The organism is Actinocatenispora rupis (genome assembly GCF_016861975.1).
Classification (GTDB): Bacteria; Actinomycetota; Actinomycetes; order Mycobacteriales; family Micromonosporaceae; genus Actinocatenispora; species Actinocatenispora rupis.
Genome location: NZ_BOMB01000021.1, coordinates 228,981 through 284,971, shown reverse-complemented (window position 1 = coordinate 284,971; position 55,991 = coordinate 228,981). Strand labels below are relative to the sequence as shown.

Sequence of the window (55,991 nt, the reverse complement as noted above, 5' to 3'; positions counted from 1 at the left end):
CCGCGGACGCCTTCCCCGCGTCCTCGATCGTCCGCCCGTACGTGCGGTAGCCGTCGGACAGCAGCACGATCCGGGCCGGCGGCGCCCCCTGCGCACCGTCCGCCGGTACGCTCGCGATCGCCTGCAGCGACGTGAAGACCGCCTCGCCCGTCGCCGTCGACTCCGCCAGCTGGAGGCCGTTGATCGCCGAGTACACCTGGTCGCGGTCCTTGGTCGGGGAGGCGACCACGTTCGCCGACTTCGCGAACGACACCACGCCGATGTTGAAGTTGTCCGGCAGCTCCTTGACGAACTCCTTCGCCGCGGCCTGCGCCGCCCGCAACCGGTTCGGCTGCACGTCCGTCGCCTGCATCGACAGCGACACGTCGATCGCCAGGATCACCGTCGCCCGCTCCATCGGCTGCCGCACGTCCACCGACGGCCGGGCCATGCCCGTCGCCAGGATCAGCAGGCTCAGCACCAGCGCGCCCGCCGACGCGTGCCGGCGCCAACCGATCCCGCGCGGCGTCAACGTGCGCAGCAGCTCCAGGTTCGAGAACCGCATCGCGTACGACCGGCGGTGCAGCTGAACCCACACGTACACCCCGGCGAGCGCCAGCACCGGCAGCACGGCCAGCAGCCACCACGGCGACAGGAAGCGGATCATGCGGCGCCCCCACAGGAAAGTACGACGTGGAACGGGTGCGTCATCGAGTGGTCCCCCTGGTCCGGGCGTGCCGCTGCGCGGCCACGAACCGGACGATGTCCAGTAGCCAGTCCGAGTCGGTACGCAGCCGCAGGTGACCCACACCCGCGTGCCGCAGCGCCGCCGAGATCGCGGCGCGCTGTTCCGCGGCGGCCTGCGCGTACCGCGCGCGGACCGCCGGCGTGGTCTGCACCTCGTGCACCGCGCCGGACTCCGGGTCGACCAGTTCCAGCACGCCCACGTCCGGCAGCTCCAGCTCGCGCGGGTCGAGCACCTCCACCGCCAGCACGTCGTGCCGTACGGCCAGCCGCCGCAACGGACGCTCCCACCCCGACGGGGCCAGGAAGTCCGAGATCACCACCGCCATCCCGCGGCGGCGCGGCGGCCGGTTCAATGCCTCGATCAACGCCGCCAGATCCGTCCGCCCGCCGGCCCGGCGGTCCGTCCGCGCCACCGCGCGCAGCAACCCCTGCGCCGCCGTACGCCCCGGGCGGGCCTGGATCCGGTGCATGTCCGCGCCGGTGCCCACGATCGCGCCGATCCGGTTGCCGCCCCGTACGGTCAGGTGCGAGACGGCCGCGACCGCCGCCAGCGCCAGATCGCTCTTCAGACAGTTCGCCGTGCCGAAGTCGAGACTCGCCGACAGGTCCACCGCCAGCCAGGTCTCCAACTCCCGGTCCACGATCGTCTGCCGTACGTGCGGCACCGTGGTCCGCGCCGTCACCGGCCAGTCCATCCGCCGCACGTCGTCGCCCGGCCGGTACTCCCGGGACTCGCCCGGCTCCGTGCCCGGCCCCGGCAGCAGACCCAGGTAGTCACCCTGCAGCAGGCCGTCCAGCTTCCGCGTCACCAGCAACTGCAGCTTCGACAGCGTGACCTCGGAACGCCCCGTGTCGAGGTGCGGCGGACCGCTGGACGGCGCGGCCGAGTGACGGCGCAACCGCCCCAACGCGGCCAGACCGGCCCGACTCACCGTCCCTCACCCACCTCTGTCCGCACGCCCTCGCCGTCCTCAGACCCGGCCCGGCCCCGGCCACGGGCCGCCCTGCGGCTGCGGGTGTGGCTGCCCCGGCTGCCCCTGCGGCGCGTCCGCGTTCTGCCGCGGCGCCACCGTCGGCAGCGGCACCGTCGCCAACACCCGGTCCACGATCTGCTCCGGCGGAATCCCGTCCGCCAACGCGTCGTACGACAGGACCAGCCGGTGCCGAAGGATGTCCGGCGCGATGTCCTGCACGTCCGCCGGCAACGCGTAGTCCCGGCCGCGCAGCAACGCCAACGCCCGCGCCGCCCGCACGATGCCCAGCGACGCACGCGGACTCGCCCCGTACTGCACCAGACCCGCCACGTCGGGCATCCCGTACTCCGCCGGGTTACGCGTCGACAGCACCAGCCGCACCGCGTAGTCCACCAGGGCGTTGTGCACGAACACCTCGTCGGCCTTCGCCTGCAGACCGATCAGATCCTCCGGCGAGAACACCGGCGTCGGCTCCGGCGTCGACACACCCACCCGGTAGACGATCTCGCGCTCCTCGACATCCGTCGGGTAGCCCACCTGGATCTTCAGCAGGAACCGGTCGCGCTGCGCCTCCGGCAGCGGGTAGACACCCTCCTGCTCGATCGGGTTCTGCGTCGCCATCACCAGGAACGGAGTCGGCACCGGATGCGTCTCACCGCCGATCGACACATGCTGCTCCGCCATGACCTCCAGCAGCGCCGACTGCACCTTCGCCGGCGCCCGGTTGATCTCGTCCGCGAGCAGGAAGTTCACGAACACCGGGCCCAGCTCGACATCGAACTTCTCGCTGCCCTGCCGGTAGATCCGGGTGCCGACCACATCCGCCGGCACCAGATCCGGCGTGAACTGGATCCGGGCGAACGAGCCGCCCACCACCCGGGCCAACGTCTCCACCGCGAGCGTCTTCGCGACACCCGGCACACCCTCGATCAGACAGTGCCCCCTCGCAAGCAGCGAGACGAACATCCGCTCGATCATCCGGTCCTGGCCGACGATCACCCGCTTGACCTCGAACAGGGCCTTTTCGAGCAGGGTCGCGTCCTGGGCTGGCGTCGTCTGCTGGGCCACCTGACCTCCACGGCACGTTCCGACTGCGCAACTGCCCCACCACCGCGACAACACCCGGCGCCCGGAGAAGCAGCCTGCCAAGCGTGACGCACGCTTGCCACCTCAAGCCTCCCACGCCAGGCCGGGAAACCGCCGGGCGGGTACGCGCGCCACCCACCCCATCGCACTGAGACACCGCGCCGGCACCCCCCGGTACCACCGGGAGAAACACCGGGAATTCGCTACTCAGGCCCGTCCTGTCGGGTAGACAACCGCCTCTCCCCCGTGTGTACCATTGCGATGTCGCCGGGCGGCTTCCCCCGTGGTCGCCCGGCGGCTCAAATCCTTGGTCCCCCGTGTTCGCGGAGTTCGCGAACCGGGGGATTTTCGCGTACTTCCTGGGGGCGCGGCCCCCAGACCCCGCGCCGGCGGGGCTTCGCCCCCCGGCACCCCCGCTCGGCGGTGCGGTCTCCTGTCGTAGCTGTGCTTCGCTCTACGCCGGCCCGCGGTGCTGCGCTTCCCTGTGCTGTGCTCCGCCCTTCGCTGCGCAAAACGGTTTTGCGGGCTCTTGTGCTGTGCTTCGCCCGTCGCAACCTCGCGAACGGTGCTGCGCCTGCACCTTGTTGTGCTTCGCCCGTCGCTACCTCGCGAACGGTGCTGTGCTGCACCTTGCTGTGCTTCGCCCGTCGCTACCTCGGGAGCGGTGCTGCGTTTGCAGCTTGCTGTGGGTCGCCCGTCGTGGGCTGCAAAGGGTGTTGCGTGTGTGCCTTGTTGTGCTTCGTATCGCTCGGGTGTTGGGGTCAGGGGTTTTCTGGGGGTGGGGGGAAGGGGGTGACGGTGCGGAGGAAGTCGCGGGCTTCGAGGAAGGCGGCGAGGGTGTCGCGGTGGGTGTCGCAGGCCAGCCAGGTCTTGCGGCGGGTGCCGGTGTGGATGCGGGGGTTGGACCAGTGGAGGGTCCAGGTGGCGGGTTGGCGGCAGCCCTTGGCGGAGCACTGGACGGGGGCGTCGGCGCCGGCGGCGGGGAGGGTCACCGGGCGACCTTCGGGGCGACGGGGGCGTTGTCGGGGGTGTGCTGCTCGATCTGCCGGGCGAGGCGGTGGGCGCGGTAGCGGCTCCAGGCGCGCTCGGCGACGGTGACGGCGACGAACGCCGCGACCGTGTACAGGGCGCCGGCGATCATGTCGGCGACGTGGTGCTCGGCCGCGTAGCTGAGGGTGAAAGCCATCGCCAGGGGGTACAGCATGAGCAGGGGGATCCAGCGCCTGCGGACGCGGGTGGCGAAGAACAGCGCCACGCAGAACGAGAACGCGAAGTGCAGGGACGGCATGGCGGCGACCGGGTTCGCGCCGAGCTGGGCGTGGTTGAGCATGTTGCCGGCGCCGTGCAGGCCGAGCGCGTTCCAGCCGCGCGCGGAGATCCGGGCCACCGGCTCGATCAGCCCGTACTTCGAGGCCCACCACGGCGGGGCGGCCGGGTACAGGATGTAGGTGGCGAGGCCGGCGAAGGTGAGCAGCATCCAGCGCCGCATGAACGCCGACCACGCGGACCGGTTGCGCAGCCACAGCACCGCGGCCACCACGTACGCGGTGACGAAGTGCGAGAAGTAGACGAAGCTGACGGCGACGTCCCACGGGTAGATGTGGTGCGGGTTGTAGAGGTGCTGCTGCAGCCACACGGTGGGCGTCACGCCGAAGAGCGCGTGGTCCACCGCGAGCATCTCGTACACGTGCGGCACGGTGGTGCTGGTGTACGCCCAGCCTCTGCTGTAGCTGTAGATGACGAGGAAGATCAGCACCGGGAACCAGTCGCGCAGGAAGCGCAGGTGGTAGGTCCAGCGCTTGTCGTTGTTCCACGCGATGGTGAGCAGCCACAGCCAGATCAGCGCGAGGATCGGGTCGGTCGGCACGCCGACGGTCACCGTCCACACCGTGAACGCGACGGCGAAGGCCGCCACGCCGATCGCCCGTCGGCGCCGCGCTCCGGACGTCCCGTCGGACGACACCACCGGTTCGGCGGTGTCGGGCTCGGGGGCCGGGGCTGCGTCCGACATCGATCCTCCACGCTACCGACATGCGCCGTTCACTCGGCGGGTCGGCCAACTCTATCCGGTACCCGCTCCGGCGGTTCCGGCGAAGCCGGGCAGTCGGGCCGATCGGCCCACGCGCACACCGCACCACAGGTACCGGACGGGTACGGACCGCGCGGTGTCCGACGCGCCGGTGGTCGCAGGTCGTCGGCGGTACGGGCCGTACACGATGCGGCACCGACCGACCGGCGTGCCCGGGGCGATCAATGGCGGCGGGGCGCGGCGCGGATCAGTACGCTGTGCGGTATGGACCTGCCTGTCGGTCTCACCGCCCGGGTCGAGCTGACCGTCACCGACGCGGACACCGCGCAGACCGTCGGTTCCGGGGACGTACCGGTGCTGGCGACACCGCGCGCGCTCGCCGTCGCCGAGGCCGCCACGGTGCTCGCCACCGCGTCCCGCCTGCCGGCCGGTACGACGACGGTCGGCACCCGGGTCGAGCTCGCGCACACCGCACCCACCCCGGTCGGGCGTACCGTCGTCGCGGTGGCCCGACTGTCCGGAGTGGACGGTCGCACGTTGCGCTTCGACGTGTCGTTGCGGGACGGCGACACCGAGGTGGCCAGCGGCGTGATCGAGCGGGTCGTACTGGACCGGCACCGGTTCGTGGCCCGGGCGTTCGGCGCGGAGACCGCCCCGGACCCGGCGTGACCGGCCCGTTCACCGAGATCGCGCCCGGCGTCCACGTCTGGCGGTACCCGGTGCTCGACGTCAACGTCACCGTCGTCCGCGGCGCCGGGTACGCGCTGGTCGTGGACACGTTGTCCACCGCGGCGCAGGCCGAAGCGCTGGCCGCCGCGCTCGCCGACCTGGGCGTCACGCGCTACGGGATCGTCAACACCCACCACCACTTCGACCACTGCTTCGGCAACGCCACGCTGACCGGCGAGATCTGGGCGCACGACGAGACCTGCCGGCTGCTCCGGGACGAGCCGGACGAGCTGGTCGCGGGCGCCGTGGAGCGGCACTCCGCGGACCATCCGGAGCTGGCCGCCGGGCTGCCGTCGGTCCGGCTGCGCGCCCCCGACCACGCGGTACGCGGGCACGCCACGCTCGACGTCGGCGGCCGTACGGTCGAGCTGGTCCATCCGGGGCGCGGGCACACCGCCGGCGACCTGGTCGTACGGGTGCCGGACGCGGGCGTACTGATCGTCGGCGACCTGATCGAGGAGGGCGCGCCGCCGAACTTCGCCGAGGCGTACCCGGTGGACTGGCCGGACGCGGTGGCCACGCTGCTGCCGTGGGCGACCGGGCCGGTGGTGCCGGGGCACGGCGCGGTGGTGGACCGCGAGTTCGTGGCCGCGCAGCACGCCGACCTGGCCGAGCTGGCGTGGCGGATCCGGGAGGGCCACGCCGACGGGGCGCCGGTCGCGGAGGTCGCGGACCGGGCCGGCCCGTTCGACGCGGCGACCCGGCGCACCGCCGTCCACCGCGGGTACGCGGAGCTGTCCGGACGCGACGCCTGACCGCTTTCCCTTGCGTACCAAGGGATGGCTCAGTTGGGGACGGTGTCGGCGGACCGGCCGTGCAGTTCGGCGGCGGCGGCCACCTCGCGCAACGCGGTGAGGGCGCGGCCGATGAGCGGCTGCGCGCGACTGCCCCGGCGTACGCAGGTGAGGATGCGGCGGCGGGGTGCGTGCGCGCCGCGCAGCGGGATCCGGGCGACCGGGTCCTGCGCGGGCAGGTGCGTCATCCGCGGGATCAGCGAGACGCCGAGACCGCGCCCGACCAGCGCCGCGACCGCCGACCAGTCGGTGACCAGGTGCGCGATGTCCGGCGTGAAGCCGGCCTCAGCGCACGCCACCTGGACGAGCTGCTGGTGGTGCGACCGGCCGGGACTGCCGACGATCCACTGCTCGTCGGCGGCCTCGGCGAGTTCGACGGTGTCGCGGCCGGCGAGCGGATGGTCGGCGGGAATGAGCAGGTCCTGCATCTCGTCCAGCAGCCGGTCCAGGTCGAACTTCGGGTCCTCCCGCCCGGCCGGCGCGTCCGGCGTCGGCACCACCACGGCCACGTCCGCGTCACCGGCCAGGACCAGGTCGTACCCCTCGGCCAGCTCGGCCTCGACCACCCGCACCGTCATCTCCGGGTACCGCGCGCGCAGCAGTGCGGCGGCCGGCGCGAGCAGGCTGACGATCGCGGTGGGGAACCCGCAGAGACGCAGCTCACCGGACTCTCCGTCGGAGTACTGTGCGATCTCCGTCACCGCGCGCTCCCACGCGGCGGCCAGCAGGTCGGCGTTCCGGATCAGCGCGTGGGCCGCCGGAGTCAGCCGTACGCCCCGGCCGACGGGCTCCAGCAGTGGCACCCCCAGCTCCCGGGAAAGCTGCTTGACCTGCTGAGACACCGCCGACGGGGTGAGGTGCAGGGCGTGCGCTGCGGCGGTCACCCCGCCGTGCTGGCCGACCATCCGGATGACCTGCAGACGGCGCATGTCGATCATGAAGTAGCTCCTACACGATGAATTCAGATCTTGTGAATTGATTTTCAACGATCGCCGACGCAGAGTTGCGGACGAACACCTCCCCAACGTCTCCAGGGACCGCACGATGACCGTCGAATGCCAGTACTGCCGCCGCCCCGAGCCGGGCACCTGCACCCTCGAATCCCGGCACACCACCAGCGAGGGCGTCGTGGCGTACGTGCGCTGCGCCTGCGGCCGGCTGCACCGCCACCTGGTCCCCACCGCCGAGCTGCGCTCCTGGTACCAGCCGAGCGACGTCGAGCCGACCCCGGCCGTCACCGCCGCCTGATCCCGTCTGATTCCGTCGTACCCCGGCCGTAGCGTCCGGGGCATGACCGATCACCGCCACACCGTCCGGGCGTACTGGGCGAGCGCCGAGGCGCGCGACTGGGACACGTTCGCCACCCTGCTCGCCGAGACCGTGCGGTACGAGATGCCGCAGACCGGCGAGCGCATCACCGGGCGCGGGACGTACCTCCGGTTCAACCGGGAGTATCCGGGTGACTGGCACATCGTGCCGCTCGACGTGCTGGTCGACGGCGGCCGCGCGGTGAGCCGGGTCGAGTGCACCGTCGACGGCGGGACGCAGCAGGCGGTGTCGTTCTTCGAGTTCGACGACGCGGGCCTGATCAGCCGCGTCGTCGACTTCTGGCCCGAGCCGTACGAGCCGCCCGCCGGCCGCGAGCACCTCGTCGACCGGGACTGACCCGACCGGCGCATCGACGACCTGGCGCGAACCCAACAAGGCTGGATCTCGACCGGGGGCCGAGCCCGGCCAGCCGCGAACTCGACCTCGACCCGGGCCGAGCCCGGCCAGGACCGAACCAGACCAGGCGCGCGAGCCCGACCGGGACGGAACCTCAGGCGCGAGCCCGACCGGGACCGAACCCGACCGGGCGCGGGTCAGGCGTCGAGGCGGCCGTGGATGCCGACGAAGTGTTCGGTCATGGCCGCGGCGTACCGGTCGGGGCGGCCGTCGATCAGCGCGGCCAGCAGGTCGCGGTGCCAGCCGAGCGCGTCGGCCGGGGTGTAGCGCGCGCCCGGCAACCGCCCGTCGACCTGCGCGAACGCCCGCCAGAACACGCTCACCAGGTCGACGACCAGTTCGTTGCCGAGCGGCGCGTAGAGGGCCCGGTGGAACGCCCAGTCCTCGTCCGGGAAGTACTCACCGGCGTCGGCGCGGGCGCGCATCTGCTCGACGATCTCAGCGAGTTCGTCGGTGCCGTGCCGGCCGAAGTGCGCGACGACCTTCGCGGCGAGCCCGACCTCCAGTACCTCGCGGACCTCCAGCACGTTGCGTACGTCGTGCAGGTCGCCGCCCATCGACTGGCGCATCCGGAACGCCAGCCCGTCCTCCAGCGACTGCAACCCGACGGACCCGACGTACGTGCCGAAGCCGTGGCGGATCTCGACGATGCCGACGGCCTGGAGCGCCTTCATGGCCTCGCGCAACGGATGCCGGCCGACGCCGAGCTGCGCCATGAGTTCCTGCTCGTTGGGCAGCGGGTCGCCGGCGCGCAGGCCGCGTTCGAGGATCAGGGAGGTCATCTGTTCCCGGATCGCCTCCTGGCTCCCGAGCCGCGGACGGCCGGCGGACGCGGCGGTGCTCACAGCGTTCTCCCTCCCCGTGGTCGAACCAGATGCTACTGCCCGTGTACCCGCGGTCCGGTCGGAGTGCACCGCGGTCGCCGGGTACTCACCGGCGACCGCGCGCCGGGCTACGCGACCGGTTCCAGGCCGGCGCGTACGACGAGGGCGCGGACGCCGGCGATCTCGGCCTCGTCGAGCGGTACCGAGGGGAAGGCGGTGAGCGGGCAGTCGAGGACACCGAGCACGTACAGGGCGGCCTTGAAGGCACCGAGCGCCGCGGAACTGGCGCCCATCCGGTTCCGGTCCGGCACGGTGATGATGTCGAACAGGCGGAACAGCCGGTCCTGTTCGGCGCGGGCGGCGGCGAGGTCACCGGCGGCGACCGCGGCGGCGATCCGCACGTACCCGGCGGGGTCGACGTTGCCGAGCCCGGGGACGGCGCCGTCGACGCCGAACGCCAGCGCCGCGTCCACGGTGGTCTCCGAGCCGGTCATCACCGCGAACCCGGGGAGTCCGGCGTCCCGCCGGGCGAGGACGAGGCGGCGCAGGCTGGTGTCCTCCCCGCTGGAGTCCTTCACCCCGGCGAGTACGCCGCGGCGGCCGAGGTCGAGCAGCAGGTCGTCGGGCAGTTTCGTACCGACGCGCGGCGGGATGTCGTACGCGTAGAGCGGCAGGCCCCCGGCGTACGAGGCGAGGCGTTCGAAGTGCCGGTCGATCTCGGCGGGGTGGGTGGCGGCGTAGAACGGTGCGGTGCAGACGATCCCGTCCGCGCCGGCCTTCACCGCGGCGGTGACGTGCTCGGCGGAGCGGGCGGTGGAGGTGTCGATCGCGCCGGCGAGTACCGGCACCGCGCCGGCCACCTCGGCCACGACCACCGACAGTACGGTGCGGCGCTGCTCGTCGGTGAGGAACGTGCCCTCCCCCGACGTACCGAGGACGAACACGCCCGAGACGCCGGCGTCGAGCTGGTGGGCGACCAGCCGGGCGAGCGACCCGGTGTCGACGTCGTACCCGGGGGTGAGCGGGGTGACGAGTGGCGGCACCACGCCGCCGATCGGGGCGGTGGCGGGGTTCGGTGCGTCGGTGGACAACGATGCTCCCTACGTCAGACGGTCGTCAGATCGAACGTGGTGAAGCGCAGCGCGGCGAACGAGGACCCGCCCGGGGTGGCCGGTGCCTCGCCCGGCGCCGGCGGCACGGTGCCTGGCGCCGTCTCGCCACCCTCGTACAGGACGCCGACCCGGCCGTCGGGCAACGGTACGAGGTCGGAGTAGCCGGCCATGTCGGCGTGCAGTACCGGTCCGGGGCGCCAGGTGCGGCCGGCGTCGTCGCTGACGTACAGGGTGAGGTCGCGGCGGACGGTGGGGTGGCTCGGTGTGGTGAGCAGCAGCCGGCCGTCGGGCAGCGCCAGCACGCTGCCCTGCACGCCGGGCGCGGTCACCTCCGGGATCCCGGCGTACGGCGCGGTGAGGCTCGCGCCGCCGTCCGTCGACCACGCCTGTACGCGGGCCGGTCCGGTGCCGCGATGGTTGCGCGCGTTGAGGTGGAGGGTGCCGTCGGGGAGTTCGGCGACGGCGGATTCGTTGGCGTTGACGGCGGTCCCGTCGTTGCGGTCGACGAAACCGACCCGCCAGGTACGCCCGCCGTCGTCGGACAGCAGGCAGTGTCCACCGTTGCGGCGGGCCGGGTCGGCGTCGTCGGTGGGCAGCGCGGAGTGGTTGGCGGGCACCACGATCCGCCCCGCGTACGGCCCGTGCGCGAGCGCGACCGCGTGGCACGGCCCGGTCGCGTACCAGCCCCAGCCGGCGGGTTTGACCTGCGCGGTGATGTCCTCGGTGGCGCTCCACGTGTCGCCGCCGTCGGCGCTGCGCTGCACGTACACCCGGCGGCCGGACCGGGCGTCGACGCCCCGGAGTACGGCGTGCTCGGTGGTGTCGGCGGGGTTCTGCACGGTGAGCAGCACGAGGTCACCGGAGGCGGGGTCGACGACCGGGGTGGGGTTGCCGCAGGTACGGCCGGGCGCGGTGGACACCACGCGCAGCGGATCCCAGCTCCGGCCCCCGTCGTACGACCGGCGGAGGACGACGTCGATCTCGCCCGCGTCGCCCGCCCCGTACCGCCGGCCCTCACAGAACGCGAACAGCCCGTCGCGGTGACCGACGATCGCGGGGATGCGGAACGTGTGGTAGCCGCTTCCGGCAGGGTCGAACACGACTTCCGGCCGGCCGAGTCTTGAAGACATAGGACGTACTATGTCATGGTGGGGCCGCACCGTTCAATCGGCAACGCGCCGATCACCTCCCGGTAACTTCCTTGCGCGGAAGAGAGCCCTCCATGCCCTCCATGCCCCCCATGCAGCGCATCAGCAGAAGAACGTTCCTCGGCGGCGGGCTGACCGCCGCCGCCGTCACGGTCACCGGCGCTCCCCTGCTGACCGCGTGCGGCTCATCGGGCGCCGACACGTCCGCCGCGAACCTCGCGGTCACCCTCCCCACGTACAAGCGGTACGCCGGGGTCGCGCCGGACCTGCCCGCCACCGACCGCGTACTGGCCGGCTTCCTCAGGTACCCGGCGCATCCGGTGCGGGCGATCAGCGAGAAGCCCGGCGACGGCAAGCCGATCAGCTTCCTCACCAACATTCCCGGCGCCATCCCGCCCGCCGCCGGCCGGAATCCCTTCTGGCAGGCCGTGAACGAGCGGCTCGGCTCGCCGCTGACCATCAGCATGGCGTCCAACGACGACTACCCGAAGAAGTTCGCCACCCAGGTTGCCGGCGGCGACCTGCCCGACCTCGTCAACATCCCGCCCACCACCGTCGAACTGCCGGCGCTGCTCAAGGCCAAGTGCCACGACCTGACCAGGTACCTGTCGGGCGACGCGGTGGCGAAGTACCCGTTCCTGGCGAACATCCCGACCGAGTACTGGAAGGGGTGCGTGTTCAACGGCGGCATCTACGGGGTGCCGGTGCCGCGCGGGATGTCCCGCACGTCGCTGCCGCTGTACCGGGTGGATCTGTTGGCGGCCAAGGGAATCAAGCGTCCGGCGCCGGCGAGCTTCGCGGAGTTCCTGGACCTGTGCAAGGAGGTGAACGACCCGAAGCGGCACCGCTGGGCGTGGACGAAGCCGCCGACCGACTACGTGCGGCAGATGCTCGGCATCGCCAACAACTGGGCGCAGCACGGTGGGAAGTTCACCAGCAAGTACGAGCAGGAGGCGAACCTGGAGGCGCTGGAGGCGACGCGCAGGATGGTCGCCGCCGGTGTCGTCAACCCGGACGCGTTCTCCGCGGACGCGAGCGCCCGCAAGCAGTGGTTCAACGGCGGGGTCGCCGTGTTCGACCTGGACAGCTTCGTCGCCTGGAACCAGTACTACGCGACGAACACCGCGGGCGACGCGTTCGCCGTGGACATGCTCGACGTGCCCGGGTACTCGGGCGGCCAGGGCAAGCCGTGGATGGGCGCGGCGCTCAACAACATCACCGCCTTTGCCAAGTCCGCCAAGCATTCCGTGGAGACGATGCTCGCGGTGGCGAACTGGATGGCCGCGCCGTTCGGCACCGAGGAGTACCTGTTCCGCAAGTACGGGTTGGCCGGGCGGCACTACACGCTGGAGGGTACGGATCCGGTGCCCACCAAGACGGGCGTGGTCGAGACCGGCATCGGCCTGCAGTACGTCTGCGACGCGGACATGGCCCTGTACTGGGCGGGCAAGCCCGACGTGGCGAAGCGCCAGCACGCGATCCAGCAGACGATCGCGCCGCGCCTGCTGTTCGACGACTCGTACGGGCTGTACTCGGAGACCATGTCGCGCAAGTACGCGCAGCTGTCCGCGGTCCTGCTGGACGTGGAGAACCAGATCGTGCAGGGCCGGCGGCCGGTGTCGTCGTGGAAGGACGCGGTGAAGTCCTTCCTGTCGCAGGGCGGCGAGCAGATGCGCACCGAGCTGGCGAAGGCCCACGCCGACGCGGCGAGGCGGTGATGCTGCGGGCACCGACGCGCCGAACCCCGGGGCGCCAGCGCGCCGGGCTGCTCCGCCGACTCGTCCGCGACCGCGTACTGCTGCTGTTCGCGGTGCCGGGCATCGCGCTGATCCTGGGCTTCCAGTACCTGCCGCTGCTCGGGAACGTGATCGCGTTCGAGGACTTCCAACCGTTCCTGGGCATCAGGGACAGCGCCTGGTCCGGCCTGGCGAACTTCGCGGTCCTGGTGAACGGCGACCCGGCGTTCCTGCGGGCGCTGACGAACACGCTGGTCCTGACGCTGTTGCAGGCGGTGTTCGTGTTCCCGGCGCCGATCCTGCTGGCGCTGCTGCTGAACTCGCTGTTCTCGGAGCGGATCAAGCGCATCGCCCAGAGCATCCTGTACCTGCCGCACTTCATGTCGTGGGTGATCGTGGTGGCGCTGTTCCAGCAGATGCTGGGCGGCAGCGGGCTGCTGAACAACGTCCTGCGCGCGCACAACCTCGCCACGCTCGACATCATCGGCAACTCCGACCTGTTCCGGGTGCTGCTCACCTCGCAGGTGATCTGGAAGGACACCGGCTGGGCCACGATCCTGTTCCTGGCCGCCCTGTCCACCATCGACTCCCAGCTGTACGAGGCGGCCAGCGTGGACGGGGCCGGGCGCTGGCGGCAGCTGTGGCACGTGACGCTGCCCGGCCTGCGCGGCGTCATCATCCTGCTGTTCATCCTGCGGCTCGGCGACTCGCTGACCGTCGGGTTCGAGCAGATCATCCTGCAGCAGCAGGCGGTCGGCCGGGACGTCAGCGAGGTGCTCGACACGTACGTCTACAACAACGGCGTGGTCGCCGGACAGTGGGGGGTGGCCGCCGCGGTCGGACTGGTGAAGGGCCTCGTCGGGGTCGCCCTGGTGCTGGCCGCGAACAAGGTCGCGCACATCTTCGGCGAGGAGGGGGTGTACAGCCGGTGAGCCGTCGCAGGGACGCGCCCTCGTGGCCGATGCGCGCGTTCAAGGGCCTGGTACTGCTGGTGTTCTGTGCCCTGGTGGTACTGCCGTTCGTCGGGGTGGTCTCCACCAGCGTCGCGCCCGACCGGCAGATCAACGAGGCGGGCGGCCTGGTACTGCTGCCCGACTCGGTACACCTGGACGCGTACCGGTCGCTGTTCGCGGGTGGCGTCGTCACCCGGGCGCTGGGCATCAGCGTGTTCGTCACCGTCGTCGGCACGTTCGCCAGCCTCACCGTGTCCGCGCTGCTCGCGTACGCGCTGTCCCGGCCGCACTTCTCGGCGCGCCGGCCGCTGCTGCTGGTCGTCCTGTTCAGCATGCTGTTCTCCCCCGGCATGATCCCGCTGTACCTGGTGGTCAAGCAGGTCGGGCTGCTGGACAGCGTGTGGGCGCTGATCGTGCCGACGATGGTCAGCGGGTTCAACGTGATCGTGCTGCGGTCGTTCTTCGCCGGGCTGCCCGGCGAGATCATCGAGAGCGCGCGCATCGACGGCGCCGGCGAGCTGCGCATCTTCGGCAGCATCGTGCTGCCGCTGTCCCGCGCGGTGCTGTCGGTGATCGGCCTGTTCTACGCGGTCGGCTACTGGAACGCGTTCTTCAACGCGATGCTGTACCTCAACGACAGCACGGCATGGCCGCTGCAACTGGTGCTCCGCACGTACGTCGTGAACGACACGCAGCTCGGGTCGGCCGACCTGGGGACCGAGCAGTTGCCCCCGCAGGCGGCGATCCAGATGGCGATCCTGGTCGTGTCGATCGTGCCGATCCTGCTCGTGTACCCGTTCCTGCAACGGCACTTCACGAAGGGCGTACTGACCGGGGCGGTGAAGGGCTGAGTCGCCGCCCGCACCGGCTGGCGGGTACGGGCGGCGCGGTCAGGAGTGCTGGTAGGCGCCGGCGTCGCGGGTGCCGGACAGTTCGGTGCCGTCCAGGTCCCACCGCAACGCGTCGGCGTACTCCGGGTCGGGTTCGACGCCGATCCCGATGGCAGGGCTGCCGGCGGTCAGGTGCAGATCCGGGGTGGTCTTGCTGACCCACCCCGGATCGTCGGTACGCACGTCGTGCGCGCCGCCCGCGAACTGCCACTGCGTCTCCGGGTACGAGGTGTCGTAGACGTCGTTGTCCTCGTCGGCGCCCTCGCCGTCCTCGTACCCGGGCTTCCACCAGACCGAGAAGACGTTGTTGCGCAGCTTGAGAATGCTTGGCGCGCAACCGGAGTCGCACACCCACCCCTCGCTGAGCCCGCGGCCGGTCGCCGGATCGTACCCGGACTGCGGCAGGTACACCGAGTTGTCGTACGCCTGGGTGCCGAGTACCGGGCCGAGGTTGGTGTCGTCGGCGCCGCGGGTGACGAGGAACGAGCCGCGCGGCTTCGTCGACGTGACCGTGTTGTACCCGAACATGTTGTCGCTGGCGGTCCCGCCCGGCCGGTGCCCCAGCTCGGTGAAGGTCTCGTTGTCCACGGTCGTGTTGTACGTGACGGTGTTGCGGTCGCCGTCGTAGATCTCGACCGCCGCCCCGTCGTACGTGTAGTCGTCGCTGGCGGCGAAGCTGCCGCTGATCGTGTTGCGGGTGACCAGGTTGTCGTCCCCGTTGAGCAGCACCCCGAACGCGCCGGAGTCGTCGTCGCCGCCCGGCGTGTTCACGCTCATCTTGTCGTTGTCGACGAGTTGGCTCCACTGCACGGCATCGTGCCCGGCAGTGTCCATGATGGACACTCCGGCGACGTTGTGCTCGGCGCGGACCGAGTCGAGCACGTCGTGCTGGCCGTGCGTACCGGCGGCCGCGCCCGACCGGCCGATCTCGAAGCCGGCCCAGCCGCAGTCCGACGCGGTCAGCTCGGTGACCACCCACCAGTTGCCCTCGACCGCCACGCACGTACTGCCGCCCGTGACGACCGGCCGCGCGCCGTCCCCGTACGAGCCGACGGTGATCGGGGCGGCGCTGGTGCCGTTCGCCGCCAGCGTCAACGTGCCCGTCCAGGTACCGCCCTTCCGGAACGCCACCGTGTCGCCGGCGGCGAACGCGTACCCGCTCACCTTCGCCAGCGACCGCCACGCCGTCGCGGGTGACGTGCCCGCGTTGGCGTCGCTGCCACCGGTCGCGTCCACGTAGTACGTCGTCGGGGTGGCCTGCGCCGCCGAACCGACCACCCCCACCAGGACCCCGCCGGTCAGCGCGCCCACCGCCGCCACGACCCCGACCCTGCGGTACCAGCCCGTCATCGCCGCTCCCTGCCGTCTGGTGATCGGACAGCAGGATGCTAGGACATCACGAGTCGGCTTCGTCGTCCCGTTTCGGGTGGTATTCCGCCTGGCGCCGCACCCGGGCCCGCGCGAAGTCACCGGCGCCGTCGACCACATCCCCGACGCCGAGCCGCACTCCGCGCGCCGTGCCGAAACCCTTCAGTACGGCGGCGCGCGCGTCCGGGTCGGGGTCGGCGTACGAGCCGCCCGCGGCCAGGACCACGTCGGCGGCGGTGATCCGGCCGAGGATCTGCGCCCCGTCGCCGAGGTCCGCGTCCGCCAGCAGCTCGACCCCGTTGGTGAGCCGGCACCCGTCCCCGATCCGCACCGTGCGGCCGGGCCCCTCGGCGCGCACCGTCACGCCGCCCTCGAACAGGCACCCGGCGCCGACGGTGACGCGGGCACCCCGCCGGGCCACGATCCTCGTACCCGGCCAGTACTCCCCGGCGCCGACGGTGACCGCCGCGTCGGTCGCGGCCAACACGACCCCCGGGTACAGCACGGCGCGGGGCGCGACGACCACGCCGGGCGACACGAGCGTGCCCGCCGGGTCCAGGACGAGGACGTCCGGCAGGGCGGCGAGCAGCTCGTCCACCGTCAGGTACCCGGCCGCGCGGCGGGCGTCGTCCGGGGTCACCGCGTGACGCGGTGCACGACCGGCTTCGTCAGCAGCGCCGACTCGGCCGGCTTCGGCCGCGGGTCGATCGACCGCTCGACGAAGATGGCGTGCCAGACGCAGAACACCAGTACGGTCCAGACCTTGCGGCTGTTGTCGGCCTCGCCCTTGCGGTGCGCGTCCAGCAGCTTCCGCACGTACGGCAGGTCGATCAGCTCACCGGCGGCGGACTGCGCGAGGATCATCGCGGCCCACTCGTACATGTCGTTCTTGAGCCAGACGCGGGTCGGCGTGGGGAAGCCCCACTTGCGCCGGTTCACGATCGGCGGCGGCACGATGTTGCGCACCGCCTGCCGCAGCGCGTACTTCGTGTGGTTGCCGCGCAGCGTGACCTTCAGCTCGGTCGGGATCGTCGCGGCCAGCTCGAACACCACCGGGTCGAGGAACGGGACACGCACCTCCAGCGAGTGCGCCATCGACATCCGGTCCGCCTTGACGAGGATGTCGCCGCGCAGCCACGTGTACAGGTCGATGTACTGCATGCGGGTCACCTCGTCGAGGTGCGCGCACTCCGCGTACAGCGGGGCGGTGACGTCCGTGTACTGCACGCGCGGGTCGTAGTACCGCATGAGGGTCTTCTTCTCTGCCTCGGAGAAGATCCGCGCGTTGCCGTAGTAGCGCTCCTCCAGCGGTACGGTGCCGCGGTCGATGAAGCTCTTGCCCTTCACGCCCTCCGGCATCACGTTCGCCACCGACCGCAGGCCGCGCTTGATGCCGTCCGGCATGGCGGCGACGCTGCGCAGCGACAGCGGCTCCCGGTAGATCGTGTACCCGCCGAAGAACTCGTCGGCGCCCTCGCCGGACAGCACCGCGGTGACGTGCTGCGCGGCGGTGCGGTTCACGAAGTAGAGCGGGACGAGCGCCGGGTCGGCGACCGGGTCGTCCAGGTGCCAGACGATCCGCGGCAGCTGCTCCATCATGTCCTGCGGCCCGATCTTCGTCGGGATCAGCTCCACGCCCAGGTGCTGCGCCGAGTCCGCCGCGACGTCGATCTCCGAGTAGCCGGGCACGTCGTACCCGACGGTGAAGGTCTTGACCTTCGGGTTGAACTCGCGGGCCAGCGCCACGACCGCGGTCGAGTCGATGCCGGACGACAGCAGGCAGCCCAGCGGCACCTCGGACCGCATGTGCAGCCGGACCGACTCGCGCAGCGTGTCCTCGATCTTCTTGTACAGCGCCTGCTCGTCGCTGACCGGCGACGGCCGGAAGTCGGCCCGGTAGTAGCGGGACAGCTGCACGGGCTCACCCGGCCGGTACGTGAACGCCTGGCCGCACTCGACGCGGTGGATGCCGCGGTGCATCGTGCTCGGCTCCGGCACGTACTGCAAGGTCAGGTAGTGGGACAGGTTGGCGTGGTCGATGCCGTTGTTGCCGGCGCGGGCGGACGGCGCGAAGGGCATCAGCGCCTTCTTCTCGCTCGTCAGGTAGAGCCCGTCGTTGGTGAGCAGGTAGAACAGCGGCTTGATGCCGAACGGGTCGCGGGCGCCGACGGCGCGCCGCTCCACCTTGTCCCAGATCACGAACGAGAACATGCCGCGCAGCCGGCGCAGCGCCGTCTCCAGACCCCAGTGGTGGTACGCGGCGAGGATCACCTCGCCGTCGCCGTCGGTCTCGAACCGGGCGTTGCACTCGCGCCGGAGCTGGTCGCGCAGCTCGATGTAGTTGTAGATCTCGCCGTTGAAGGTCAGCAGGTACCGGTCGAGGTAGCGCAGCGGCTGGTGGCTGTGCGCCACGTCGATGAAGGCGAGCCGCTTGAACCCGCAGACGACGTCGCCGCCCGGCGAGTCGCCGAAGGTCTCCACCCCGGTGTCGTCGGGACCGCGGTGGTGCAGGTTCTCCAGCGCGTCGGCGATGCTGTCGCGGTGGACGCCGGCGATGCCGTGGGCGCTGACGAAGGTGAGCAGTCCGCACATGGCAGCCATCTTTCCATGCGGGTCGTGGTGGCTGCGCGTGTGACCGCACACCCCCGGCGCCGCGCCCCATTGGTCGGGCCTGCGCGCGCCCGTACGGAACGTCCAGTTCCCGGCGTGTCGGCGTACCCGGGCGTGTCGGGCGACGCCGGGCGCGCCGCCGTCCCCGACCGGGGCCGTACCCGGGGCTAGGCTCTCGGATGCGCCGTCCACCCGGCGCCGCGCCGTTGTTAGGTTGGCGAAACACCCGTTCGCCGCATCGAACAGGAGACGAGTGTTCACGGAGTCACCGCCCGCCACCGCGGACGTGGTGGTCATCGGCGCCGGCATCATCGGCGCCTCCTGCGGGTACGAGCTGGCCACGCGTGGCCTGTCCGTACTGGTCGTGGACCGGGGCGCGGTCGCCGCCGGTACCACCGCCTCCGGCGAGGGCAACCTGCTCGTCTCGGACAAGACACCCGGGCCGGAGCTCACCCTCACGCAGCTCTCGCTCGACCTCTGGCGCGAGCTGCCCGACCGGCTCGCCGCCGACCTCGGGCGTACACCGGACCTGGAGCTGGAGGACAAGGGCGGCCTGATGGTCGCCCGCACCGCCGAGGCGGCCGAGGCGCTGCGCGCGCTCGCCGACGACCAGCGGAAGGCCGGCGTCACCGCCGAGGAGGTGGCCGCCGACGCGGCGCCCGAACTGGAACCGCACCTCACCCGCGAGCTCGTCACCACCGTCTACTACCCGCAGGACCAGCAGGTACAGCCGGTCCTGGCGGCGACCGCGATGCTCGCCGCCGCGGTCGCCCGCGGCGCCACCGTCGTACCGGACGCGCCGGTGACCGGGCTGCAGCGCACGTCCGGCGGGTTCACCGTGCAGACCGCGGCGGGCCCGGTGAGTACGCCGGCGGTCGTGGTGGCGGCGGGCCCGTGGTCGGGGCGGATCGCGGCGCTCGCGCAGGGCCGGCTGCCGGTGGAGCCGCGCCGCGGCATGGTGCTGGTCACCGAGCCGCTGCCACCCACCGTCCGCCACAAGGTGTACGACGCGGGGTACGTCGCGGACGTCGGTTCCGCGTCGGCCGACCTGGTGGCGTCGGCGGTCGTCGAGGCGACCCGCGCCGGCACCGTACTGATCGGCTCGACGCGGGAGCGTATCGGTTTCGACCCGCTGATCCGGGTGGCGGCGCTGCGGCTGCTGGCCGCGGGCGCGGTCGCGCTGTTCCCGGCGCTGGGCGCGGTCACCGCGATCCGGGCGTACGGCGGGTTCCGGCCGTACAGTCCGGACCATCTGCCGGTCATCGGCCCGGACCCGGCCGTACCGGGGCTGTGGTACGCCTCGGGGCACGAGGGTGCGGGCATCGGCCTCGCCCCGGCCACCGGCCGGCTGCTCGGCGAGCTGTTCGTCGGCGCGCCACCGTCCACCGATCCGTCCCCGTTCGCGGCCGACCGGCCCGGCCTGGCCGCCGCGTACCCGAGTACAGCCGGAGACTCCGCATGACGGACGGGCCGCGTCGGGTGACCGACGATCCGGTCGAGCCGACCGCCGAGCCGCTCGACCACATCACCGTCGACGGCGCCGAGGTGCCGTTGCGGCCGGGCGAGACGCTCGCCGCGGCGCTGCTCGCCGACGGCCGGTCGAGCTGGCGCCGTACCCGGTTCGGCGCCCGGCCGCGCGGCGTGTTCTGCGGCATCGGCGTGTGTTTCGACTGCCTGGTCACGGTGAACGGGGTGGCCGGCGTCCGGGCCTGCCGGTACACGGCGCGTCCGGGCGACGCGGTCACCACCGGCCCGGCCGAGCCAGTACTGGACGGAGCGGAGCAGTGATCCCCACCAGGGCGGCGGACGTGGTCGTCGTCGGCGCCGGACCGGCCGGGCTGCACGCCGCGGTCCAGGCCGCGGACGGCGGCGCGAGCGTCCTGCTCATCGACTCGGACGTACGGCCGGGCGGCCAGTACCACCGGCAGTTGCCGGTGGAGTTCGGCGCGGTGCACCCGGAGCGGGCGCACCACGACCAGGCGGAGGCCGCGGAACTGATCGCGCGGCTGGCCCGGCACCGCCGGGTGACGCAGCGCCAGCAGGTCACGGTGTGGGCGGCGGAGCCGCGCCTCGGCGGCGGCGCCCTGCTGTCCGTGGCGGACACCAGCTCGGGTCGGGCGGTGAACATCGGCGTGATCGCCGCACCCCGGGTGATCCTGGCGACCGGGGCGTACGACCGGGTGGTGCCGTTCCCGGGGTGGGACCTGCCGGGCGTGTACACGGCGGGTGCGGCGCAGGCGCTGGCGAAGGGTTCCCGGGTGCTGGTCGGGCAGCGGGTGCTGGTCGCCGGGACGGGGCCGTTCCTGCTGCGGGTGGCGGCGACGCTGATCGACGCGGGCGCGAAGCTCGCCGGCGTACTGGAGGCGAACCACACGCGCGGCTGGGTACGCCGGCCGCGGGCGATGGCGCTGGCGCCGGAGAAGGTCGCGGAGGCCGCGCGGTACACGGCGACGCTGACCCGGCACCGCGCCCGCGTACGAGCGGGTCGCGCGGTGGTGGCGGTGCACGGCACGGACCGGGTGGAGGCGGCGACGGTCGCGAAGCTCGCGTCGGACTGGACGATCGTGCCGGGCTCGGAGCGGCGGGTGGACGTGGACGCCGTGGCCGTCGGGTACGGCTTCGTTCCGCAGCTGGATCTGGCTCTGTCGTTGGGTTGTGGCACCGAGCCGGGCCCGGACGGGGGCCCGGTCGTCACGGTCGACGACTACCAGCAGACCTCCACCCCGGGGGTGTACGCGGCGGGTGAGCTGACCGGTGTCGGCGGTGCCGTGCTGTCCGCGGCGGAGGGCGCGCTGGCGGGCCTGGCGACCGCGCTCGACCTGGGTACGCTCGGCGAACGCGGGCACAGCGCGCGGGCGGCGGCCTGGAACGGCGTACGGTCCCGGTACCGGCGGTTCGCGACGGCGCTCGCCGCGGTGTACCCGGTGCGGGACGGGTGGCAGAGCTGGCTGTCGGACTCGACGCTGGTGTGCCGGTGCGAGGAGGTGCCGTACCGGGCGTTGCGCGGGGCGGTGGAGCAGTCCGGCGTGACCGGGCTGCGTACGGCGAAGCTCACGACCCGGTGCGGGATGGGCGTGTGCCAGGGCCGGATGTGCGGGGCGAACGTCGCGGCGCTGACCGCCACCCTGTCGGGCCGGGACGAGCCGGCCGATCCGCTGGCGTTGACGACCCGCCCGCTGACGACGCCGATCAGCCTGGACGAGCTGGCGGCGGACCCGGCCCGCGGCGAGCACGACTGACCCGCGGTCGACGGCGCCCGGATGCCGCGGGGCGCCGTCGACCGCGCGGGCTCAGTCCTGGCGCATCTTGCCCCAGCCGTGCCAGCGGTCGATCTCGATCCAGGCGTTGACCCGGCGCCGGTCGCGCGTCGGGTACGGCCTGCCGGTGTAGTGCTCGGACAGGCTGTCGATGCCGGACAGGTCGGGGTCGTCGGCGATCTCGACGACGCGGCCCTGGATGCTGACGTGGGTGTACCAGTCGTCGCCGGCGAGCACGGTGAGCGAGACGCGCGGGTCGGCGCGCAGGTAGTCGAGGCGCTTGCGGCTCTCGTCCATGTTGACGAGGATCCGGTCGCCGTCCATCCGGTACCAGGTGGCGACGGACACGGGCTGGCCGTCCGGCCGTACCGTGGTGATCACCGCCGGGTTGGCCGCGGTGAGCAGTTCGCGCGCGCCGTCCGGCATCGGTGTGCTCGGCATGGTGTCCCCCTCGGAGTCGACTCCGCCGAGTACATCACGGCGCGGTCAGGTGCGGCCTGCGCGGTGCCGACCGCGGGTGTCAGTCGGCGGCGACCCGGGCGGTACGGAACGGCGACAGGGTGAGCGCCAGCGCCGCCGCGGCGAAGCCGCCCGCCCCCACGACCAGCGCGGTACGGTAGCCGGCCGCGTCGGCGAGCAGTCCGGCGAGCGGCGCGCCGACGGTCAGGGCACCGCGGTTGAGGGAGCGGATCGTCGCGTTCATGCGGCCCTGGAGTTCGTGCGGGGTGACGCTCGTCCGGTACGCCGCCTCCTGCGGCCCGTCGATCCCGATGCCGAGCCCGTACAGGAACTGGCCGGCGACGGCGACGGGCCACGCGGCCGTACCAGGATGGGCGAGGGCGACGACGAGCAGCGCGAGCGGGGACAGCCAGCGGCCGACGAGGATGGCGCGGCCGGCGCCGAGGCGGGTACCGAGCCGCGGGGACAGCCCGCCGCCGACGACGCCGCCGACGCCGGTCGCGGCGAGCGCCACCCCGTACCCGACGGTGCCGAGGTGCAGCGTGCGCAGCGCGTACGGCGCGAAGACGGTGCCGGCGACGGCGTTGCAGCCGAACCAGGCGTGCGTGGCCAGCGCGTACGGCGCGAGCATCCGGTGCCGGTACACCCAGCGCAGCCCCTCGGCGAGTTCCCGCCCGACGTGCCGCGCGGGGCCGCGGGCGGGCACCGGCTCGGGCGCCCGCCCGGTCGCCAGGATCACCCCGCCCACCAGGTACGACGCGGCGTCGACGAGGACCGCCGCCGGCGCGCCGAGGAGCCGGACGAGGGCGCCGGCCAGGGCGGGGCCGGCCGTCTGCGCCGCGTTGCCGCTCTGTTCGAGGCGCGCGTTGGCCCGCGCCAGGTCGCCGCGCGCCACCAACGTCGGCAGGTACGCCTGCGCGGCGGCCGAGTTCAGCAGCGACAGCACCCCGAACGGGACGAGCACGGCGGCGAGCACCCACGTACGCAGCAGGCCCGCCCACGCCAGCAGCGGCACGGCGACGAGCAGTACGCCGGCGGCCAGCTCGGTGCCGACGAGGATCGGCCGCCGCCGGTACCGGTCGACGAGCACCCCCACGAGCAACCCGAACACCAGGTACGGCGCCCACTGCGCGGCGTTCACCAGGCCGATCCCGGTGGCCGACGCGTGCAGCGTGCCGACGAGCAGCACCTGCACCGCCACCGTGGTCACCGGGGTGCCGAACGCCGACACCGTCTCGGCCACCCACACCCGCCGGAACGCCCCGCGCAGCACCCCACCACCCCCTCACCATCCACAGTGGACGGTCACCGGGCGGGCGGCGGGTGCTGCTCACGGATGCTCCGCGCACCCCGACGCATCACCCCGCGCCCGATCGGTTGCACCCACCGGCGGATCGATCCACACCAGATCGAGATCGAGGTTACTGGCCAGCAGCAGCGCGGTCGCCTCCGCCGACTCTCCCTTCACCAACGGCCCGCCGCCCCGCCCGAACGCGTACGCCCGCTCCGGCGTCTGCATCCCCCACAGCACGATCTCCGCCCGGTCCTCCTCGTCGTACGCCAGCACCACGTACCGGCGCGGCGCGTCCTTCGGCACCTCGTCCGGGCCGGCGATCCCGATCCCGAACGGCCGCGCCGCCGTCGGCGGAAAGTACGCATCCTTCTCCATGCCCGGTATCGTGACCCGATCCGCACACGCTCGGTAGGCTCCCGGCACCCACGAGTGACCCGTGAACGCCTCCCTCACAAAGGAATCCCGTCATGGAGCCCACGGACGAGACACCACCCGAGACCGTCCACGAGTACTTCGTCGCCCAGTTGCGGCGGCTTCGCCAGGACCGCGGCCTCAGCCAGGCGCAGCTCGCGCGCCACCTCAACTACTCCCCCGGCCTGATCGGCATGGTCGAGACGCGCCAGCGTCCGCCAACCGCCGACTTCGCCGAGGCGTGCGACCGCGAGTTCGCCACCGGCGGCACGCTCGCCGCGCTCGTACCGCTGATCGCGCGCGAGGCGTACCCCTCCTGGTTCCGTTCGTACGTGGCCCTCGAAGCCGAAGCCGTTGCCATCGACGAGTTCGAGGTCCAGGTCGTGCCTGGCTTGCTCCAAACCGAGGGGTACGCGCGGGCTGTGTTCAGCCCAGACTGGCCACCGCGATCTCACAAGGAACTGGAACAACGCTTGGCCGCCCGGCTCACACGCCAAGCATTGTTGGAGCGGGAGCAGCCTCCACTGCTGTGGTTCATCCTGGACGAGAGCGTGCTTCGTCGTCCGGTCGGATCCACCGCAGACATGGCCGAGCAACTGGATCGCTTGGTATCACTCACAGACCGCACTCACATCAAGATCCAGATCCTGCCGTTGACCCGGGCCGGACGGGCTCCGCTCGACGGATCGTTCGTGCTTCTCTACCTTCGTGACGGCGAACAACTCGTCTACTTGGAAGGCCCCGGCGGCGGTACGATCCTGCCCGGCCACGAAACAAGGGACAGGTGTGCCCGAAGCTTCGACGTGATGCGCGCCGAAGCACTGTCCCAAGCGGAGTCAGCCACGCTGATTTCGCGAGTGAGGGAGGAACTGTATGGCCAGGGATGAACTGCGTTGGCGAAAGAGCACACGCAGCGGGACGCAGGGCGGGAACTGTGTCGAGGTTGCCAGCGCCGACGGGTCGTGGCATGTGCGGGACAGCAAGGATCCGGACGGCGGGACGCTGACCGTCCACAGTGGTCAGTGGTCGGCGTTCCTCGACTGCGTACGCCGCGGCACGCTCACCGCGTACCGGTGAGCGCCGGTCACTCGATCTCGGCGCTGTCGGGGAGGCGGAGCTTGCGGCGGGCCCGCTCGTAGAACGTGGTGGTGCCGAGCCGGACGATGTGCGCGGCGTCGGGGACGGCGGTGACGCGTACCCGGTCGCCGGGCTTGAGGTGGCCGGCGACGACGCCGTCCATCTCGACGGCGAGGCGCCCGCTGGCGGGCAACAGTTCCAGCTCGACGGTGTCGTCGGCGGGCAGTACCAGGGCGCGGTTGAAGGTGGAGTGCGCGGACGCCGGCACCACCAGGTACGCGGGTACGGACGGCGACACGATCGGCCCGCCCGCCGAGAAGCTGTACGCGGTGGAGCCGGTGGACGTGGCGACGATGACGGCGTCCGCGGCGTACCGGACGAAGGGGTGGCCGGCGACGGTGACCGCCACCTCGGCCATGCCCTCGCCCGGCACCCGCACCATCGCGATGTCGTTGAACGCGGTCAGCGCGGGTCGCCCGGCGAGCGCGGCGCGCACCGCCATCCGCGGCTCCACCTGGTAGCGGTGCTCGTCGATGGCGCCGAGGGCCGGCGGCAGGTCGGCGACGTCGACCTCGGCGAGGAAGCCGAGCCGGCCGAGGTTGACGCCGAGCACCGGGGTCTTCGGCCCGCCGACGAGCATCCGCAGGGTGCGCAGCATGGTGCCGTCACCGCCGAGGCTGACGAGCAGGTCGGAACGGTCGACCAGCTCCTCGTCGGAGACGGGCACGGCCGAGCAGTCGATCCGGCCGATCTCGTTCGGCAGGCCGAGCACGGTCGCCGACCGCTGCTTCGCCCAGTCGAGGATCGTGCCGATCGCCATCTCGGAGTCGCGCCGCGGATGCAGCACCAGCCCGACCGTGCCCACCATGCCCATGCGGCAACGGTACCGGGGTCAGATGGTGCGGGACCGCTGGTTCCGGCCGCCCGTGCCGTACGGGTAGTCGGCGACGATCGGGGCGCTGGCGTCAGTCAGCAGCTCCGTCTCCTTCTCGGTCAGGTGCAGGCCGGCCGCGGCGAGGTTGTCGTCCAGCTGCGCGACCGTACGGGCGCCGAGGATCACCGAGGTGACCGCGGGCCGGTCGTTCAGCCAGGCCAGCGCCACCTGCGCCATGGACGCGCCGCGCTGTTCGGCGACCGTACGCACCGCGTCGACCACCCGCCACGTACGCTCCTCGGCGTTGCGCTGCGCGTAGCGCTCCATGCCGCGCTCCGGGTCCTCGCCGAGCCGGGTCGCACCCGTCGGCAGCGTGTCCCGGGAGTACTTGCCGGTCAGCCAGCCACCGCCGAGCGGCGACCAGGGCAGGATGCCGATGTTCTCGTTTCGGCACACGTCGACCAGCTCGAACTCGATGTCCCGCACCAGCAGGTTGTACTGCGGCTGAAGCGTGACGATCGGCGTCAACCGCAGGAAGTCGGTCAGCAGCGCCGCCTTCTGCAACTGCCAGCCGAGGAAGTTGCTGACCCCCGCGTACCGGATCTTGCCGGCGCGTACCGCGTCGTCGAAGAAGCGCAGCGTCTCCTCCAGCGGCGTCAACGCGTCGAACGCGTGCGCCTGGTACAGGTCGACCGCCTCGACGCCCAGCCGGCGCAGGCTCGCGTCCAGCGCGCGGGTCAGGTTGACCCGGCTCAGCCCCAGGTCGTTCTTGCCGTCGCCCATCGGGAACCGGCCCTTCGTGGCGACCACCACCTGGTCGCGCATCCCCGGCCGTGCCGCCAGCCACCGCCCGACGATCTCCTCGGACACGCCCCGCGAGTACACGTTGGCGGTGTCCAGGAAGTTGCCGCCGGCCTCGACGAACCGGTCGAGCTGGGCGTGCGACACCTCCTCGGTACTCTCGTTGCCGAAGGTCATCGTCCCGAGGCACAGGGTCGACACCACCGTGCCGGTCCCACCCAGCGTCCGGTACTCCACCGTCGTCCTCCTTCGCCGGCGCCCGGGAAACCCCCGCGCCCCGTTGTACTGTGGCCCGCGGGCCGTCCGGCCCGCACGGAAACGGCCTGTCCGATCATTCTGTGCGCGCCCGGTTCCAGCCGTCCAACAGAAGAAACTGATGCCATTCAGCACGGGCAGGGATCAATGGAACTGCGGCAGATCGAGTACTTCGTGGCCGTCGCCGAGGAGCGGCACTTCACCCGCGCCGCCGCCCGCCTGCACGTCGCCCAGTCCGGCCTGTCCGCCTCCGTCCGCGCCCTCGAACGCGAACTCGGCGCGCCGCTGTTCGTCCGGTCCACCCGCCGCGTCGAGCTGACCGAGGCCGGCCGGGCGCTGCTCGCCGAGGCCCGCCGTACCCTGCACACCGTGACCGCGGCGCGCGAGGCGGTCGCCGCCGTACAGGGGTTGCTGCGCGGCAGCCTGTCCATCGGCACCATCCAGTGCCTCGGTGGCATCGACCTCGCCGCCGCGCTCGGCCGGTTCCGTACCGCGCATCCCGGGGTGGAGATCCAGCTCCGCCAGGAGAGCACCCCCGACCTGCTCGACCAGGTCCGCGCCGGCGCCGTCGACCTCGCCTTCGTCACCACACCACCCTCCGGTACTCCCGGCGTCACGCTCACGCCGCTGGAGGAGCAGCCGATGGTCGTCGCCTGCGGCCCCGGCCACCCGCTGGCCGGCGAGGACACGGTCGACCTCGCGAAGCTCGCGGGCGAGACGTTCGTGGACTTCGCGCCGGGCTGGGTCACCCGCGACGTCACCGACCACGCGCTGCACGCCGCGGGCGTCGACCGCTGCGTCTCGCTCACCGTCAACGACGTGCACTCGCTGCTCGACCTCGTCGCGCAGGACCTGGGCATCGCGCTGGTGCCGGATTCGTTCCGCCACAAGCAGACCAGCGCCCGGTTCGTGTCCGTGGCCGCCCCCGCGCCACGCTGGCGTACGGCGGTGGCGACGGTCGCGGACCGGCACCCGAGCGCCGCGACCCGGGCGTTCCTCGCCGCGGAGTCCATCACCCCCTGACCGTTCCCCGGGGCGGGTGAGCACGGCGCCGCCGGACCTCGACGTCTCCCCCTCCGGTACGGGAAGCGTTGGCGCTACGGGAAGTGCCGTCCACCGGTCTCGCCGTCCGTCCCGCGCTCACCCGCCGCTGCCGCCGGCCGGGAGGTCCCGCAGCGTACGCAGGGGTGAGCAGACCAGCCACAGGCTCGCCGCGGCGATCAGTACGCCGGTGACCACCAGCGTCGGCCGCAACCCCAGGTACGTCCCGGCCAGGCCGCCGACGAGCGCGCCCAGCGGCATCACGCCCCAGGTCATGAGTTCCATCGTGGCGCTGACCCGGCCGAGCAGGTGGGCCGGGCAGAGCTGCTGGCGCGCGGTGACCGCCATGACGTGCCGGGTCACGATGCTGAACGCGGCGAGGAAGCCGGCCGCGACGTACCATCCGAGGCGCGGTCCACCACCGGTCAGCGGGTAGAGCAGGAAGCCGGCGCCGTTGACGATCCCGGCCAGCAGCAGCGTCCGGGCGGTGCCGATCCTCGCCGCGATCCGGCCGGCGAGCGACGCGGACGCGAGCGCGCCGACCAGGCCGACGGTACCGAGCAGGCCGATCGTGCCGGGCGCCAGGTGGATCCGCCGCACCAGGAACACGACCATGATGGCGTCGTTCGCGGCCTGACAGAACAGTACGGTGCCGGTGTTGGCGGCGATCGCCCGCAGGATCGGCTCCCGCCACACGAACCGTACGCCGGCGGCGATCTCGTACCCGAGGTGCCGCCGCGCCACCCGTACCGGCGCCGGCTCGACCGTGCGGATCGTACGCAGCCACAGCGCCGACCACAGGTAGCTCACCGCGTCGAGCGCCACGGCGAACGGCGCGGTCAGCGCCTGCACCAGGTACCCGGCGGTCGCGGTGCCGGCGACCGCGGCCACCGAGGTGTTCGCCGCGAGCCGCGAGTTGCCCTCGACCAGGTGGTCCCGCCCCACCAGCCGCGGCAGGTACGTGGTGTGCGCGGTGTCGAAGAAGACGGTCGCGCACCCGGCCAGGAACGCCACCACGTACAGCTGGGCGAGGCCGAGGACGCCGAGCACCGCGGCGACCGGTACCGAGCCGAGCAGGACGAGCCGGGCGAGGTCGGCGGCGATGAGGACCGGCCGGCAGCGCAACCGGTCGACCCACGCGCCGGCGACGAGGCCGAGCAGCAACGCCGCCGCCGTCTCCGCCGTACGCAGCAGCGCCACCTGGAACGTCGACGCGTCGAGCGTGAGGACGGCGAGCAGCGGCATCGCGACGAAGCTCAGCCGGGTACCGAGCTGGCTGGCGAGGTCGGCGGCCCAGAGGTGCCGGAAGTCGTGCCGGCGCAGCAGCCCGCCGCGCCCGCTCAGGAGGCTCATGACCTCGGATCCTAGGCAGAAGTTGAGTGGGCTCAACTCAACTCCGCGATCCGTTCCCAAAACTTGACCGTACTCGACTCAACTCCGACTCGGCGGCGTCGGCGGCGCCGGTGAGAAGTGCCACCAAACGACGCAGGCCGGTCGGTACTCGCGCTAGTTTTTGTACCAACCAGTCAGTTTCTTGGAGGCCGAACGTGGCGGACGAGGCGGGCGCGACGACCGGGGCACCCCCGGCACCCGCGCCGTACGACCCGGACCCAGCGAATCCGGCGGACCCCGCGACCCCCGCGGCCCCGGCGGAGCCAGCGGACCCAGCCGAAGCGGCGGACCCGGCGGACGCTGTGGGCCCGGCGGGTGCGGCGGTACGGGCCGAGGGCCTGGGGCTGCGTACCCGGCGCGGCTGGGTGTTCCGCGACGTGACGATGGACGTCGCACCCGGCGAGCTGGTCGCCGTCACCGGCGCCGCGGGCAGCGGCCGTACGTCGCTGCTGCTCGCCGCCGCCGGCCGGTTCGTGTTCAACCGGGGTGCCCTCGCCGTCGGCGGCCACACCCTGCCGAAGGCGTCCGCCGCCGTCCAGCGCCTCGCCGCCCTCGGGTACGTCGCGGGCGCGCACCAGCCCGAGCCGGCGCTGACCGCCGCCGAGCACGTACGCGAGCGGCTGGATCTGCTCGGGTTGCGGCGGGGCCGGCGGGGCCGGCGCGAACACGCCCGCGCGCTGCTCGCCGACTCGCCGTACGACGGGGATCCGGACGCGCTCGGCCGCGACCTGGACCCGTACCGGCGGCAGTTGCTCTGCCTCGCCCTGGCCCGGATGGCGCGGCCCCGGCTGATCGTCGTCGACGACGTCGACCTCGGCCTCGACACCGCCGAACGCGCCGTGCTCTGGGGAGTCCTGCGCGCCGTCGCCGACGAGGGCGTCACCGTCCTGGCCTCCTGCCGGGAGACCGGCGGCGCGCCCGTCGACCGGACCGTCCACGCGACGGACGCCACGAAGGAGTACGCGTGATCCGCTCGGCCCGCCTGGGTGGCCTGGAACTGCGCCGCTTCACCCGGGCACCGCTGACCAGGGCCGCGATCGCCGCCCTGGCCCTCATCCCCCTCCTGTACTCGGGGCTCTACCTGTGGGCGTTCTGGAACCCGTACGGCGAGCTGAAGCGCATCCCGGTGGCGCTCGTGAACTCCGACCGGCCGGCGAAGCAGCCCGGCGGCGGAACGCTGCGCGCCGGCGACGAACTCGTCGACCAGCTCGTCGACCGGCACGTGTTCGACTGGCACGCCACCAGCGCGCGGGACGCGGCGCGCGGGCTCGACAGCGGCGAGTACCTGATGACGTTCACGGTGCCGGCGGACTTCTCCGCGTCGCTCGTCTCGCCCTCCGGTACGGCCGCGCCGACCCGCGGCCGGCTCACCCTCACCAGCAACGACGCCACGAGCTACCTGGCGGGGGTGATCGGGCGCAGCGCGTTCGCCGAGATCCGTACGGCGGCGGCGACGAGCGCGTCGCAGAAGTACTTCGACCAGATGTTCCTGTCGTTCGGGACGGTGCACGACAGGACGGAGCAGGCGGCGGACGGCGCCGGGCGGCTCGCCGACGGTTCGCGGGACGCCGCGGGCGGCGCGCGGGACCTGCGCGGCGGTACGGACCGGGCGAAGGCCGGCGCGGACCAGCTCGCCGACGGCATCGACCAGGCGCACCGGGGCGCCGCCGACCTCACCGACGGCCTCGTCGCTTTGAACTCCGGCGCCGCCCAGCTCGACGCCGGCGCGGGCAGCGCAGCCGCCGGTACCCGGCAGCTCGCGTCCACAGTGGACGGTGTGGCGGACCGGGCCGTCCCGTTCCTGCGGGACAACTCGGGATCGCTGCAACGGTCGGCGACCCTGCTCGCCGACGGCGCCGACCTCGTCGCCGAGCACGTCGACGCCCTCCCCCGGTACGTCGACGACGCGGTGGAGAAGACCACCGCCGTACAGCGGGCGCTCGACGCGTACCAGAAGGAGCATCCGGAGGCGGCGCAGGATCCGGCGTTCCAGCGGGCGAGGACGGCCGCCGCGGACGCCGTGACGGCCGCGAAGCAGGTGCGGTCCAAGCTCGACAGCGCGTCGCTGCGGCAGGTCAAGGCGGACGCGCGGCAGGTCGCCGCGCTCGCCCGGAAGGTCGCCGCCGACGCGCCGCACCTCGCCGACGACGTGGCGCGGGCACGTACCCAGGTGGACCGGTTGGCCGACGGGGTGGACCGGCTCGCCGGCGGCGCGCACGACCTCCACCGGGGTACGAGCAAGGCGGTGGACGGCGGGAAGACGCTGACCGCCGGTCTGTACCGGTTGTCCAGCGGCGCACGGGAACTCGACGGCGGGCTCGGCAGCCTGTCCGCCGGCGCCGGCCGCCTCGCCGACGGGCTCGGCCAGCTCACCGACGGGGCGACCACGCTGTCCGACAGCCTCGCCACCGGCGCCGACCGGATCCCCGCGTACGACGCGGCGCAGCGGGCGCAGCGCGCCGACATGATGGCCGACCCGGTCGACGGCAAGCGGGTCGTACACAACGCGGCCAGCAGCTACGGCGAGGGCTTCGCCCCGTACTTCCTGGGCCTGTCGCTGTGGGTCGGAGCGATGGTCGGGTACATGCTGCTGCGGCCGGTGACCCGGCGGCACCTGGTGTCCGGCGCGCCCGCGTGGCGGGTCGCGGCGGCCGGCTGGCTGCCCGCGGTCGCGATCGGCGTCGTCCAGGCCGGCATCCTCGAACTCGTCCTGCACGCCACCCTCGGTCTCGATCCGGTACGCCCGGTCGCGATGCTCGCGTTCCTCGGCACCGCGGTCGTCGCGTACACGGGGCTGCAGCAGCTGTTCGGGGCGCTGCTCGGCGCCGCCGGCCGGGTACTGACGCTGGTCATGCTGATCGCGCAGCTCGTCACCGCCGGTGGCACGTACCCGCTCCAGACGTCACCCGGGATCCTCGCCGCGATACACCCCTACCTGCCCATGTCGTACGTGGTGGATTGCCTGCGGCGGCTGATCAGCGGCGGGTCGACGGGGATGGTGTGGCAGGGAGCCGGCATCCTGGTGGCGTTCGGGGTCGCCGCGTTCGCCGCGACCTGCCTGGTGGTCCGGCGGTCCCGCCGGCTCACCCCGACCAAGCTGCATCCCGACCTGGAGTTGTAGACACGATGAGGCAGTCCCGGCGCCGCGACGCCACCCGCGACAAGCTGTACGCGGCGGCCGTCGACCTGATCGCCGAGCAGGGCTTCGCGGCGACCACCGTCGACGCGATCGCCGAGCGCGCCGGGGTCGCCAAGGGCACCGTGTACTACAACTTCCCGTCCAAGACGGCGCTGTTCGAGGAGCTGCTGCGGCACGGCATCGGCCGGCTCACCGACCGGCTGCGCGCCGCCGCCGACGGCCTCGCGCCGGCCGAGGCGGTGGCCGCGCTGGTCGCCGCGCAGCTCGGCTTCATGCGCGACGACCGGGCCTTCGCGCAGCTGCTGCTGTCCGAGATGTGGCGTACCAACCGGGAATGGCACCAGACCGTGACGCTGCTGCGCTCCGAGGCGATCGGCGCCATCGCCGAGGTACTGTCGGCGGGGGTCGCCGCCGGCGAGTTCGACCCCGGGCTGGACGTCCAGCTGGCCGCCTCGGCGCTGTTCGGGGTGGGCCTGGTCGTCGCCGTCGACTGGCTCGTCTTCCAGCCCGACCGCCCGATCGAGGACGTCCTCGCCGGTCTCCGTTCGATCGTCGCCAGCCGGCTGCGGCCGGCGCCGTCCGGGGGCGATACCGTCGGATGAACCCCGCGCCACGTACCACGAGGAGACAGGCATGACGCAGGACCTCAGCAAGGGTCGCAGCCACGATCCGGCGTTCCCGGAGAAGTACCTGGAGTTCATGCGGGGCGGCTGGCTGGACTCGTCGCTGACCGGGCTGACCGCGCTCGACCAGGCGCCGTGCCACGCGCGCCGGCGCGAGCAGCTGTCCCGGGCGTTCCCCGGCGAGACCCTGGTCATCCCCACCGGCCGGGAGAAGGTCCGGGCCAACGACACGTACTTCCCGTTCCGCCCCGGCAGCGACTTCGCGTACCTGACGGGCGAGTTCGACCCGGACGCGGTGCTCGTGATGCGGCCCACCGCCGGCGGCCACGACGCCGTGCTGTACGTGCACCCCCGGTCCCCGCGCGACACCGACGAGTTCTTCCGCGACGCGCAGTACGGGGAGCTGTGGGTGGGTCGGCGGCACACGCTGGCGGAGAAGTCGGCGCTGCTGGCGGTCGAGACCGCGCACGTGCGCGACCTGGCGAAGATCCTCGACGACCTCGACCCGGCGACCACCCGGGTGCTGCGCGGCTTCGACGAGTCGGTCGACGCGACGATCGCACCGACCGGCGACGGCGACGCGCTCGGCGCCCGCGACCGCGAACTCGCCACCATGCTGTCCGACCTGCGCCTCGTCAAGGACGAGTGGGAGATCGCCCAGCTGCAGGACGCGATCGACGCCACCGTACGCGGGTTCGAGGACGTGGTACGCGCGCTGCCCGCCGACCGGCCGGTGTCCGAGCGGCTCATCGAGGGCATCTTCGGCCTGCGCGCCCGGCACGACGGCAACGCCGTCGGGTACGAGTCGATCGTCGCGGCCGGCAGCCACGCCACGACCCTGCACTGGGTCCGCAACGACGGCCGCACCGCGCCCGGCCAGCTGCTGCTCATGGACATGGGCATCGAGAACAACCAGCTCTACACCGCCGACGTCACCCGCACCGTGCCCGTCGACGGCCGCTTCACCGACCTCCAGCGCGAGGTCTACGCCATCGTGTACGCGTCGCAGCAGGCCGGCATCGACGCCATCCGGCCGGGCGTGAAGTACAAGGACGTGCACATGACGTGCATGACGGTGCTGGCGGAAGGGCTGGAGTCGCTCGGCGTGCTGCGCAGCGCCGAGGAGGCCCTCCACAAGGACAGCATGTACTACCGCCGCTGGACGCTGCACGGCTTCGGGCACATGCTCGGCCTCGACGTGCACGACTGCGCGCAGGCCCGGACCGAGCTGTACCGGGACGGCGAGCTGGCCGAGGGCCACGTGCTCACCGTCGAGCCGGGGCTGTACTTCCAGACCGACGACGAGAAGGTGCCGGCCGAGCTGCGTGGCGTCGGCGTACGGATCGAGGACGACGTGCTGGTCACCGCGACCGGCTCGAAGAACCTGTCGGCCGGGCTGCCGCGCAAGGCCGAGGACGTCGAGTCCTGGGTGGCCGAGCAGCGCAACGCCGGCCCCCGCCTTCCCGAGTAGCGCTGCTTCTGCCGGCCCGTCCACCGCGGCCGGCGCACCCGCCACCCCGCCGGCTGCGTACCGGCGGGGTGGTTGCTGTCCCCGGCGGCGGACGCCGACCGGTCAGTCGGTGGGGTGGAGGAACTCCAGGCGGTTGCCGTACGGGTCGGCGCTGTGGAAGCGGCGCATGCCGGGGAAGTTGTCGTCCCAGTCGACGGGGTGGCCGGCGGAGGTGAGCCGGTCGGCGAGAGCGTCGAGGTCGGGCCAGATCAGGCCGGGGTGCGCCTTGCGGGCGGGACGGAAGTCGGCCTCGACGCCGAGGTGCAGTTCGATGCCGTTGCCGCGGAACCAGCAGCCGCCGCGGGCGGCGAGTACCGGGGGTTTGGTGATCTCGGCGAGGCCGAGTACGCCGGTGTAGAAGGCGCGCAGGGTGTCCTCGCTGCCGGCCGGGCAGGAGATCTGGACGTGGTGGATCACGAATACCTCCGCTGCGATCGGGTACGCGGACCACGATGCCCGCGGGTTGCGCGAATAGCAAGACGGACGTACGGTTTACGAGAAAACGCGGTGCTGACAGCCCTGCTGAGGCTTGCCTAAGTCGGTCCCGGACCGGCCCGTGCGCGAGACTGCACCTGCATACCCAGGACGAAGGAGTACGACGTGGCGAGCCTCGACACCTTCGGCGCGAAGAGCGAACTGCGCGTAGGTGGCGACACCTACGAGATCTACCGGCTGGACTCGGTCGACGGGCAGGCCCGCCTGCCGTACAGCCTGAAGATCCTGCTGGAGAACCTGCTCCGCACCGAGGACGGCGCGAACATCACCGCCGAGCACATCCGCGCACTCGCGGGCTGGGATCCCGACGCCGAACCGAGCGTGGAGATCCAGTACACCCCGGCCCGGGTGCTGATGCAGGACTTCACCGGCGTGCCGTGCATCGTCGACCTCGCCACCATGCGCGAGGCCGTCCGCGAGCTGGGCGGCGACCCGTCGAAGGTCAACCCGCTCGCCCCCGCCGAGCTGGTCATCGACCACTCGGTCATCGCCGACATCTTCGGCCGCGAGGACGCGTTCGAGCGCAACGTCGAGCTGGAGTACGGGCGGAACAGGGAGCGCTACCAGTTCCTGCGCTGGGGCCAGACCGCGTTCGACGACTTCAAGGTCGTCCCGCCGGGCACCGGCATCGTGCACCAGGTCAACATCGAGTACCTGGCGCGCACGATCTTCTCGCGCGACGGTGTCGCGTACCCGGACACGCTGGTCGGTACCGACTCGCACACGACGATGGTCAACGGCCTCGGCGTGCTCGGCTGGGGCGTGGGCGGCATCGAGGCGGAGGCCGCGATGCTCGGCCAGCCGGTGTCGATGCTGATCCCGCGGGTGGTGGGCTTCAAGCTGTCCGGCCAGCTGCCCGACGGCGCGACCGCCACCGACCTGGTCCTGACGATCACCGAGATGCTGCGCAAGCACGGCGTCGTCGGCAAGTTCGTCGAGTTCTACGGGCCGGGCGTGTCCGCGGTGCCGCTGGCCAACCGCGCCACGATCGGCAACATGAGCCCGGAGTACGGGTCGACGTGCGCGATCTTCCCGATCGACGACGAGACCGTGCGCTACCTCAAGCTCACCGGGCGGGACGAGCGGCAGATCGCCCTCGTCGAGGCGTACGCCAAGGAGCAGGGGCTGTGGCACGACCCGGCCGCCGAGCCGGCGTACTCGGAGCGGCTGGAACTGGATCTGTCCACTGTGGAGCCGTCGCTCGCCGGGCCGAAGCGCCCGCAGGACCGGGTGCCGCTGGCCAGCGCCAAGTCGATGTTCCGCAACACGCTGAAGGACTACGTCTCGGACGAGGACCTCGCCGGGCAGGACGAGGCGGACGCCGAGTCGTTCCCGGCCAGCGACTCGCCGGCGTTCTCCGGTGACGACGCCGCCGGCGCGCCGCGCGTGCCGTCCGCGGCGAAGAACGGCCGGCCGAGCAGGCCCGTGCGGGTGACCGACGAGAACGGCACCGAGTTCGAGCTGGACCACGGCGCGGTGGTGATCGCCGCGATCACGTCCTGCACCAACACGTCCAACCCGCAGGTGATGGTGGGCGCGGCGCTGCTCGCGAAGAACGCGGTCGAGCGCGGCCTGAACCGTAAGCCGTGGGTGAAGACGACGCTCGCGCCGGGCTCGAAGGTCGTCATGGACTACTACGAGCGCGCCGGCCTCACGCCGTACCTGGACAAGCTGGGCTTCAACCTCGTCGGGTACGGCTGCACCACGTGCATCGGCAACTCCGGCCCGCTGCCCGACGCGATCAGCGCTGCGGTCAACGAGAACGACCTCACGGCCGTGTCCGTCCTGTCCGGCAACCGGAACTTCGAGGGCCGGATCAACCCGGACGTTAAGATGAACTACCTGGCCTCGCCGCCGCTCGTGGTGGCGTACGCGCTGGCCGGGACGATGGACATCGACTTCGAGACCGAGCCGCTCGGTACCGACACGGACGGCAAGCCGGTGTTCCTGCGCGACCTGTGGCCCTCCGGCCACGACATCGAGAACGTCATCGGTGGCGCGCTCGCGTCGCAGATGTTCTCCTCCGGCTACTCCGACGTGTTCGCCGGTGACCAGCGCTGGCAGTCGCTGCCGACGCCGACCGGCGACACGTTCGCCTGGGCCGACGAGTCGACGTACGTGCGGAAGCCCCCGTACTTCGAGGGCATGGCGCAGTCCCCCGCCCCGGTCGGCGACATCGCCGGCGCGCGGGTCCTGGCCAAGCTCGGCGACTCGGTCACCACCGACCACATCTCGCCGGCCGGTGCCATCAAGCCGGACTCCCCCGCCGGGAAGTACCTGTCGGAGCACGGCGTCGAGCGCCGCGACTTCAACTCGTACGGCTCGCGGCGCGGGAACCACGAGGTGATGATCCGCGGCACGTTCGCGAACATCCGGCTGCGCAACCAGCTCGTACCGGGTGTCGAGGGCGGGTTCACCAAGGACTTCACCACCGGCGAGCAGAACACCATCTACGACGCCGCGCAGAACTACGCGGCCGCCGGCACGCCGCTGGTCATCCTGTCCGGCAAGGAGTACGGGTCGGGCTCGTCGCGCGACTGGGCGGCCAAGGGCACCGTACTGCTCGGCGTACGCGCGGTCATCGCCGAGTCGTTCGAGCGGATCCACCGGTCGAACCTGATCGGCATGGGCGTGCTGCCGCTCCAGTACCCGGAGGGGCAGAACGCCGAGTCGCTCGGCCTGACCGGCGAGGAGACGTTCGCGATCACCGGCATCACCGCGCTGAACGACGGCGACACCCCGCGGACCGTGCACGTCACGGCCGGCGACGTCGAGTTCGACGCGGTCGTCCGGATCGACACGCCCGGCGAGGCCGACTACTACCGGCACGGCGGCATCCTGCAGTACGTGCTGCGCAAGATGCTCGCCAGCTGACCCACGCACCACTCGGAGGGCCCGCCACCCGGCGGGCCCTCCGTCGTCCGTACGGATCGGCACAACGGAGCCGGATCCGCCCCGGGCGACGGGCACCGTCCGGTCGACGGACGGCGACGGGTGCGGGAGTACCGCAGAATGGGGCGGGCGAAAGGGGGCCGACGTGCCGATGGCGGCGGACACGTGGGGAATCAGCGGGCCGGCGTTCCTCGGCCTGTACGCGGTGCTCGCGGTGGTGACGCTCGTCGTCGTCCTCGTGGCACGGCGGGCGGTGGTGCGGAGCGGTCCGCGGGACGTGCCGGCGGTGGACCTGGCGGCGACACCGGTCGACGCGGCGTACCTGAACAAGGGGCCGACGCTCGCGGTACTCGCGGCCTGCGGGGCGTTGAAGGCCGCGGGGGCGCTGGCCACCGACTCGCGCAGGACGGTCGTGGCGCGACCGGTCGACCTGCCGCCGGACCTGCCGCGACTCTCCTGGTACGTGTACCAGGCGGCGGCCCGGCCGGTCCGGCTCGGCGCGCTCCCCGCGCAGCCGGCGGTCGCGACGGAGCTGGCGGCGACCGCCGACCGGCTGACCCGCGCCGGGCTGCTCGTCACCGACTCCGCGCGGCGCGCGCAGCGGGGCATCGGCCTGCTGCTGGCCGCCGTACTCGGTCTCGGTGTGGTGCGGCTGGTGGCGGGCATCGACAACGGCCGCCCGGTCGGCAACCTGGTGCTGCTGCTGATCGCCGTCGCGATCGCCACGATCGCCTACCAGGTGACGGTCCGCCGCGCGACGCCCGCCGGCCAGCGCGCCCTCCAGCAGGTACGCCAGCGCAACCACGCGCTGTCGCCCGGCATGAAGCCCAGCTGGTCCAGCTACGGGCCGAACAAGGCGGCGCTGAGCGTCGGCGTGTTCGGGGTGGCCGCGTTGTGGGCCGCCGACCCGACGTTCGCCGGCGGTCTCGGGCTGAGCCAGCCGTCGTCGGGCGGCTCGGGCGGCTCGTCCGACAGCGGCTCCAGTTCGTCGAGTTGCGGCGGCGGGTCGAGCTGCGGCGGTGGCGGCGGCTGCGGCGGCTGACCCGCGGATCGCTTGCCGCGCCTGCCTTTCCGGTACTGGTGGGGACTGGTCCCCGGCCGGCTGCGGGACGCTGTGGTCGGGGTGGCCCGGGTCGGCGACGATGGCGACGGGGCGTACCACGGCGGAGCGGTGAGCCGGGCGGAGGTGGCGCGGTGCAGGGGTTCGCGGATGGCGCGTGGCGGATCGGGGACGGCGCGTTCCTGGTGGCGTACGTGGTGCTGGTCGTGGTGTCGACGGCGGGCGTGGCGCTGCTGCGCCGGGTCGTACCGGAGCGTCTGTCCACCATGGACGGTGTGGTGGCGCGGCTGGACGGGGCGCCGCTGGAGGTGGCGTACCTGAACGCGGGGCGGGATCTGGTGGTGCTGGCCGCGTGCGCGGCGCTGCGGGCGGTGGACGCGCTGGACGTGCGCGCCGACGGTGCGCTCGCCGCGCGGCCGGTGCCGCTGCCCGACGACCTGCCCCGGCTGTCCGTACGGGTGCACGCGGCGGCGGGCGACGGGCGGCACCAGCGGTACCTGCGGGCGCACCGGCGGATCGTGGACGAGCTGGACGCGGTCGCCGCGCGGGTCGGCCGGTTGGGCCTGACGCCGCAGGCGGTGCCGCGCTGGCGCCGGTACGCGTGGCTGGTCGCGCTGCCGGTCCTCGCGCTCGGGGTGGCCCGGCTGGTCGCCGGCACCGGCACGCCCGAGCAGGCGCTCTACCTGAAGCTGCTGATGCTGGTCGAGATCGTCGGCACGGTCGTCCTCACGATCCTCGTCGCCCCCCGCGTACGTGGCGGGCACGGGCACCGCAGCGCTGTCCTGCGGCGGCTGCGCGCCCGGCACGGGGACCTCGCGCCGGGGATGCGCCCGAGCTGGCGGACGTACGGGCCGGCCGGCGCGGCGCTCAGCGTCGCCCTGTACGGCCACGAGGCGGTGGCCGTCGCCGATCCCGACCTCGCCGCCCACCTGCCGGTACGCAAGGATGCGGTGATGCGGCGGGCGTTCCGGCCCAAGCCGGCCACCGGGTACGCGGCGGGCACCGCGGCGGCGTCCGGCGCGCTGTTCACCAGCGGTCTCGGCGGCGGGTGCGGCGGCGGTGACGCCGGGGGCCACGGATGTGGCGGGCACGGCTGCGGTGGTGGTGGCTGTGGCGGCGGCGGATGCGGGGGGTGCGGCGGATGATGCCGGAGCTGGGGGTCGGCATCGGCTGGCGGCCCGAGATCGCCGGCGTGGTACGGGATCTGCCCGGTCTGCGGTTCACCGAGGTGGTCGCCGAGTCGCTGCCGCCGGACGGTCCGCCCGCGCTGCTCGCCGCGCTCCGCGACCGCGACGTCACCGTCGTCCCGCACGGCACCCGGCTGTCCCTGGGCGGCGCCGACCCTGTCGACCCGGCGCGGGTGGCCCGGCTCGCCGCCGCCGCCGACGCGCTGTCCGCGCCGCTGGTCAGCGAGCATGTCGCGTTCGTCCGCGGCGGTGGCGTCGAGGCCGGCCACCTGCTGCCCGTCCCGCGTACCCGGGACTCCCTCGCCGTACTCGTCGCCAACGTCCGCGCCACGCAGGCCGAGCTGCCCGTACCGCTGGCGTTGGAGCCGATCGCGGCGCTGTTCGACTGGCCCGACGCGGAGTACGAGGAGGCGGACTTCCTGACCGAGCTGCTCGACCGGACCGGCGCGCTGCTGCTCCTCGACCTCGCCAACGTGTACGCCAACGCCCGCAACCGCGGCCAGGATCCAGCCGCGCTGCTCGACCGCCTCCCCCTCGACCGCGTCGCGTACGTGCACGTGGCCGGCGGGTCCGAGCACGACGGCCGGTACCACGACACGCACACCGACCCGACCCCGCCGGAGGTGTACGAGCTGGTGGCGGCCCTGTGCGCGCGGCGGCGCCCGCCGGCCCTGATGCTCGAACGCGACGGCCACTACCCGCCCGCCGCCGAGCTGCGCCGCGAACTCGACGCGCTGGCCGACGCCGCCGGGTACCCCCGGATCACCGGATGAACGCAGCGGTCCCCGACCCGCCGCCGCGCCCGGATCGGCGGATGGGCGAGCCGGCACCCGATGCGCGGGCGGAGTTGGCGGCGCGGCAGGCGGAGCTGGTCGCGGCACTGGTCGCCGGCGGTACGGTGCCGGCCGGGTTCGACGCCGACGACCTCGGGGTGGCCCGCCGGGCGTTGCTGCGCAAGCGATCCGGCGAGGTACGCCGGGTGTGGCCGCTGCTGGCCGGGTCGTGTCCGGACTTCGCGGCGACGTTCGCACAGTGGGCGGACGGCCGGGTGCCGGCGGGCGCGCTGCGGGACGGCTGGGACCTGGCGCGCGAGCTGGCCACGGCCGGCACGTTGCCCCCGCCGGCTGCCGCCGAACTGGCCGCCCGCGAGGCCACCGCCCGGTACGACGGGGAGTCCGCGCCACGCCGGCGCCGCCTCCCCGCGGTACGCCGGGTCGGCGGCGCCGTCGCCGTGCAGGCGTTCGGGCGGGTCAGGGTGTCCGGATGACGTCGATCAAGCTGGTCCAGTTGTCCGTGGCGTGACCTGCGGCGACGGCCCGGTCGTACAGGTCGCGGACGGCGGCGGGCAGGCCGGTGTGGAGGCCGGCGGCGTCGCTGGCGCCGACGACGTGGTCGGCCGTCGCCCCCATCATCCGGACGGTACTCAACGTCCCCGGGTGCTCGCCGCTGTCGATGTGCCCGGCCGCCGCCGGCAGGTACGCGGACAGCGAGTCGAACAGGTCCGCCGCCCACGGCGCGAACTCGGCGGCGCTCACCCCGGCGCTGCCGACCAGCGCCGTCGCGTGCAGGTACCCGGCGAGCGCGGTGAGGAACATGTCGAGGTTCGCCTGGTAGTACAGCTGGGCGAGGGCGGGGTCGGGGCCGAGCCGGTGCGGCCGACCGATCCGCGCCAGCACCCCCGCGTACTCGTCGAACGCGGCCTCGTCGCCCGAGTAGTAGACGTACGCGGCGTCGGTGCCGAGGAGCGGGGCGGGCACCATGACACCGCCGGCGACGAACCGGGCGCCGCGGCCGGCCGCCCACGTCGCGGCCTCGCGCGTGCGTTCCGGGGTGTCGGAGCTGAGGTTGACGAGCACCCGGCCGGCGAGGTCGACGTCGCCGAGGATGTCGTACATCGCCTGGTAGTCGGTGAGGCTGAGGATGGTCAGCGGGCTCGCCGCGACCGCCGCACCGGGACTCCCGGCCGGTACGGCACCGGCGGTGACGAGCTCGTCGGCGCGGCCCGGCGTACGGTTCCAGACGGTCGTCGGGTGGCCGGCGGCCAGCAGTGCGCGGGCCATCCCGCGACCCATCGGGCCCAGTCCGAGGACGGTGACGGGCGTGCTCATGCGGTCTCCTTCAACAGTTCGACGATGCCGGTGAGGTCCTCGTCCGGGTGGTCGGCGGCGCGGCGCCGCATCAGGTCACCGAGCGGGGCGAGCAGCCGCGGGTCGACGCCCTCCGCGCGGGCCGTGTCGGTGAGGTTGTCCCAGGCGGCGGCCTGCATGCCGAGGTTCGACACCACGTCGCGCCCGTACTCGCCGGCGTCGAGCTGCGCCGCGTACCGGCCGACGCCGCCGGCCATCGCGGTGAGCCAGCGGGTGAGCAGCGGGGCGAACCCGGTCGCGGACACCCCGGCGGCGCGTACGAGGGCGAGGGCGTGCAGGACGCCGCCGACCATGCCGTACATGCCGGACAGCAGGGCGATGTCGTGCAGCGCGGCGAGGCCGGGGTCGGCACCCAGGTAGCGCGCCTCGCCGAACGTCTCCAGCGCCGGCCGCGCCTCGTCGTACGCCGGGGCCGAGCCGCTGTACAGCACGAACGCGTGCGGCCCGCCGATGGTCGGCGGCACGGCCATGATCCCGCCGTCCAGGTAGCGGTCCGGCCCGTACGCGGTGGCGAGCGCGCGGGCCTGCGCGGGCGTGCCGTTGGTGAGGTTGACGAGGATCCTCCCGTCCAGCGGTACGCCGGTGAGTACCTCGTCGACGGTGTCGTTGGTGAGCAGGCAGGCCAGCACGATCCGGTGCGCGGCGACGGCGTCGGCGACCGTGGCGGCGCGGACGGCGCCGGCGGCGACCAGCTCGTCGTCCTTGCCGGGGGTGCGGTTCCAGACGGTGGTCGGGTGTCCGGCGGCGAGCAGCGTACGGGCCAGCGCCCGCCCCATCGCGCCGAGCCCGAGCACCGTGACCGGTGGGTTGTTCGTCATGCCCGCCACGGTGCGGCCCACCACTTACCGTCGGCTGCCGATCGGCTGACCGGCTACCGTTGCCGGCGTGCGATACGGGGTGCTCGGGCCGCTGGCGGTGTGGACCGACGCCGGCGTTCCGGTTCCCGTACCGGGCGCCAAGGTCCGTGCCCTCCTCACCGACCTCCTCCGGTACGCGGGGCGTCCGGTGCCGCCCGACCGGCTCGTCGCCGACCTGTGGGGTGACGCCGCGCCGGGCAACCCGACCGCCGCGCTCCAGGCGAAGGTGTCGCAGCTGCGCCGCGCGCTCGGCGACCGCGACCTCGTCCGCTACGGCCCGGCCGGGTACGCGTTGCGGCTGGCGGACGGCGAGCTGGACGCGGACCGGTTCACCGCCGCGGTGGCGGCCGCCCGGCAGGCGACCGATCCGGCGACCCGGGCGGCCGGGCTGGCCGCGGCGCTGGAGGTGTGGCGCGGCGAGGCGTACGCGGACGTCGCGGACGAACCGTACGCGCGGGCCGAGATCCAGCGGCTCACCGAGGCCCGGCTGGCGGCGACCGAGGACCTGGCCGAGGCACGGCTGGAGCTGGGCGAGCCGGTCGACCTCGCGGACCTGACCGCCGCGTACCCGCTGCGGGAACGGCTGCACGAACTGTCGCTGCGCGCGCTCTACCGGTCCGGCCGCGTCGCCGAGGCGCTGACGTCGTACGCGGGGCTGCGCGCCCGGCTGGCCGACGAGCTGGGTACCGATCCGGGGCCGCGGCTCGTCGCGCTGCACCGGGCGATCCTGCGCCAGGACCCGACGCTGGACCCGCCGCGCCCCACCGGTACGCCGCTGCCCGTGCCGCTGACCGCGCTGGTCGGCCGGGACGACGCGGTACGCGAGGTCGTCGACCGGCTCGGCGCCGCCCGGCTCGTCACCCTGACGGGGCCGGGCGGGGTGGGCAAGACCCGGCTGGCGCTCGCCGCCGCCACCGCCCTCGCCGCGGACGTACCGGACGGGGTGTGGTTGGTGGACCTCACCGGAACGTCGGCCGACCCGGGCGGGGTCGCGGAGGCCGTCGCGGCGGCCCTCGGCGTACGGGACGCGGGTGGTGGCGCGCTGCCCGACCGGCTCGCCGCCGCCGTCCGCGCCCGCCGCGCCCTGCTCGTCCTCGACAACTGCGAACACGTACTGGCGCCCGCCGCGGAGCTGGCCGACCACCTGCTCCGGGCCGCGCCGGGGCTGCGCGTCCTGGCGACCGGTCAGGCGCCGCTCGGCATCCCCGGCGAGATCCGGTACGCCGTCGGCCCGCTGCCGCCCGCCGACGCGGTACGGCTGTTCGTGGAGCGGGCCGCTGCGGCCGGGGCGCTCGTGGACCCGGCGGACCCCGCGGTGGCGGCGATCTGCGCCCGGCTCGACGGCGTACCGCTGGCGTTGGAGCTGGCCGCGCCGCGGCTCGCCGCGTTCGGTCCGGGCGAGCTGGCGGCCCGGCTCGACGACCGGTTCCGGCTGCTCGACGGCCGGCGCGGCACCCCGGCGCGGCACCACAGCCTGCGCGCGATGCTCGACTGGAGCTGGGACCTGCTCGCCGACCCGGACCGCGTACTCCTGCGCCGGCTCGCGGTCACCGCGGGCGGCTGGACCCTGCCCGCCGCCGTACGGATCGGCGCCGGCGGCGCGGTCACCGCCGCGGACGTACCGGGGATGCTGGCCGGGCTGGTGGAGCGGTCGCTGGTGGTCGCCGCACCGGACGGGCGTTACCGGATGCTGGAGTCGGTCGCGGCGTACGCGACGGACCGGTTGGCGGAGTCGGGTGACGGGCCGGCCGCCCGGCTCGCCCACCGGGAGTGGTACCTGGCGCTGGCCGAGCGCGCCGACCCGCTGCTGCGCGGCGCCGACCAGCGCCGCTGGCTGGCCACCCTCGACGCGGAGACGCCGAACCTGCGCGCCGCGCTCGACCACGCCGTCGACCGCGGCGCCGCGGCCGACGCGTACCGGATGGTCCGGGCCCTGTGGTGGTACTGGTTCCTGCGCGGGCGGCTCGGCGAGGCGCACCGCGCGCTGTCCGCCGCCCTCGCCGTCCCGGCCACCCCGGGTACGGAAAGGCTTGCGGTGGCGGCGATCCGGGCCGTCGTCGCCGTACTCCTCGGCGACGGTACTGGCCTGCTCGGCCCGGCGGAACGGGCGGTGGCGGCGCTGCCCGCCGGCCGGGACCGGGCGTACGCGGAGTGGTTCCTGGCGATGGCCGCGGTGGGGGCCGGCGACCCGGCCGAGAGCGAGCGACGGATCGGGCGGGCCGCGGCGTGGTTCGAGGCGGCCGGCGACCGCTGGGGCACGGCCGCGGCGCTCACCAGCCGGGCCTCGCAGATCCTGCCGACCGGCGACCTGCCCGGCGCCCGCCGCGCCGCCGAACGCTCGGCCGCGCTGTTCGCCGAGCTGGGCGACGGCTGGGGACTGATCCGTTCCGGCGAGCTGCTCGCCTCGTTCGCGGAGATCGCCGGCGACCACGCACGCGCCGGGGAGCTGCGCCGCCGGTCGCTGCGGCACGCACGGGAGCTGGGCCTCACCATCGAGGAGTCGTACCAGGTGGCGGGGCTCGGCCGGCTCGCGCTGCTGGCCGGCGACCTCGACGGCTCGGCGGCGCTGCACGGCACCGCGATGCGGCTCGCCGCCGAACAGTCCCACCAGCGCGGCGTGCAGTTCGCCGAGGTCGGGCTCGGCATGACCGCCCGCCGCCAGGGCCGCCTCGACGACGCCGAACGGCACCTCACCCGCTGGCTCGACTGGTGCCGTGACCTCGACGGACACCCCGGCACCACGCTGATCCTCGCCGAACTCGGCTTCGTCGCCGAGCACCGCGGCGACGCCAGCACCGCCCGCGCCCGCCACGCAGAGAGCCTCCGGTACGCGCGCCGCACCGGTGACCCGCGCGCCGTCGCCCTCGCGTACGAGGGGCTGGCCGGTGCCGCGGTACTCGCCGGCGACCCGCGGCACGCCGCCGAACTCCTCGGCGCCGCCGCGTACGCCCGCGAGTCCGTCGGCGCGCCGCTCCCACCCGCCGAACGCGGCGACGTCGACCGCATCACCGCCGCCGCCCGCGCCGCCCTCACCCCCGCCACCTTCACCACCGCGTACGCCACCGGCACAGCGAGCGGTGCGCCCGGTGCCGGTGTGGCACCCGGCTCGCCCGGACCGGTCGCGGCCGGCGACGGTGCGGACGTCCCCGGCAACTCGGGCGAGAGCGCGAGCGCGGGCGCGAGTCGATCCCCCGACACGACAAGCGACACGAACCGCGCCAGCGACCGGATCCCCTGACACCACAAGCGATGCGGGCGGCGGAGGCGTGACCGGGCGGTCAGGCGGCGAGGGCGGGGGCGTCCCAGTCGATGCGGTAGCCGTACTGCCAGGCCATCTTCTCGGGCTTGGCGAACGCGCGCATCGCGACCGGCATGAGCAGGTCGCGCAGCACCCGGGCCACCGGGCCGGCGGCCTTGTCGGAGTTGGTACGGGCGCCCATCGCGATGATGCGCTCGACGCGTTCCCGCCGCAGCGTCTCGTACGCGGTGAAGGCGGGGCCGGGCGGCAGGTCGCGCAGGCAGCGGCCGAGCTGGACGGCGGACTCGACGGCGAGCGACGCGCCCTGCCCGGAACTCGGCGAGGTGGCGTGCGCGGCGTCGCCGACGAGGACGACCCGGCCGCGGTGCCAGGTCGGTACCCGGGGCAGGTCCTCGACGGGGCCGACGAGCAGCAGGTCGGCGGGGTCGGTGCGGGCGAGCAGGTCGGGCGCCCGGGTACGGTCCCCGCGGAACGTCTCGCGCAGCTCGGCCAGCCAGCGTTCGGCGGGCACGGCGCGCTGCTCGGCCAGCGACAGGTACTCGTGCGGCAGGTTCACGAACCAGCCGCCGGTGCCGTCGTCGTACGCCTGGTAGCCGCAGAACGCGCGGCGGCCGAACACCATGTGCATCGCGCCGTGCGTGGACGGCCCGGCGTCGGTGACGTACGCGCCGAAGTTGAGCAGCCCGCCGTACCGCGGGGTGGGGGCGGCCGGGTCGATGAGGCCGCGGGTGGTGGACCGGATGCCGTCCGCGCCGACGAGGATGTCGCCGGTCGCGGTGGTCCCGTCGGCGAACGTGGCGGTCACCGCGCTGCCGCTGTCGGCCAGCCCGACGAGTCGCCTGCCGTGCTCGACGCGGATGCCGCGCGCGGTGGCCTCGTCGTACAGGGCGCGGTAGAGGTCGCTGCGCGCGACGACGCGTTGCGGTGGCAGGCCGGACGGCATCCGCAGGTCGGCCAGGTTCTTGCCGGTCCAGCTGCGGATGGCCATCGCGGTCATCGGCCGGGCGATGCCGTCGAGTACGTGCCCGGCGGCGAGGACGTCCAGCGCGGCCTGCCCGTTCGGGGCGATGCTGAGCATGGCGCCGACACCGTCGGCGGTCGAGTCGTACGCCTCGTACACGGTGGCCTCGATGCCGGCCCGCTGCAACGCCATCGCCGTCACCGGCCCGGCGATGCCGCCACCGACCACGACGGCCGTGGAGGTCTCGGTCATGTCTTCTCGTGCCCTTCGGCTGCGGGGGCGGGCTCGTGGTGGAACTCCGCCCAGGTCCGGCCCCACTCGGTGGCCGGGTCGGTGATCCGGTCGCGGAACGACCCGACGAACTCCACCTCCGCGTCCAGCAGCGCCAGCCGGTACTCCTCCTCCACGAGGAACAGCCCCGGTACGCCCTGCGCGAGCGAGTCGTCGATGAGGCGCCGGATCTCGGTCCGCTGCTCGGCGAGGCGGTCGAGCCGCTCGGCGAACAGCGCCAGCACCTCGCTGGGCGGCAGCGCGCCGATCAGCGACAGCGCCGCCACGAACTGCGGGTACTCGTGCTTCGGGTCGCCGACCAGGTCGCGCAGCCAGTCGCGCAGCTCGGCGCGGCCGGCGTCGGTCAGCGCGTAGACGGTGCGTTCGGGGCGTTGGCCCTCGCGGTGGGTCTCCTGCGCGGTGATGAAGCCGGCCTTGGCGAGCTGCCCCACCACCATGTACAGCGACCCGTGGTTGTACTTGATGCTCCGCGCGTCGTCGTTGTCCCGCAGCGTGCGGCTCAACTCGTACGGGTGCATGGGTCGCTGACTGAGGTAGGACAGCACCGCCAGGGCGAGCAGGTTGCCGACCTTCCGCTTCGTTGCCATCGATCGTTCCTCCGAAAGACGCGCCGTCCGACTCGTGCTCAGACGGTACGGTCGTCGGTCCGGGTCGGGTCGTCGACGGTCGGCACGCCACCCTCACGGTGCGCGCGCCGCAGGTCCGCCACGTACTCCCGGGTGAACATGGCGGCGAGCTGGGCGACGCCGCCGCGGTTGATCCGCACTTCGGCGTGCCGCAGCGTGCCGGTCAGTACGACGCGGCGGCCGCCGGGCGTGGCCGGGCCGGCGGCGTCCTTCACCTTGCCGCGGCCGTCGATCCGCAGGTTCCAGTCGTCGACGACGGCGTCCTCGGGCAGCAGCAGCTTGAGCGTCGCGTGGTCGAGGTCGACGGCGACCTCGACGTCGCCGGCCGGGATCTGCGGTGACCGCAGGTCGAGCAGGGCGGTGCCGCGGTGGGCCCGCACCTCGAACGCGCGCTCGGTGGTCCAGTGCCCGAGCCGCCGGGTGGCGGTGTGGTTGGCCGGGATGCGGACGGGGCTCTCGGTGGTGGTCATCGCGGTGTCCTCTCGGATCGGAACCAACTGGTTGACTCCAACTATCCACAACCAACTAGTCATAGTCAACTACTTTGCCAAGATCTTGCGTACGGGCCGGGCCCGGCGCGCGTTAGGTTTGCCGGCGTGACCTCGCCCCACGCCCACCTGCGGACCGAACGGCTCGACCTGCGCGCGGTGTCGTACGACGACCTGGCGCCGATGTACGAGCTGCACGCCGACCCCGAGGGCTGGCACCACTTCCCGGCCGGCCGGCACACCGAGATCGGCACCACGCGCGCGTTCCTGGAGCTGGTCGTCGACGGCTGGCGGGCGGACGGCCTGAGCTACTGGACGGTCCGGCCGCGCGACGCGGAGACGGTGATCGGGCTCGGCGGTGTACGCCGGCTGCCGGACGGCACGTGGAACCTGGCGTACCGGTTCGCGACGTCGGCCCGCGGCCACGGGTACGCGCAGGAGGTGGCGCGGGCCGGGCTCGCGGCGGCCGGCGAGGTCGACCCGGCGCAGCCGGTGGTGGCGTGGATCGACGAGACCAACCCGGCCTCGGTACGGGTCGCCGAGCGGATCGGCCTGGCGTACCAGGGAAAGCGGACGAACGCGGACGGCACGCTCATGCTGGTGTACGCGGACCGTCCGCTGCCGGCAGAGCCGTCAGGAACCGCGTGAGGATCCGCCGGTACGGCGCGACCGTCGTCAGGTCGGCGTACTCGTCGGGCCCGTGCTGTCCCCCGCCGCCGATGCCGAACACGACCGTGTCGACGCCGCGCGCCGCGTAGTGCCGGGAGTCGGCGGCGCCGTGCTTGCGCAGGAAGCCACCCGGGTACCCCTCGGCGCGGGCCGCGGCGCGCAGTGCCACCACCTCGGCGCGGTCCTCGGCGGTGTGGTGCGGCGGGTCCAGCCGGTCCACCCGCACCAGTACGCCGTCGGTGCACAGCGCGGCGAGGTGCGCCGCCACCTGCTCCGGCGTACGCCCGGCGAGGTCGGGGTCCTCCGGCGGGAACCGTACGTCGAGCCGGGCCTCCGCGTACGCGGGGACCTGGTTGACGGCGGTGTTGTCGGTGGCGATCCGGGCCAGGTTGACGGTGGTGCGCCAGACCTCGCCGGCCGGCACCGGGTAGTGGCGCAGCAGTTCCTGCACGCTGCCGGTCAGCTTCACCAGCGCGTTGTCCCCCAGCCACGGGTACGCCCCGTGCGCGGCGCGGCCGTCCGCCGTCAGCGTGACGTCGGCGATCCCCTTCGACTCGACGACCAGCGCCAGCCCGCTGTGCTCCCCGATCACCACGAACCGCCCGCGTACTCCGGCGGCGAGCTGGTGCGCGGTCCCGTCGTACCCGCCGGTCTCCTCGTCGGTGACCAGTTGCAGCGCCACCGGGTACGGCAGGTCGCGCGCCAGCGCACGGAACACGTACGCCTGGGCGAGCGCGGTGACCTTCATGTCCTGCGCGCCCCGGGCGTACAGCCGGTCGCCGTCGCGGCGCGGCACGAACTGCTCCGGCCGCCCCGGTACGACGTCGAGATGGGAGTTGAGGATCACCCGGAACTCGGGCCGCCGCCGGGCCGGCGGGTACACGAGGGCGCTGGGGCGGTCGCCGGAGGTGAACCGTTCGACGGTGAAGCCGGGGCCGACGACGTCGAGTACCAGGTCGAGGGCGTGGCGGAGGGCGCGCGGGGACGCGGCGGTGGACTGCACGGCGAGCAACGCCTCCGCGTCCGCCAGCAGCGCCTCGTCCACGCCGTCATCCTGCCATCGCCGGCCGCGGCGTCAGCGCAGTTCGAACCGGCCGCCGGACGAGATGAACTCGGCGGCGGTGTCGACCAGCTCCATCCGCGGCGTCGTACCCAGGCGGCGCAGTTCGTCGAGGATCGCCTGCCGGACGATCGGGACGGGCCGGCGGGCATGGGTACGGTGCACGTGGTCGAACACGGACTGGTACCGGACGCGGACGAAACGGCGGATCTCGGCCTCCAGATCGATCATCCGTTGAGGCTATGACTGGACATGGATGGGACAGATCAGCCGATTGGTCAGATTCGCGGGCCCGCCAAGATCGGAGTTAGGCTTACCTCACCTGGCGGCCTCGTGGCCGTCCCCCTCACCGCACGGAGGCTTGGATGCCCGAGAAGGCCGGGCGCGGGCGCACCACGCGCCTGACGGTGCTGCGCACCGAGTGGCTCACCCCGCACCTGGTACGGATCGTGGCGGGCGGGCCGGAGCTGGCGGAGTTCACGCCGAACGCGTACTCCGACCAGTACGTGAAGATCATCTTCCGGCGGCCGGGGGTGGACTACCCCGAGCCGTTCGACATGGCGAGCGCGCGCGAGCAGCTGCCGCGCGAGCAGTGGCCGGTACTGCGGACGTACACGGTGCGGCGGTGCACCGACGACGAGCTCGTCCTCGACTTCGTGTACCACGGGGAGGAGGGTCTGGCCGGGCCGTGGGCCGCCGGGCTCAAGCCGGGCGACGAGGTGCTGTTCCTCGGCCCCGGTGGGGCGTACGCGCCGGACCAGGCGGCCGACTGGCACCTGCTGGTGGGTGACGAGGCGGCCCTGCCGGCGATCGCGGCGGCGCTGGAGCGCGTCCCGGCCGGCGTACCGGCGTGGGCGTTCGTCGAGGTGGCCGGGCCGGACGAGGAGCTGCCGCTCGACACCGGCGACGCGACCACCGTGCGCTGGCTGCACCGCGGTACGGGCGACACGCTGCCCGCCGCGGTCCGCGCGCTCGACCTGCCCACCGGCCGCGGCCAGGTGTTCGTACACGGCGAGGCCGGCATGGTGAAGGAGCTGCGCGGCCACCTGTTCGGCACGCTCGGCCTCGACCGCGACCAGGTCTCCATCTCCGGGTACTGGCGGCGCGGCATGGACGACGAGGCGTTCCGGGTCGCCAAGCGCGCCGAACGGGAGGCCGAGGAGAACGGCGCCGCCTGACCGCCCGGCGGTACCGCGCGGGTGTCCGTCGACCGGGTGATTCCGGTGTGTCGCGGTCGAAGGCGATAGACCCGTGCCGGCGGTACTCCCGGGCGACGGACCGGGCGTGACCTCGGGCGGCCGGTCCGGGTGGGGCCGTACGGACGGCCGATGGGGACCGGGACGCATCGGGCGCACCATGGCCGGGAGGTGCCCTGGCGCGGTCGCGGGGGGCGAGCGCGCGACGGCACCAGGGGGGCTGTCATGAGTCGTGCGCTCGGGCGCATCGGTACCGGAAAGTGGAGCAGGTTCGCGGTCGTACTGTTCTGGCTCGTCGTGGTGGCGGCGCTGGGCTCGATGGCGGGCAAGCTGACCGGGGTCGAGAAGAACGAGGCGAAGTCGTGGCTGCCGGGCAGCGCGGAGTCCACCCAGGTACTCGCCGTCCAGTCCCGGTTCTCGTCGCCGAACACGCTGCCGGCGGTCCTCGTGTACACGCGGTCGACCGGGCTGACCCGGGCGGATCTGGTGAAGGCGGCGGCGGACGCGCGCGCCTTCGGCCGGTTCGGTTCGCTGGACGGGAAGGTCGTCGGGCCGGTGCCGTCCCGGGACGGCAAGGCCGCGCAGACGGTGATCCCGCTCAACCTCGGCAGTAACGGCTGGTCGAAGGCTGGCACCGAGGTCGACCGGATCCGTACGATCGCGACGGCCGGCGCCGCGGGGATGACGGTGCACGTCACCGGGCCGGCGGGCAGTGCGGCGGACTCGTCCAAGGCGTTCTCCGGCATCGACAGCACCCTGCTGTACGCGACGGTCGGCGTGGTCGTGGTGATCCTGCTGCTGACGTACCGGAGTCCGATGTTGTGGCTGCTGCCGGTGGTGTCGGCCGGGGTGGCGCTGGCGGTCGCCCAGGGCGTGATCTACCTGCTGGCGCGGTACGCGCACCTGACGGTGAACGCGCAGAGCGCCGGCATCCTGACCGTACTGGTGTTCGGGGCCGGCACCGACTACGCGTTGCTGCTGATCGCCCGGTACCGGGAGGAGTTGCGCCGGCACACCGACCGGCGCGAGGCGATGGCGGTGGCGCTGCACCGGGCCGGGCCGGCGATCCTGGCCAGCGGCTGCACCGTGATCGTCGGGATGCTGTGCCTGCTGGTCGCGGAGACGAACTCGACGCGCGGGCTGGGGCCGGTCGCCGCGATCGGCATCTTCGTGGCGCTCGCGGTGATGCTGACGCTGCTGCCGGCGCTGCTGGTGATCGTCGGCCGCTGGGTGTTCTGGCCGGCCGTCCCGCGGTACGGCTCGCCCGAGCCGACGAGCCGCGGCCTGTGGGCACGGACCGGCGCCCGGATCGCCCGCCGCCCCCGCTGGACCTGGATCACCACCGCCGTCGTACTGGGCACGCTGTCGATCGGACTGGTCACGCTGGACGCGACCGGGCTGACGAACGCGGAGTCGTACCGGGGGCATCCGGACTCGGTGGCCGGTGAACGGGCGCTCGCCGCGCACTTCCCGGCCGGCGCGGGCAGTCCGGTGGTGGTCGTCGCGCACAGCGCGCGGGCGACGGCGGTACGCGCCGCGTTCGCCACCACGCAGGGCATCGACCCCGCGACCGTCACCCCGCCGATCAGCCGCGGCGGCACCGCGTACCTGCAGGGGACGTTGACGTCGGCGCCGGACAGCCAGGCCGCGTACGACACGATCGACCGGGTGCGGGACCGGGTGCACGCGATACCGGACGCGCACGCGCAGGTCGGCGGGAACACCGCGATCAACCTGGACGTGCAGCGGGCCGCCGCCCGGGACCGGAACCTGATCATCCCGATCGTCCTGGCCGTGGTGTTCGTGATCCTGGCGCTGCTGCTGCGCGCGGTACTCGGGCCGCTGATCCTGATCGGCACCGTGGTGCTGTCGTTCGCCGCCGCGCTCGGCGCCAGCGCGCTCGTCTTCAGGTACGTGTTCGGGTTCGGCGGCGCGGACACGTCGCTGCCGCTGTTCGTGTTCGTGTTCCTGGTGGCGCTGGGGATCGACTACAACATCTTCCTGATGACCCGGGTACGGGAGGAGTCCGCCCGGGTCGGTACGAGACGCGCCGCGGTGGTCGGGCTCGCCGCGACCGGTGGCGTGATCACGTCGGCCGGGCTGGTCCTCGCCGGCACCTTCGCGGTACTCGCGACCCTGCCGCTGACGGCGTTCGCGGAGATCGGGTTCGCGGTGGCGCTGGGCGTCCTGCTGGACACGATCGTGGTGCGCTCGATCCTGGTCACGGCGCTGAACCTGGACATCGGGCGGCACATCTGGTGGCCGGGGAAGCTGTCCCGGGCGCCGGAGGCCGGGTCGGTCGAGACGGCCGGAGAGCCCAGCCGGGTCGGTCGGTGACGTGCATGCCCGTACCCGGCGGGGGACGCGGGAAAGGCCGCTCGACAGATACCGTGGGTGGACAGGCCCGTCACGGTACGGGTAGCGCGGCACGATCGGGGCGGGGATGACACCGCAGGAACCGACGCACGTACCGGATCCGACCGCGGCCCTGGACGCCACCGGCGGGTACGACCTGGCGACGTTCTCGCTGTCGGACACCGTACGGTGCGGCCGGGACCTGCGGCACGCCGCGCGCGGCGCTCCGGACCTCCACTCGGCCGCTCAGGCGGTCGTCGACTACCTGGTCAAGGCGCTGCACGGCGGGGACGACGGGGAGCCGAGCTGCGCGCTGGCCCGGTTGTTCCTGACCGAACCGGCCGGCGACGCCGACGCGCCCGACCGGTACCTGGGGTTGGCCGGGACCGCCGGGGACGTACCGGACCTGGCGCTCGACCGGTACCGGCGGATCCCGCTGGCCGACGTCGCCGCCGGCCGTACCGCGCCACTGGTCGCCGCGCTGCTGCGGGAGCTGGGACTGGATCCGGCCGGCATCCTCACCGGCGTCGGGTTGCCGTCGTGGTTCGGGGTGTTGCACGTGCCGGACCCGGCCGGCAGCCCGGTCGTCGCCGAGCAGGCGTTCGTCGCGGACCACCGGGTACGGTCCATCGTCGGCTTCGGCGGCGCGCTGACCGGTGCCGACTTCTTCGCCGTCCTGCTGTTCAGCCGTACGCCGGTGACCGCGCAGACCGCCGAACTGTTCCACAGCATCGCGGTGAACGTACAGCTCGGGTTGCTGGAGCACGCGCCGGTGGACGAGCCGACCGGGCGGGTGGAGCGCCGGCTGGCGTGGGAGCGGCTGGTCGGCGCGATGGAGTCGACGCTGACGGAACAGGCGCTGCGGCTGGAGTCCAGCGTCACCGACCTGAGCCGTACCCGGGACCGGCTGGTCACCTCGCAGCACCGGCTCACCGCCGAGGCCGAACTCGTCGAGACGCTCTACTCGGTCGGCTCCAAGCTGTCCGCCGTGCTCGACCTCAACACCCTCGTCCAGTACGCGACGGATGCGGTGACGCGGCTGGTGGGCGCGGCGTTCGGGTCGTTCTTCTACAACGTGACCGACGAGAACGGCGAGTCGTACCTGCTGTACGCGCTGTCCGGGGTGCCGCGGGACCGGTTCGAGCGGTTCCCGATGCCGCGCAACACGCAGGTGTTCGGGCCGACGTTCGACGGCACCGCGGTCGTGCGCTCCGCCGACATCCGCACCGACCCCCGGTACGGGCACAACCCGCCGTACACGGGGACGCCGCCGGGGCACCTGCCGGTGGTGAGCTACCTGGCGGTGCCGGTGATCAGCCCGACCGGCGTGGTGATCGGCGGCTTCTTCCTCGGCGACCCGGAGCCGGGCCGGTTCTCCGACCGGCACGAACGGATCGCCGTCGGGATCGCCGCGCAGACCGCGATCGCCATGGACAACGCCGGCCTGTACCGCCAGCAGCGGCACGCCGCGGCCGAACTCCAGCGCAGCCTGCTACCCACCCTGCCGGTACTGCCCGGCATGACGCTCACCTCCCGGTACCTGCCCGCGACCCGCGGGTACCAGGTGGGCGGGGACTGGGTGGACGTGATCCCGCTGCCGGCCGGGCGTAC

At 73.3% G+C, this 55,991-nt stretch carries 53 protein-coding genes (2 of these 53 cut by a window edge); 27 read left to right on the top strand and 26 right to left on the bottom strand.

Annotation, left to right across the window (positions count from 1 at the left end):
• From Aru02nite_RS19260 to Aru02nite_RS19240, 5 genes are all read right to left on the bottom strand, one after another.
• Nucleotides 1-646, bottom strand: the 5' portion of a protein-coding gene (locus Aru02nite_RS19260) for a VWA domain-containing protein (protein ID WP_203659555.1). It extends 305 nt beyond the left edge of the window; only the first 646 of its 951 coding nucleotides appear in the window; its start codon is at nucleotides 644-646; its stop codon lies beyond the left edge, outside the window.
• Nucleotides 647-686: 40 nt separating this feature from the next.
• Complete coding sequence (locus Aru02nite_RS19255; RefSeq protein ID WP_203659718.1) at nucleotides 687-1,625, bottom strand: DUF58 domain-containing protein; 939 nt, start codon at nucleotides 1,623-1,625, stop codon at nucleotides 687-689.
• Nucleotides 1,626-1,697: 72 nt separating this feature from the next.
• A complete protein-coding gene (locus Aru02nite_RS19250) occupies nucleotides 1,698-2,768 on the bottom strand; it encodes an AAA family ATPase (RefSeq protein WP_239076793.1) in 1,071 nt (356 codons plus the stop codon).
• Between the two features lie 779 nt (nucleotides 2,769-3,547).
• On the bottom strand, nucleotides 3,548-3,778 hold the full coding sequence (locus Aru02nite_RS19245; RefSeq protein WP_203659553.1) for a hypothetical protein: 231 nt from the start codon (nucleotides 3,776-3,778) through the stop codon (nucleotides 3,548-3,550).
• Nucleotides 3,775-4,797 (bottom strand): phosphatase PAP2 family protein, encoded by a 1,023-nt coding sequence (locus Aru02nite_RS19240; RefSeq protein ID WP_203659551.1) that lies wholly within the window; start codon nucleotides 4,795-4,797, stop codon nucleotides 3,775-3,777. The genes Aru02nite_RS19245 and Aru02nite_RS19240 overlap by 4 nt, the downstream gene beginning before the upstream one ends.
• A gap of 282 nt (nucleotides 4,798-5,079) precedes the next feature.
• Here Aru02nite_RS19240 and Aru02nite_RS19235 point away from each other — a divergent pair, with 282 nt between their 5' ends.
• The gene (locus Aru02nite_RS19235; protein WP_203659548.1) at nucleotides 5,080-5,484 is read left to right on the top strand and encodes a thioesterase family protein; all 405 of its coding nucleotides are present in this window, start codon (nucleotides 5,080-5,082) and stop codon (nucleotides 5,482-5,484) included.
• Nucleotides 5,481-6,299 (top strand): MBL fold metallo-hydrolase, encoded by an 819-nt coding sequence (locus Aru02nite_RS19230; protein ID WP_203659546.1) that lies wholly within the window; start codon nucleotides 5,481-5,483, stop codon nucleotides 6,297-6,299. The genes Aru02nite_RS19235 and Aru02nite_RS19230 overlap by 4 nt, the downstream gene beginning before the upstream one ends.
• Nucleotides 6,300-6,328: 29 nt before the next feature.
• Here the strand turns inward: Aru02nite_RS19230 and Aru02nite_RS19225 are convergent, their stop codons facing one another.
• Nucleotides 6,329-7,276 (bottom strand): LysR family transcriptional regulator, encoded by a 948-nt coding sequence (locus Aru02nite_RS19225; RefSeq protein ID WP_203659544.1) that lies wholly within the window; start codon nucleotides 7,274-7,276, stop codon nucleotides 6,329-6,331.
• Between the two features lie 106 nt (nucleotides 7,277-7,382).
• On the opposite strand from Aru02nite_RS19225, the gene Aru02nite_RS19220 reads away from it, so the two are divergent.
• Both Aru02nite_RS19220 and Aru02nite_RS19215 read left to right on the top strand, forming a co-directional pair.
• On the top strand, nucleotides 7,383-7,586 hold the full coding sequence (locus tag Aru02nite_RS19220) for a hypothetical protein (RefSeq protein WP_203659542.1): 204 nt from the start codon (nucleotides 7,383-7,385) through the stop codon (nucleotides 7,584-7,586).
• Nucleotides 7,587-7,628: 42 nt separating this feature from the next.
• A complete protein-coding gene (locus Aru02nite_RS19215; RefSeq protein ID WP_203659540.1) occupies nucleotides 7,629-8,003 on the top strand; it encodes a nuclear transport factor 2 family protein in 375 nt (124 codons plus the stop codon).
• Nucleotides 8,004-8,200: 197 nt separating this feature from the next.
• Here Aru02nite_RS19215 and Aru02nite_RS19210 read toward each other — a convergent pair whose 3' ends face one another.
• From Aru02nite_RS19210 to Aru02nite_RS19200, 3 genes are all read right to left on the bottom strand, one after another.
• Complete coding sequence (locus tag Aru02nite_RS19210; RefSeq protein WP_203659538.1) at nucleotides 8,201-8,908, bottom strand: FadR/GntR family transcriptional regulator; 708 nt, start codon at nucleotides 8,906-8,908, stop codon at nucleotides 8,201-8,203.
• A 107-nt stretch (nucleotides 8,909-9,015) separates the two neighbouring features.
• A complete protein-coding gene (locus Aru02nite_RS19205) occupies nucleotides 9,016-9,978 on the bottom strand; it encodes a dihydrodipicolinate synthase family protein (RefSeq protein ID WP_203659536.1) in 963 nt (320 codons plus the stop codon).
• A 14-nt stretch (nucleotides 9,979-9,992) separates the two neighbouring features.
• Nucleotides 9,993-11,129 carry a sialidase family protein gene (locus Aru02nite_RS19200; protein ID WP_203659534.1) on the bottom strand — a complete coding sequence of 379 codons (1,137 nt, stop codon included), beginning with the start codon at nucleotides 11,127-11,129 and terminating at the stop codon, nucleotides 9,993-9,995.
• A gap of 110 nt (nucleotides 11,130-11,239) precedes the next feature.
• Between Aru02nite_RS19200 and Aru02nite_RS19195 the strand changes: the two genes are divergently transcribed.
• Genes Aru02nite_RS19195 through Aru02nite_RS19185 form a run of 3 tightly spaced genes read left to right on the top strand, consistent with a single transcriptional unit; the run spans nucleotide 11,240 to nucleotide 14,687 of the window.
• The gene (locus Aru02nite_RS19195; RefSeq protein WP_203659532.1) at nucleotides 11,240-12,865 is read left to right on the top strand and encodes an extracellular solute-binding protein; all 1,626 of its coding nucleotides are present in this window, start codon (nucleotides 11,240-11,242) and stop codon (nucleotides 12,863-12,865) included.
• Nucleotides 12,865-13,815: an ABC transporter permease gene (locus Aru02nite_RS19190; protein WP_203659530.1), complete on the top strand. Its 951-nt coding sequence runs from the start codon at nucleotides 12,865-12,867 to the stop codon at nucleotides 13,813-13,815. Before Aru02nite_RS19195 ends, Aru02nite_RS19190 begins: the two co-directional genes overlap by 1 nt.
• Nucleotides 13,812-14,687 (top strand): carbohydrate ABC transporter permease, encoded by an 876-nt coding sequence (locus Aru02nite_RS19185; RefSeq protein WP_239076792.1) that lies wholly within the window; start codon nucleotides 13,812-13,814, stop codon nucleotides 14,685-14,687. The genes Aru02nite_RS19190 and Aru02nite_RS19185 overlap by 4 nt, the downstream gene beginning before the upstream one ends.
• Nucleotides 14,688-14,726: 39 nt before the next feature.
• On the opposite strand, the gene Aru02nite_RS19180 is transcribed toward Aru02nite_RS19185, so the two are convergent.
• From Aru02nite_RS19180 to asnB, 3 genes are read right to left on the bottom strand one after another with little or no spacing between them, the layout of a single operon-like run.
• A complete protein-coding gene (locus Aru02nite_RS19180) occupies nucleotides 14,727-16,076 on the bottom strand; it encodes a hypothetical protein (protein ID WP_203659529.1) in 1,350 nt (449 codons plus the stop codon).
• 46 nt (nucleotides 16,077-16,122) lie between these two features.
• Entirely contained in the window at nucleotides 16,123-16,734 is a 612-nt protein-coding gene (locus tag Aru02nite_RS19175) for a hypothetical protein (protein ID WP_203659527.1), read from the bottom strand.
• Nucleotides 16,731-18,686 carry an asparagine synthase (glutamine-hydrolyzing) gene (gene asnB / locus Aru02nite_RS19170; protein WP_203659525.1) on the bottom strand — a complete coding sequence of 652 codons (1,956 nt, stop codon included), beginning with the start codon at nucleotides 18,684-18,686 and terminating at the stop codon, nucleotides 16,731-16,733. Before asnB ends, Aru02nite_RS19175 begins: the two co-directional genes overlap by 4 nt.
• A gap of 271 nt (nucleotides 18,687-18,957) precedes the next feature.
• On the opposite strand from asnB, the gene Aru02nite_RS19165 reads away from it, so the two are divergent.
• The 3 genes from Aru02nite_RS19165 to Aru02nite_RS19155 are packed head-to-tail and all read left to right on the top strand — an operon-like array spanning nucleotide 18,958 to nucleotide 21,943.
• Nucleotides 18,958-20,166: an NAD(P)/FAD-dependent oxidoreductase gene (locus Aru02nite_RS19165; RefSeq protein ID WP_203659523.1), complete on the top strand. Its 1,209-nt coding sequence runs from the start codon at nucleotides 18,958-18,960 to the stop codon at nucleotides 20,164-20,166.
• Nucleotides 20,163-20,492: a (2Fe-2S)-binding protein gene (locus Aru02nite_RS19160; RefSeq protein ID WP_203659521.1), complete on the top strand. Its 330-nt coding sequence runs from the start codon at nucleotides 20,163-20,165 to the stop codon at nucleotides 20,490-20,492. Before Aru02nite_RS19165 ends, Aru02nite_RS19160 begins: the two co-directional genes overlap by 4 nt.
• Entirely contained in the window at nucleotides 20,489-21,943 is a 1,455-nt protein-coding gene (locus Aru02nite_RS19155; RefSeq protein ID WP_239076791.1) for an FAD-dependent oxidoreductase, read from the top strand. Before Aru02nite_RS19160 ends, Aru02nite_RS19155 begins: the two co-directional genes overlap by 4 nt.
• Before the next feature lie 51 nt (nucleotides 21,944-21,994).
• On the opposite strand, the gene Aru02nite_RS19150 is transcribed toward Aru02nite_RS19155, so the two are convergent.
• The 3 genes from Aru02nite_RS19150 to Aru02nite_RS19140 all read right to left on the bottom strand — a co-directional run bounded on the left by Aru02nite_RS19150 (nucleotide 21,995) and on the right by Aru02nite_RS19140 (nucleotide 24,089).
• Entirely contained in the window at nucleotides 21,995-22,402 is a 408-nt protein-coding gene (locus tag Aru02nite_RS19150) for a PPOX class F420-dependent oxidoreductase (RefSeq protein ID WP_203659518.1), read from the bottom strand.
• Nucleotides 22,403-22,481: 79 nt separating this feature from the next.
• Nucleotides 22,482-23,693 carry an MFS transporter gene (locus Aru02nite_RS19145; protein WP_203659516.1) on the bottom strand — a complete coding sequence of 404 codons (1,212 nt, stop codon included), beginning with the start codon at nucleotides 23,691-23,693 and terminating at the stop codon, nucleotides 22,482-22,484.
• 57 nt (nucleotides 23,694-23,750) lie between these two features.
• Nucleotides 23,751-24,089, bottom strand: a complete 339-nt coding sequence (locus tag Aru02nite_RS19140; RefSeq protein WP_203659514.1) for a hypothetical protein — start codon at nucleotides 24,087-24,089, stop codon at nucleotides 23,751-23,753.
• A gap of 92 nt (nucleotides 24,090-24,181) precedes the next feature.
• On the opposite strand from Aru02nite_RS19140, the gene Aru02nite_RS19135 reads away from it, so the two are divergent.
• Together Aru02nite_RS19135 and Aru02nite_RS19130 are read left to right on the top strand one after the other, a co-directional pair.
• Nucleotides 24,182-25,012, top strand: a complete 831-nt coding sequence (locus tag Aru02nite_RS19135) for a helix-turn-helix domain-containing protein (RefSeq protein WP_203659512.1) — start codon at nucleotides 24,182-24,184, stop codon at nucleotides 25,010-25,012.
• Complete coding sequence (locus Aru02nite_RS19130) at nucleotides 24,999-25,202, top strand: DUF397 domain-containing protein (protein WP_203659510.1); 204 nt, start codon at nucleotides 24,999-25,001, stop codon at nucleotides 25,200-25,202. Before Aru02nite_RS19135 ends, Aru02nite_RS19130 begins: the two co-directional genes overlap by 14 nt.
• A gap of 7 nt (nucleotides 25,203-25,209) precedes the next feature.
• Here the strand turns inward: Aru02nite_RS19130 and Aru02nite_RS19125 are convergent, their stop codons facing one another.
• On the bottom strand, nucleotides 25,210-26,076 hold the full coding sequence (locus Aru02nite_RS19125) for an NAD(+)/NADH kinase (RefSeq protein WP_203659508.1): 867 nt from the start codon (nucleotides 26,074-26,076) through the stop codon (nucleotides 25,210-25,212).
• A gap of 18 nt (nucleotides 26,077-26,094) precedes the next feature.
• On the bottom strand, nucleotides 26,095-27,114 hold the full coding sequence (locus Aru02nite_RS19120; RefSeq protein WP_203659506.1) for an aldo/keto reductase: 1,020 nt from the start codon (nucleotides 27,112-27,114) through the stop codon (nucleotides 26,095-26,097).
• Nucleotides 27,115-27,279: 165 nt separating this feature from the next.
• Here Aru02nite_RS19120 and Aru02nite_RS19115 point away from each other — a divergent pair, with 165 nt between their 5' ends.
• Entirely contained in the window at nucleotides 27,280-28,155 is an 876-nt protein-coding gene (locus Aru02nite_RS19115; protein ID WP_203659504.1) for a LysR family transcriptional regulator, read from the top strand.
• A gap of 117 nt (nucleotides 28,156-28,272) precedes the next feature.
• On the opposite strand, the gene Aru02nite_RS19110 is transcribed toward Aru02nite_RS19115, so the two are convergent.
• Nucleotides 28,273-29,526: an MFS transporter gene (locus tag Aru02nite_RS19110; RefSeq protein WP_203659502.1), complete on the bottom strand. Its 1,254-nt coding sequence runs from the start codon at nucleotides 29,524-29,526 to the stop codon at nucleotides 28,273-28,275.
• 341 nt (nucleotides 29,527-29,867) lie between these two features.
• Between Aru02nite_RS19110 and Aru02nite_RS19105 the strand changes: the two genes are divergently transcribed.
• From Aru02nite_RS19105 to Aru02nite_RS19090, 4 genes are read left to right on the top strand one after another with little or no spacing between them, the layout of a single operon-like run.
• A complete protein-coding gene (locus tag Aru02nite_RS19105) occupies nucleotides 29,868-30,533 on the top strand; it encodes an ABC transporter ATP-binding protein (protein ID WP_239076790.1) in 666 nt (221 codons plus the stop codon).
• Nucleotides 30,530-32,686, top strand: a complete 2,157-nt coding sequence (locus tag Aru02nite_RS19100) for a YhgE/Pip domain-containing protein (protein WP_239076789.1) — start codon at nucleotides 30,530-30,532, stop codon at nucleotides 32,684-32,686. The genes Aru02nite_RS19105 and Aru02nite_RS19100 overlap by 4 nt, the downstream gene beginning before the upstream one ends.
• A gap of 5 nt (nucleotides 32,687-32,691) precedes the next feature.
• Nucleotides 32,692-33,306: a TetR/AcrR family transcriptional regulator gene (locus tag Aru02nite_RS19095; protein ID WP_203659500.1), complete on the top strand. Its 615-nt coding sequence runs from the start codon at nucleotides 32,692-32,694 to the stop codon at nucleotides 33,304-33,306.
• Nucleotides 33,307-33,337: 31 nt separating this feature from the next.
• Nucleotides 33,338-34,798, top strand: coding sequence for an aminopeptidase P family protein (locus Aru02nite_RS19090; protein WP_203659498.1), 1,461 nt, complete (start codon nucleotides 33,338-33,340; stop codon nucleotides 34,796-34,798).
• A gap of 102 nt (nucleotides 34,799-34,900) precedes the next feature.
• Here the strand turns inward: Aru02nite_RS19090 and Aru02nite_RS19085 are convergent, their stop codons facing one another.
• Nucleotides 34,901-35,254 (bottom strand): VOC family protein, encoded by a 354-nt coding sequence (locus Aru02nite_RS19085; RefSeq protein WP_203659496.1) that lies wholly within the window; start codon nucleotides 35,252-35,254, stop codon nucleotides 34,901-34,903.
• 183 nt (nucleotides 35,255-35,437) lie between these two features.
• Between Aru02nite_RS19085 and acnA the strand changes: the two genes are divergently transcribed.
• From acnA to Aru02nite_RS19060, 5 genes are all read left to right on the top strand, one after another.
• Nucleotides 35,438-38,206 carry an aconitate hydratase AcnA gene (gene acnA / locus Aru02nite_RS19080; RefSeq protein WP_203659494.1) on the top strand — a complete coding sequence of 923 codons (2,769 nt, stop codon included), beginning with the start codon at nucleotides 35,438-35,440 and terminating at the stop codon, nucleotides 38,204-38,206.
• Between the two features lie 169 nt (nucleotides 38,207-38,375).
• On the top strand, nucleotides 38,376-39,266 hold the full coding sequence (locus Aru02nite_RS19075) for a TIGR04222 domain-containing membrane protein (RefSeq protein WP_239076802.1): 891 nt from the start codon (nucleotides 38,376-38,378) through the stop codon (nucleotides 39,264-39,266).
• A 152-nt stretch (nucleotides 39,267-39,418) separates the two neighbouring features.
• On the top strand, nucleotides 39,419-40,429 hold the full coding sequence (locus Aru02nite_RS19070; RefSeq protein ID WP_203659490.1) for a TIGR04222 domain-containing membrane protein: 1,011 nt from the start codon (nucleotides 39,419-39,421) through the stop codon (nucleotides 40,427-40,429).
• Nucleotides 40,426-41,244: an MbnB/TglH/ChrH family RiPP precursor modification enzyme gene (locus tag Aru02nite_RS19065; protein WP_203659488.1), complete on the top strand. Its 819-nt coding sequence runs from the start codon at nucleotides 40,426-40,428 to the stop codon at nucleotides 41,242-41,244. The genes Aru02nite_RS19070 and Aru02nite_RS19065 overlap by 4 nt, the downstream gene beginning before the upstream one ends.
• A 41-nt stretch (nucleotides 41,245-41,285) precedes the next feature.
• Nucleotides 41,286-41,738, top strand: a complete 453-nt coding sequence (locus tag Aru02nite_RS19060) for an SCO6045 C-terminal-like domain-containing protein (RefSeq protein ID WP_203659706.1) — start codon at nucleotides 41,286-41,288, stop codon at nucleotides 41,736-41,738.
• Here Aru02nite_RS19060 and Aru02nite_RS19055 read toward each other — a convergent pair.
• Nucleotides 41,722-42,579, bottom strand: a complete 858-nt coding sequence (locus Aru02nite_RS19055) for an NAD(P)-dependent oxidoreductase (RefSeq protein ID WP_203659486.1) — start codon at nucleotides 42,577-42,579, stop codon at nucleotides 41,722-41,724. The genes Aru02nite_RS19060 and Aru02nite_RS19055 overlap by 17 nt on opposite strands.
• On the bottom strand, nucleotides 42,576-43,436 hold the full coding sequence (locus Aru02nite_RS19050) for an NAD(P)-dependent oxidoreductase (protein ID WP_203659484.1): 861 nt from the start codon (nucleotides 43,434-43,436) through the stop codon (nucleotides 42,576-42,578). The genes Aru02nite_RS19055 and Aru02nite_RS19050 overlap by 4 nt, the downstream gene beginning before the upstream one ends.
• A gap of 67 nt (nucleotides 43,437-43,503) precedes the next feature.
• On the opposite strand from Aru02nite_RS19050, the gene Aru02nite_RS19045 reads away from it, so the two are divergent.
• Entirely contained in the window at nucleotides 43,504-46,713 is a 3,210-nt protein-coding gene (locus Aru02nite_RS19045; protein WP_203659482.1) for an AfsR/SARP family transcriptional regulator, read from the top strand.
• 40 nt (nucleotides 46,714-46,753) lie between these two features.
• Here the strand turns inward: Aru02nite_RS19045 and Aru02nite_RS19040 are convergent, their stop codons facing one another.
• From Aru02nite_RS19040 to Aru02nite_RS19030, 3 genes are read right to left on the bottom strand one after another with little or no spacing between them, the layout of a single operon-like run.
• Complete coding sequence (locus Aru02nite_RS19040; RefSeq protein WP_203659480.1) at nucleotides 46,754-47,947, bottom strand: FAD-dependent oxidoreductase; 1,194 nt, start codon at nucleotides 47,945-47,947, stop codon at nucleotides 46,754-46,756.
• A complete protein-coding gene (locus Aru02nite_RS19035) occupies nucleotides 47,944-48,573 on the bottom strand; it encodes a PadR family transcriptional regulator (protein WP_203659478.1) in 630 nt (209 codons plus the stop codon). Before Aru02nite_RS19035 ends, Aru02nite_RS19040 begins: the two co-directional genes overlap by 4 nt.
• A 38-nt stretch (nucleotides 48,574-48,611) precedes the next feature.
• On the bottom strand, nucleotides 48,612-49,082 hold the full coding sequence (locus tag Aru02nite_RS19030) for a hypothetical protein (RefSeq protein WP_203659476.1): 471 nt from the start codon (nucleotides 49,080-49,082) through the stop codon (nucleotides 48,612-48,614).
• Between the two features lie 126 nt (nucleotides 49,083-49,208).
• Here Aru02nite_RS19030 and Aru02nite_RS19025 point away from each other — a divergent pair, with 126 nt between their 5' ends.
• Complete coding sequence (locus Aru02nite_RS19025; RefSeq protein ID WP_203659474.1) at nucleotides 49,209-49,748, top strand: GNAT family N-acetyltransferase; 540 nt, start codon at nucleotides 49,209-49,211, stop codon at nucleotides 49,746-49,748.
• Here the strand turns inward: Aru02nite_RS19025 and Aru02nite_RS19020 are convergent.
• Both Aru02nite_RS19020 and Aru02nite_RS19015 read right to left on the bottom strand, forming a co-directional pair.
• Complete coding sequence (locus tag Aru02nite_RS19020; protein WP_203659472.1) at nucleotides 49,693-50,814, bottom strand: M20 family metallopeptidase; 1,122 nt, start codon at nucleotides 50,812-50,814, stop codon at nucleotides 49,693-49,695. The two genes, Aru02nite_RS19025 and Aru02nite_RS19020, sit on opposite strands and share 56 nt — an antisense overlap.
• Before the next feature lie 30 nt (nucleotides 50,815-50,844).
• On the bottom strand, nucleotides 50,845-51,060 hold the full coding sequence (locus tag Aru02nite_RS19015) for a hypothetical protein (protein WP_203659470.1): 216 nt from the start codon (nucleotides 51,058-51,060) through the stop codon (nucleotides 50,845-50,847).
• 134 nt (nucleotides 51,061-51,194) lie between these two features.
• Between Aru02nite_RS19015 and Aru02nite_RS19010 the strand changes: the two genes are divergently transcribed.
• From Aru02nite_RS19010 to Aru02nite_RS19000, 3 genes are all read left to right on the top strand, one after another.
• Complete coding sequence (locus Aru02nite_RS19010) at nucleotides 51,195-52,007, top strand: siderophore-interacting protein (protein ID WP_203659468.1); 813 nt, start codon at nucleotides 51,195-51,197, stop codon at nucleotides 52,005-52,007.
• 243 nt (nucleotides 52,008-52,250) lie between these two features.
• Nucleotides 52,251-54,362 carry an MMPL family transporter gene (locus Aru02nite_RS19005; protein ID WP_203659466.1) on the top strand — a complete coding sequence of 704 codons (2,112 nt, stop codon included), beginning with the start codon at nucleotides 52,251-52,253 and terminating at the stop codon, nucleotides 54,360-54,362.
• A gap of 106 nt (nucleotides 54,363-54,468) precedes the next feature.
• Nucleotides 54,469-55,991, top strand: partial view of an ATP-binding SpoIIE family protein phosphatase gene (locus Aru02nite_RS19000; protein WP_203659464.1) — the 5' portion only. 937 nt of this gene lie beyond the right edge of the window; only the first 1,523 of its 2,460 coding nucleotides appear in the window; its start codon is at nucleotides 54,469-54,471; the stop codon falls past the right edge of the window.

Coding starts and splice junctions, on each gene's coding strand:
- Aru02nite_RS19150 (WP_203659518.1), bottom strand. CDS start 22,402: ATGCCGAGCACACCGATGCCGGACGGCGCGCGCGAACTGCTCACCGCG.
- Aru02nite_RS19160 (WP_203659521.1), top strand. CDS start 20,163: ATGACGGACGGGCCGCGTCGGGTGACCGACGATCCGGTCGAGCCGACC.
- Aru02nite_RS19010 (WP_203659468.1), top strand. CDS start 51,195: ATGCCCGAGAAGGCCGGGCGCGGGCGCACCACGCGCCTGACGGTGCTG.
- Aru02nite_RS19235 (WP_203659548.1), top strand. CDS start 5,080: ATGGACCTGCCTGTCGGTCTCACCGCCCGGGTCGAGCTGACCGTCACC.
- Aru02nite_RS19075 (WP_239076802.1), top strand. CDS start 38,376: ATGGCGGCGGACACGTGGGGAATCAGCGGGCCGGCGTTCCTCGGCCTG.
- Aru02nite_RS19215 (WP_203659540.1), top strand. CDS start 7,629: ATGACCGATCACCGCCACACCGTCCGGGCGTACTGGGCGAGCGCCGAG.
- Aru02nite_RS19050 (WP_203659484.1), bottom strand. CDS start 43,436: ATGACGAACAACCCACCGGTCACGGTGCTCGGGCTCGGCGCGATGGGG.
- Aru02nite_RS19140 (WP_203659514.1), bottom strand. CDS start 24,089: ATGGAGAAGGATGCGTACTTTCCGCCGACGGCGGCGCGGCCGTTCGGG.
- Aru02nite_RS19125 (WP_203659508.1), bottom strand. CDS start 26,076: ATGGGCATGGTGGGCACGGTCGGGCTGGTGCTGCATCCGCGGCGCGAC.
- Aru02nite_RS19030 (WP_203659476.1), bottom strand. CDS start 49,082: ATGACCACCACCGAGAGCCCCGTCCGCATCCCGGCCAACCACACCGCC.
- Aru02nite_RS19005 (WP_203659466.1), top strand. CDS start 52,251: ATGAGTCGTGCGCTCGGGCGCATCGGTACCGGAAAGTGGAGCAGGTTC.
- Aru02nite_RS19240 (WP_203659551.1), bottom strand. CDS start 4,797: ATGTCGGACGCAGCCCCGGCCCCCGAGCCCGACACCGCCGAACCGGTG.
- Aru02nite_RS19110 (WP_203659502.1), bottom strand. CDS start 29,526: ATGAGCCTCCTGAGCGGGCGCGGCGGGCTGCTGCGCCGGCACGACTTC.
- Aru02nite_RS19090 (WP_203659498.1), top strand. CDS start 33,338: ATGACGCAGGACCTCAGCAAGGGTCGCAGCCACGATCCGGCGTTCCCG.
- Aru02nite_RS19135 (WP_203659512.1), top strand. CDS start 24,182: ATGGAGCCCACGGACGAGACACCACCCGAGACCGTCCACGAGTACTTC.
- Aru02nite_RS19220 (WP_203659542.1), top strand. CDS start 7,383: ATGACCGTCGAATGCCAGTACTGCCGCCGCCCCGAGCCGGGCACCTGC.
- Aru02nite_RS19180 (WP_203659529.1), bottom strand. CDS start 16,076: ATGACGGGCTGGTACCGCAGGGTCGGGGTCGTGGCGGCGGTGGGCGCG.
- Aru02nite_RS19200 (WP_203659534.1), bottom strand. CDS start 11,129: ATGTCTTCAAGACTCGGCCGGCCGGAAGTCGTGTTCGACCCTGCCGGA.
- Aru02nite_RS19060 (WP_203659706.1), top strand. CDS start 41,286: ATGGGCGAGCCGGCACCCGATGCGCGGGCGGAGTTGGCGGCGCGGCAG.
- asnB (WP_203659525.1), bottom strand. CDS start 18,686: ATGTGCGGACTGCTCACCTTCGTCAGCGCCCACGGCATCGCCGGCGTC.
- Aru02nite_RS19065 (WP_203659488.1), top strand. CDS start 40,426: ATGATGCCGGAGCTGGGGGTCGGCATCGGCTGGCGGCCCGAGATCGCC.
- Aru02nite_RS19130 (WP_203659510.1), top strand. CDS start 24,999: ATGGCCAGGGATGAACTGCGTTGGCGAAAGAGCACACGCAGCGGGACG.
- Aru02nite_RS19095 (WP_203659500.1), top strand. CDS start 32,692: ATGAGGCAGTCCCGGCGCCGCGACGCCACCCGCGACAAGCTGTACGCG.
- Aru02nite_RS19225 (WP_203659544.1), bottom strand. CDS start 7,276: ATGATCGACATGCGCCGTCTGCAGGTCATCCGGATGGTCGGCCAGCAC.
- Aru02nite_RS19055 (WP_203659486.1), bottom strand. CDS start 42,579: ATGAGCACGCCCGTCACCGTCCTCGGACTGGGCCCGATGGGTCGCGGG.
- Aru02nite_RS19035 (WP_203659478.1), bottom strand. CDS start 48,573: ATGGCAACGAAGCGGAAGGTCGGCAACCTGCTCGCCCTGGCGGTGCTG.
- Aru02nite_RS19040 (WP_203659480.1), bottom strand. CDS start 47,947: ATGACCGAGACCTCCACGGCCGTCGTGGTCGGTGGCGGCATCGCCGGG.
- Aru02nite_RS19195 (WP_203659532.1), top strand. CDS start 11,240: ATGCAGCGCATCAGCAGAAGAACGTTCCTCGGCGGCGGGCTGACCGCC.
- Aru02nite_RS19115 (WP_203659504.1), top strand. CDS start 27,280: ATGGAACTGCGGCAGATCGAGTACTTCGTGGCCGTCGCCGAGGAGCGG.
- Aru02nite_RS19190 (WP_203659530.1), top strand. CDS start 12,865: ATGCTGCGGGCACCGACGCGCCGAACCCCGGGGCGCCAGCGCGCCGGG.
- Aru02nite_RS19015 (WP_203659470.1), bottom strand. CDS start 51,060: ATGATCGATCTGGAGGCCGAGATCCGCCGTTTCGTCCGCGTCCGGTAC.